Source organism: Lysinibacillus sp. RC79 (genome assembly GCF_041262405.1).
Taxonomy (GTDB): domain Bacteria; phylum Bacillota; class Bacilli; order Bacillales_A; family Planococcaceae; genus Lysinibacillus.
The window spans coordinates 1-57,671 of sequence record NZ_JBGCCD010000027.1 but is presented as its reverse complement, the minus strand read 5'-3'; the positions used below and the strand labels follow the sequence as shown (position 1 = coordinate 57,671).

The 57,671-nt window shown below is 35.5% G+C and carries 55 protein-coding genes, 1 pseudogene and 1 other annotated feature (1 of these 57 running past the window's edge); of the genes and pseudogenes, 42 read left to right on the top strand and 14 right to left on the bottom strand.

What is annotated here, in order from left to right; all coding sequences use genetic code 11:
- Positions 1-576 carry the 5' portion of a helix-turn-helix transcriptional regulator gene (locus ABH968_RS20660; RefSeq protein ID WP_370047037.1) on the bottom strand. It extends 369 nt beyond the left edge of the window, so only the first 576 of its 945 coding nucleotides appear in the window; it begins with the start codon at positions 574-576; the stop codon falls past the left edge of the window.
- A gap of 100 nt (positions 577-676) precedes the next feature.
- Here ABH968_RS20660 and ABH968_RS20655 point away from each other — a divergent pair, with 100 nt between their 5' ends.
- Positions 677-1,207, top strand: a complete 531-nt coding sequence (locus tag ABH968_RS20655; protein ID WP_370047035.1) for a dihydrofolate reductase family protein — start codon at positions 677-679, stop codon at positions 1,205-1,207.
- Between the two features lie 23 nt (positions 1,208-1,230).
- Here ABH968_RS20655 and ABH968_RS20650 read toward each other — a convergent pair whose 3' ends face one another.
- Both ABH968_RS20650 and ABH968_RS20645 read right to left on the bottom strand, forming a co-directional pair.
- On the bottom strand, positions 1,231-1,746 hold the full coding sequence (locus ABH968_RS20650) for a serine hydrolase (protein ID WP_370047033.1): 516 nt from the start codon (positions 1,744-1,746) through the stop codon (positions 1,231-1,233).
- A 136-nt stretch (positions 1,747-1,882) separates the two neighbouring features.
- Positions 1,883-2,542, bottom strand: coding sequence for a serine hydrolase domain-containing protein (locus tag ABH968_RS20645; protein WP_370047031.1), 660 nt, complete (start codon positions 2,540-2,542; stop codon positions 1,883-1,885).
- Positions 2,543-2,744: 202 nt separating this feature from the next.
- On the opposite strand from ABH968_RS20645, the gene ABH968_RS20640 reads away from it, so the two are divergent.
- Positions 2,745-3,311: a hypothetical protein gene (locus ABH968_RS20640; protein WP_370047030.1), complete on the top strand. Its 567-nt coding sequence runs from the start codon at positions 2,745-2,747 to the stop codon at positions 3,309-3,311.
- Positions 3,312-3,525: 214 nt separating this feature from the next.
- Here the strand turns inward: ABH968_RS20640 and ABH968_RS20635 are convergent, their stop codons facing one another.
- Entirely contained in the window at positions 3,526-4,281 is a 756-nt protein-coding gene (locus tag ABH968_RS20635) for a methyltransferase domain-containing protein (protein ID WP_370047028.1), read from the bottom strand.
- A 172-nt stretch (positions 4,282-4,453) separates the two neighbouring features.
- Here ABH968_RS20635 and ABH968_RS20630 point away from each other — a divergent pair, with 172 nt between their 5' ends.
- Positions 4,454-4,957, top strand: a complete 504-nt coding sequence (locus tag ABH968_RS20630; RefSeq protein WP_370047026.1) for an AAA family ATPase — start codon at positions 4,454-4,456, stop codon at positions 4,955-4,957.
- Between the two features lie 46 nt (positions 4,958-5,003).
- Here the strand turns inward: ABH968_RS20630 and ku are convergent, their stop codons facing one another.
- Positions 5,004-5,825, bottom strand: coding sequence for a non-homologous end joining protein Ku (gene ku / locus ABH968_RS20625; RefSeq protein ID WP_370047024.1), 822 nt, complete (start codon positions 5,823-5,825; stop codon positions 5,004-5,006).
- Between the two features lie 104 nt (positions 5,826-5,929).
- Here ku and ABH968_RS20620 point away from each other — a divergent pair, with 104 nt between their 5' ends.
- The 4 genes from ABH968_RS20620 to ABH968_RS20605 all read left to right on the top strand — a co-directional run bounded on the left by ABH968_RS20620 (position 5,930) and on the right by ABH968_RS20605 (position 9,550).
- Positions 5,930-7,753 (top strand): DNA ligase D, encoded by a 1,824-nt coding sequence (locus tag ABH968_RS20620; protein ID WP_370047022.1) that lies wholly within the window; start codon positions 5,930-5,932, stop codon positions 7,751-7,753.
- A 254-nt stretch (positions 7,754-8,007) separates the two neighbouring features.
- Positions 8,008-8,571, top strand: a complete 564-nt coding sequence (locus ABH968_RS20615) for a TetR/AcrR family transcriptional regulator (RefSeq protein ID WP_370047020.1) — start codon at positions 8,008-8,010, stop codon at positions 8,569-8,571.
- Between the two features lie 20 nt (positions 8,572-8,591).
- Positions 8,592-9,053: a hypothetical protein gene (locus ABH968_RS20610; protein ID WP_370047019.1), complete on the top strand. Its 462-nt coding sequence runs from the start codon at positions 8,592-8,594 to the stop codon at positions 9,051-9,053.
- A gap of 149 nt (positions 9,054-9,202) precedes the next feature.
- A complete protein-coding gene (locus tag ABH968_RS20605; protein ID WP_370047018.1) occupies positions 9,203-9,550 on the top strand; it encodes a PH domain-containing protein in 348 nt (115 codons plus the stop codon).
- Positions 9,551-9,776: 226 nt separating this feature from the next.
- On the opposite strand, the gene ABH968_RS20600 is transcribed toward ABH968_RS20605, so the two are convergent.
- Positions 9,777-10,697: an MBL fold metallo-hydrolase gene (locus ABH968_RS20600; RefSeq protein WP_370047016.1), complete on the bottom strand. Its 921-nt coding sequence runs from the start codon at positions 10,695-10,697 to the stop codon at positions 9,777-9,779.
- A 350-nt stretch (positions 10,698-11,047) separates the two neighbouring features.
- Here ABH968_RS20600 and ABH968_RS20595 point away from each other — a divergent pair, with 350 nt between their 5' ends.
- Positions 11,048-11,545, top strand: a complete 498-nt coding sequence (locus ABH968_RS20595; RefSeq protein WP_370047014.1) for an NUDIX hydrolase — start codon at positions 11,048-11,050, stop codon at positions 11,543-11,545.
- A gap of 50 nt (positions 11,546-11,595) precedes the next feature.
- Here ABH968_RS20595 and ABH968_RS20590 read toward each other — a convergent pair whose 3' ends face one another.
- Complete coding sequence (locus tag ABH968_RS20590) at positions 11,596-12,552, bottom strand: MBL fold metallo-hydrolase (protein WP_370047012.1); 957 nt, start codon at positions 12,550-12,552, stop codon at positions 11,596-11,598.
- A gap of 139 nt (positions 12,553-12,691) precedes the next feature.
- On the opposite strand from ABH968_RS20590, the gene ABH968_RS20585 reads away from it, so the two are divergent.
- Positions 12,692-14,179 carry a methyl-accepting chemotaxis protein gene (locus ABH968_RS20585; RefSeq protein WP_370047010.1) on the top strand — a complete coding sequence of 496 codons (1,488 nt, stop codon included), beginning with the start codon at positions 12,692-12,694 and terminating at the stop codon, positions 14,177-14,179.
- A 471-nt stretch (positions 14,180-14,650) separates the two neighbouring features.
- Complete coding sequence (locus ABH968_RS20580; RefSeq protein ID WP_370047008.1) at positions 14,651-15,112, top strand: VOC family protein; 462 nt, start codon at positions 14,651-14,653, stop codon at positions 15,110-15,112.
- Between the two features lie 125 nt (positions 15,113-15,237).
- Here the strand turns inward: ABH968_RS20580 and ABH968_RS20575 are convergent, their stop codons facing one another.
- A complete protein-coding gene (locus ABH968_RS20575) occupies positions 15,238-16,494 on the bottom strand; it encodes a nucleoside permease (protein WP_370047006.1) in 1,257 nt (418 codons plus the stop codon).
- Between the two features lie 511 nt (positions 16,495-17,005).
- Here ABH968_RS20575 and ABH968_RS20570 point away from each other — a divergent pair.
- The 12 genes from ABH968_RS20570 to ABH968_RS20515 all read left to right on the top strand — a co-directional run bounded on the left by ABH968_RS20570 (position 17,006) and on the right by ABH968_RS20515 (position 30,006).
- Positions 17,006-17,350, top strand: coding sequence for an ArsR/SmtB family transcription factor (locus ABH968_RS20570; protein WP_370047004.1), 345 nt, complete (start codon positions 17,006-17,008; stop codon positions 17,348-17,350).
- Between the two features lie 29 nt (positions 17,351-17,379).
- The gene (locus ABH968_RS20565) at positions 17,380-17,895 is read left to right on the top strand and encodes an SRPBCC domain-containing protein (protein WP_370047002.1); all 516 of its coding nucleotides are present in this window, start codon (positions 17,380-17,382) and stop codon (positions 17,893-17,895) included.
- Positions 17,896-17,955: 60 nt separating this feature from the next.
- Positions 17,956-18,336 (top strand): VOC family protein, encoded by a 381-nt coding sequence (locus ABH968_RS20560; protein ID WP_370047001.1) that lies wholly within the window; start codon positions 17,956-17,958, stop codon positions 18,334-18,336.
- A gap of 1,826 nt (positions 18,337-20,162) precedes the next feature.
- Positions 20,163-22,868: an aconitate hydratase AcnA gene (gene acnA / locus ABH968_RS20555; protein ID WP_370046999.1), complete on the top strand. Its 2,706-nt coding sequence runs from the start codon at positions 20,163-20,165 to the stop codon at positions 22,866-22,868.
- Between the two features lie 143 nt (positions 22,869-23,011).
- Positions 23,012-23,158: a hypothetical protein gene (locus ABH968_RS20550; RefSeq protein ID WP_370046998.1), complete on the top strand. Its 147-nt coding sequence runs from the start codon at positions 23,012-23,014 to the stop codon at positions 23,156-23,158.
- Between the two features lie 221 nt (positions 23,159-23,379).
- A complete protein-coding gene (locus ABH968_RS20545) occupies positions 23,380-23,925 on the top strand; it encodes a helix-turn-helix domain-containing protein (RefSeq protein ID WP_370046996.1) in 546 nt (181 codons plus the stop codon).
- Positions 23,926-24,082: 157 nt separating this feature from the next.
- A complete protein-coding gene (locus ABH968_RS20540; RefSeq protein ID WP_370046994.1) occupies positions 24,083-25,081 on the top strand; it encodes an ABC transporter ATP-binding protein in 999 nt (332 codons plus the stop codon).
- On the top strand, positions 25,071-26,072 hold the full coding sequence (locus tag ABH968_RS20535; RefSeq protein WP_370047065.1) for an ABC transporter ATP-binding protein: 1,002 nt from the start codon (positions 25,071-25,073) through the stop codon (positions 26,070-26,072). The genes ABH968_RS20540 and ABH968_RS20535 overlap by 11 nt, the downstream gene beginning before the upstream one ends.
- Before the next feature lie 36 nt (positions 26,073-26,108).
- Positions 26,109-27,704: an ABC transporter substrate-binding protein gene (locus ABH968_RS20530; protein WP_370046992.1), complete on the top strand. Its 1,596-nt coding sequence runs from the start codon at positions 26,109-26,111 to the stop codon at positions 27,702-27,704.
- A gap of 103 nt (positions 27,705-27,807) precedes the next feature.
- The gene (locus ABH968_RS20525; protein ID WP_370046991.1) at positions 27,808-28,821 is read left to right on the top strand and encodes an ABC transporter permease; all 1,014 of its coding nucleotides are present in this window, start codon (positions 27,808-27,810) and stop codon (positions 28,819-28,821) included.
- Positions 28,821-29,654 (top strand): ABC transporter permease, encoded by an 834-nt coding sequence (locus tag ABH968_RS20520; protein WP_370046989.1) that lies wholly within the window; start codon positions 28,821-28,823, stop codon positions 29,652-29,654. The genes ABH968_RS20525 and ABH968_RS20520 overlap by 1 nt, the downstream gene beginning before the upstream one ends.
- Before the next feature lie 13 nt (positions 29,655-29,667).
- Positions 29,668-30,006, top strand: a complete 339-nt coding sequence (locus ABH968_RS20515; RefSeq protein ID WP_370046988.1) for a cupin domain-containing protein — start codon at positions 29,668-29,670, stop codon at positions 30,004-30,006.
- A 1,276-nt stretch (positions 30,007-31,282) separates the two neighbouring features.
- Here the strand turns inward: ABH968_RS20515 and ABH968_RS20510 are convergent.
- Positions 31,283-31,579 carry a hypothetical protein gene (locus ABH968_RS20510; RefSeq protein ID WP_370046986.1) on the bottom strand — a complete coding sequence of 99 codons (297 nt, stop codon included), beginning with the start codon at positions 31,577-31,579 and terminating at the stop codon, positions 31,283-31,285.
- 343 nt (positions 31,580-31,922) lie between these two features.
- Entirely contained in the window at positions 31,923-33,065 is a 1,143-nt protein-coding gene (locus ABH968_RS20505) for an MFS transporter (RefSeq protein ID WP_370046984.1), read from the bottom strand.
- A 182-nt stretch (positions 33,066-33,247) separates the two neighbouring features.
- Here ABH968_RS20505 and ABH968_RS20500 point away from each other — a divergent pair, with 182 nt between their 5' ends.
- Positions 33,248-34,099: a LysR family transcriptional regulator gene (locus ABH968_RS20500; RefSeq protein ID WP_370046982.1), complete on the top strand. Its 852-nt coding sequence runs from the start codon at positions 33,248-33,250 to the stop codon at positions 34,097-34,099.
- A 42-nt stretch (positions 34,100-34,141) separates the two neighbouring features.
- On the opposite strand, the gene ABH968_RS20495 is transcribed toward ABH968_RS20500, so the two are convergent.
- Entirely contained in the window at positions 34,142-34,726 is a 585-nt protein-coding gene (locus tag ABH968_RS20495) for a DJ-1/PfpI family protein (protein ID WP_370046981.1), read from the bottom strand.
- Between the two features lie 141 nt (positions 34,727-34,867).
- Here ABH968_RS20495 and ABH968_RS20490 point away from each other — a divergent pair, with 141 nt between their 5' ends.
- The 5 genes from ABH968_RS20490 to ileS all read left to right on the top strand — a co-directional run bounded on the left by ABH968_RS20490 (position 34,868) and on the right by ileS (position 41,367).
- Positions 34,868-35,305 carry an Lrp/AsnC family transcriptional regulator gene (locus ABH968_RS20490; RefSeq protein ID WP_370046980.1) on the top strand — a complete coding sequence of 146 codons (438 nt, stop codon included), beginning with the start codon at positions 34,868-34,870 and terminating at the stop codon, positions 35,303-35,305.
- A gap of 101 nt (positions 35,306-35,406) precedes the next feature.
- On the top strand, positions 35,407-35,928 hold the full coding sequence (locus tag ABH968_RS20485; RefSeq protein WP_370046978.1) for a sigma-70 family RNA polymerase sigma factor: 522 nt from the start codon (positions 35,407-35,409) through the stop codon (positions 35,926-35,928).
- Positions 35,921-36,889, top strand: coding sequence for a hypothetical protein (locus ABH968_RS20480; RefSeq protein ID WP_370046976.1), 969 nt, complete (start codon positions 35,921-35,923; stop codon positions 36,887-36,889). Before ABH968_RS20485 ends, ABH968_RS20480 begins: the two co-directional genes overlap by 8 nt.
- A 162-nt stretch (positions 36,890-37,051) precedes the next feature.
- The gene (locus tag ABH968_RS20475; RefSeq protein WP_370046975.1) at positions 37,052-37,897 is read left to right on the top strand and encodes a DUF2785 domain-containing protein; all 846 of its coding nucleotides are present in this window, start codon (positions 37,052-37,054) and stop codon (positions 37,895-37,897) included.
- 81 nt (positions 37,898-37,978) lie between these two features.
- Positions 37,979-38,218: a binding site (T-box leader), on the top strand.
- Positions 38,219-38,277: 59 nt separating this feature from the next.
- Positions 38,278-41,367, top strand: a complete 3,090-nt coding sequence (gene ileS / locus ABH968_RS20470; protein WP_370046973.1) for an isoleucine--tRNA ligase — start codon at positions 38,278-38,280, stop codon at positions 41,365-41,367.
- A gap of 534 nt (positions 41,368-41,901) precedes the next feature.
- On the opposite strand, the gene ABH968_RS20465 is transcribed toward ileS, so the two are convergent.
- Positions 41,902-42,021: a YjcZ family sporulation protein gene (locus ABH968_RS20465; protein ID WP_082337482.1), complete on the bottom strand. Its 120-nt coding sequence runs from the start codon at positions 42,019-42,021 to the stop codon at positions 41,902-41,904.
- A gap of 661 nt (positions 42,022-42,682) precedes the next feature.
- Here ABH968_RS20465 and ABH968_RS20460 point away from each other — a divergent pair.
- The 9 genes from ABH968_RS20460 to ABH968_RS20420 all read left to right on the top strand — a co-directional run bounded on the left by ABH968_RS20460 (position 42,683) and on the right by ABH968_RS20420 (position 48,900).
- On the top strand, positions 42,683-42,892 hold the full coding sequence (locus ABH968_RS20460; protein ID WP_370046970.1) for a GrpB family protein: 210 nt from the start codon (positions 42,683-42,685) through the stop codon (positions 42,890-42,892).
- Positions 42,893-43,008: 116 nt separating this feature from the next.
- Positions 43,009-43,860, top strand: a complete 852-nt coding sequence (locus ABH968_RS20455; protein ID WP_370046968.1) for a leucine-rich repeat domain-containing protein — start codon at positions 43,009-43,011, stop codon at positions 43,858-43,860.
- Between the two features lie 537 nt (positions 43,861-44,397).
- Positions 44,398-44,871, top strand: coding sequence for a GNAT family N-acetyltransferase (locus ABH968_RS20450; protein WP_370046967.1), 474 nt, complete (start codon positions 44,398-44,400; stop codon positions 44,869-44,871).
- A 362-nt stretch (positions 44,872-45,233) separates the two neighbouring features.
- Positions 45,234-45,734 carry a CDI toxin immunity protein gene (locus tag ABH968_RS20445; protein ID WP_370046965.1) on the top strand — a complete coding sequence of 167 codons (501 nt, stop codon included), beginning with the start codon at positions 45,234-45,236 and terminating at the stop codon, positions 45,732-45,734.
- A gap of 86 nt (positions 45,735-45,820) precedes the next feature.
- Positions 45,821-46,501, top strand: a complete 681-nt coding sequence (locus ABH968_RS20440; RefSeq protein ID WP_370046963.1) for a DUF3885 domain-containing protein — start codon at positions 45,821-45,823, stop codon at positions 46,499-46,501.
- A gap of 189 nt (positions 46,502-46,690) precedes the next feature.
- Positions 46,691-47,431, top strand: a complete 741-nt coding sequence (locus ABH968_RS20435; RefSeq protein ID WP_370046962.1) for an alpha/beta hydrolase — start codon at positions 46,691-46,693, stop codon at positions 47,429-47,431.
- A gap of 154 nt (positions 47,432-47,585) precedes the next feature.
- A complete protein-coding gene (locus ABH968_RS20430) occupies positions 47,586-47,951 on the top strand; it encodes a DUF5071 domain-containing protein (protein ID WP_370046961.1) in 366 nt (121 codons plus the stop codon).
- A 132-nt stretch (positions 47,952-48,083) separates the two neighbouring features.
- Positions 48,084-48,395 (top strand): hypothetical protein, encoded by a 312-nt coding sequence (locus ABH968_RS20425; protein ID WP_370046959.1) that lies wholly within the window; start codon positions 48,084-48,086, stop codon positions 48,393-48,395.
- 247 nt (positions 48,396-48,642) lie between these two features.
- Positions 48,643-48,900, top strand: a complete 258-nt coding sequence (locus ABH968_RS20420; RefSeq protein ID WP_370046957.1) for a DNA-binding protein — start codon at positions 48,643-48,645, stop codon at positions 48,898-48,900.
- 653 nt (positions 48,901-49,553) lie between these two features.
- On the opposite strand, the gene ABH968_RS20415 is transcribed toward ABH968_RS20420, so the two are convergent.
- Positions 49,554-50,156, bottom strand: a complete 603-nt coding sequence (locus ABH968_RS20415) for a LysE/ArgO family amino acid transporter (RefSeq protein WP_370047063.1) — start codon at positions 50,154-50,156, stop codon at positions 49,554-49,556.
- 413 nt (positions 50,157-50,569) lie between these two features.
- Between ABH968_RS20415 and ABH968_RS20410 the strand changes: the two genes are divergently transcribed.
- The 5 genes from ABH968_RS20410 to ABH968_RS20390 all read left to right on the top strand — a co-directional run bounded on the left by ABH968_RS20410 (position 50,570) and on the right by ABH968_RS20390 (position 55,732).
- Positions 50,570-52,003, top strand: coding sequence for an aminotransferase-like domain-containing protein (locus ABH968_RS20410; RefSeq protein ID WP_370046956.1), 1,434 nt, complete (start codon positions 50,570-50,572; stop codon positions 52,001-52,003).
- 310 nt (positions 52,004-52,313) lie between these two features.
- The gene (locus tag ABH968_RS20405) at positions 52,314-52,613 is read left to right on the top strand and encodes a TIGR04104 family putative zinc finger protein (RefSeq protein WP_370046954.1); all 300 of its coding nucleotides are present in this window, start codon (positions 52,314-52,316) and stop codon (positions 52,611-52,613) included.
- 248 nt (positions 52,614-52,861) lie between these two features.
- Complete coding sequence (locus tag ABH968_RS20400; RefSeq protein ID WP_370046952.1) at positions 52,862-53,407, top strand: type II toxin-antitoxin system HicB family antitoxin; 546 nt, start codon at positions 52,862-52,864, stop codon at positions 53,405-53,407.
- 568 nt (positions 53,408-53,975) lie between these two features.
- On the top strand, positions 53,976-54,653 hold the full coding sequence (locus ABH968_RS20395; RefSeq protein ID WP_370046950.1) for a TrmB family transcriptional regulator: 678 nt from the start codon (positions 53,976-53,978) through the stop codon (positions 54,651-54,653).
- 38 nt (positions 54,654-54,691) lie between these two features.
- Positions 54,692-55,732, top strand: coding sequence for a threonine aldolase family protein (locus ABH968_RS20390; protein WP_370046948.1), 1,041 nt, complete (start codon positions 54,692-54,694; stop codon positions 55,730-55,732).
- A 396-nt stretch (positions 55,733-56,128) separates the two neighbouring features.
- On the opposite strand, the pseudogene ABH968_RS20385 reads toward ABH968_RS20390, so the two are convergent.
- Positions 56,129-57,363, bottom strand: a pseudogene (locus ABH968_RS20385) (IS110 family RNA-guided transposase).
- Positions 57,364-57,671 lie beyond the last annotated feature (308 nt).

Here is a 57,671-nt window from a genome sequence, read left to right as displayed (position 1 = left end):
TATTTTTTGTTTAGTGAAATCAAAGGCGGGCATATACCACAACCCATCATGAGCATAAACACCAATTGGATGAATATGTTTCGTTGTTGTACCAGATTTGGATTCATATTGAATATGTAGATTTTTGTTTTCAATGGCTGCCTCTAAAACTGCTTTCAATAAAGGTGTTTCAATCGCTCGTTTAGGATTCCAAAACGCAATGTAGGATTGAAGTTTATCCACTTTCTGCTTCGCCTCCTCCTGAAGAGAGCTATAAAGCTTATGAGAAGCGGATTTAATCTCCGTATTAAAGGGTAAATCACGATAATAATGCAGTGATTGAAACGCAAAGAAAATCGAAACTACTTCATCTTCTGTAAATAAAATAGGGGGAAGAAGTCGGCTCGTTAGGACAGAATAGCCACCGTTTCGTCCTTGTTCAGCGTAAATAGGCAAGCCCATATCACTTAAATCTAAAATATATCGATGAACCGTGCGAATCGATATATTGAATTCATCAGCAACTTCCTGTGCAGTAAATTTCTTTTTCGCACTAACAAACAGGAGGATATCTAATAAACGTTTTGCTTTTGACATTTTCTCACCTTTTCTTTTAATCGTGACAGTAGTTGTCATGTTTTATGTATATTATAGATATTGTTCATGAGTTTTACAAAAGGGAAAAGGAGATGACGTTATGTCACGAGAAATCATTTTATATATTGCGACTAGTTTGGATGGATTTATTGCGAAAGAGAATGATGATTTACAATGGTTAGAAGAAACAGAGGGGGAAGGGGATGCTGGTTATTCCGACATGTATCAATCTATCGATACTATTATTATGGGAAAAAGAACGTATGATTACGTTGTTGACCATATTGAGTCTTTTCCATATCCCGATAAGAAATGTTATGTATTCACAGCATCCGAAAGTGGTAAAAACGAACATGTTGAGTTTGTGAATGAAGATGTAGTAGCGTTTACGAAAAAAATAAGGGAACAGGAAGGAACTAAAATTTGGATGGTTGGCGGAGCGGGAATTCTTGATGCCTTTATGAAAGAGCAGTTAATAGATGAATTAATTATTACGATTACGCCGCATCTTTTAGGCTCTGGAATTCCATTGTTTAAGGATCATAATCCATATCAAGATTTGAAGTTAGTCAATACACAACGCTATGGGCAAATGGTGCAAATGCATTATAAGGTGAAGAAAGAGGCTTGATGTTCCAGCCTCTTTTTCTGTTATTAGTAAAGTGCATGATAGATTTCACCCATGATTCCCTTCATTTGATGCATACCTGTATCAGTATTAGTCATTATAACTATCCCTTTTTCGAGGTATGGATAGGCTACTAGCATACATTGAAACCCAACACCCCAGCCAAGAGAGGAAAATTCGAGCTTCTCGTCCGTGCCATCTAGAAATACGCCAAGGCCCGTCCATTCCTTACATCCCTGTGAGCGGAACAGTTCTTTTACTAGTTTTGTAGTAACGCCGATTTTACTTTGCCCTTTGATAGCATTCATAATATCCAGTAATAATTTTGTTAAATCACTAGGAGTAGTCCATATACCACAAGCTGCAATATAAGGATAAATAGAATATTTCCCTGGAATTAAAGCTCCGTATTGATCATGGCCACATGCAAAGTTATCCATATTTGATGTTGAAAGAGAGGTAGAAAATGTACTGTTTGTCATGTCCAATGGTTTAAAAATAAATGTATGTATTTCGCAAATGAAAATTGAGCCACTTCGCAATTGAACAGGCAATCCATTTCAGTGGACAAGTTAAATGTCATAGCATATTTTTCGGTGGGCTTTACATGGAGCCTCTGCGGGCATAATTCGCACTTTAAAGGCGTAGTATCAGTAATTTAACGCCCGTACAAGGGTATCATGCCCGCCACTCCAAATAAAGCCGAGGTGTTCTTCTGGAAAAGACAGGTAGTGTAAAGTGGCTCACTGGCTCAGTTAACAATTGGCTCAAAATTGGGTTGCGATATACAAATGTATCCATGAGATGCGAAAAAGGTTTTTGCGTTATATCTTCTATTAATAATTGAATAAGACAAAAGCCTGCATCAGAATAGTGAAATTCACTTTCAGGCTCAACAGTCACTTCAATTGAAGTATCACAATAAGGAGTTTTACCATTCAATATTTCTACCATGGATGGCATTGCATTGATTGATCCTACTTCCATAAAACTGCCTTCAGGGTTTACAATACCAGATTGATGACTTAGTAGATTGCGTAATGTAACCTTTTTATGCTTTGTAAATGGATTGTCAGGAACCTTCCATGAAACTAATTTTTTATTGACATCTTCATCTAAGTCTATGATTCCTTGTTCTACCAATTTCATCACTAAAACGCTTGTTAGAAATTTACTTATTGAACAAGCGTTGAAAATGGAATTCTGATTAATGTTTTTATCGGTACCTGCTTCAAGAACTCCGAAATGATCCGTCTTACTGATTTTTCCCTTTTCTATAGCTACTAGACTTAGGCCAGCTATACGGTAATGCTCCATGCGTTCACGAATGTTTATCATCTACTTATCTCCTAATTTTTTCTTAATTATAACAGATTGGTGAAACGTATGTTTGTGTTTTTGATTTTATTTTAAGGCTGTTTTCTCAAAGATTGTTGTTATTGAACTAACTAGGTAGTTTAGTGCAGGAAATTAAATGGTTTTTTTAGGTAAAATATAGATAAATTTTGTATAGGATTTTTCAACTGTAGGAGGAGCCGATATGAAGTTAATGAAAATAGCATATACAGGATTATTTGTAAGTGTTTTATTAACGGGATGTGCAAAGGAAGAAACTAAAATTGAAGAAGTAAAACCGGAAGAAACTAAAGTCAACAACGCGAAGGTGTGGAAGGACGTTTCAACTCCTGAAGGCTTCAACGATTATGGAATCGAACCAACGTTAGAAGCTTGGATTGCCTATCACGCCGAAGATATTACCAAAACAACCGACGTGAACGAATATTATCCGAAGGCAGATCGACTCACTTCGGAAATGAAATATTTTCGGGTTCAAGGCGACGACCTTCAAAAGGACTTTGAAAATCTGAATGTGCTTCAAATTTGGATGGGACATCTTGTTTATGTTTTATCGAGACAGGACACGCTAGAGCCTGATAGGGCAAAGTTCAATGACGACTTAAAAAAGTCTTTTAAGTATTTCACTGAATTACTACATGATCTCGACATTGTAATAAATTACGATGGAAAGAGCGAAACATTCGGGCTCACACACCAATTAGACGGGAACAAGGTTAAAGAATTGGAATCGTACCTCTATGTAAATTAACGAGTTTTGAGGTCACTTCAAAGGGTGTGTTATATTCAAGGTCTATGTCTCTATATAAACGATTTAACATAAATTCAGTTTAGTATTTATAAAGGGGTTTTAATTGAAGTAGGATTTACTGAAACTCAAAAGACAAAGAGCAAGTTAACCTACAAAATGTGTAGAATCAACTTGCTCTTTATGTTTTAACAGCAACAATCTATACGAAAACAGCCTATTTTAATAACCGTGTGTGTATAATCATAGCCGGACTATCTTTTGTGAATTCACTTTTTTTCCAAGAACCGTATATGTGTAACAATTCGAACCCATTTTGTTCTAATAGCCTCTTCATTTCCATTGGATATGTATAGCGAAGTCGAATTGAATCTTCGAAAATAGCGTGTTCTAGCTTATTTATAGAGCGGCAAGTTAAGATTTGTGTGATAGGGTCATATTCTTCACGATGCTGAATAGTTAGTTTTTCACCTTTGCTATTGACTGAACTTTCTTCGTATTCATCCACGATAGCCAGTTCGCTTAGAAGAGCATTTCTCGTATCGAATAAAAATTCTCCACCTGGATGTAAGTGCTTTTTGACGGATTGGAATAAACCATTTTGACTATCATTACTTAGAAAATGTTGAAATGCATTTCCTGTCATATAGATGAAATTTGATGAAATAGGTAGTTGAAGCTGCGTGCAATCTTGCGCAGTAAAATGTACGTGTACATTCTGTTTTTTCGCTTTTTCAATTGCCAATTGAAGCATCCCTTCATGGATATCTACTGCATAAACATTGAATCCTTGCTTGGCTAGCGGAATAGCTAATCGACCTGTGCCACAGGCTAATTCAATTATCGTATCGCTATTCTTCTTGAGATGATTTTCAATAAAATATAAATCCACGTTATAATTTTCATGAAGTACATCATATTCAATAGGGTTTTTATATTTCTCTAAATTTCCACTAAACTCATTTTGATACATACAATTCGCTCCTTTAACTTTATCTTAAAGATATTGTATAATAAATCCAATATTCTCACAAATTAGGCTTGCACCGTAAATATGTGGTTGATTTCCGTTCCAGCTGAGCGCTTTCCTGGGGGCGTCCGATGAGTCGCAAAATTAATAAACTATAAAGAATAGGAGGGGTCGTTTGAACCAGAAACTTCCGTGCAAAATACATATCATTGGCTCTGTTGGGAGTGGGAAAACAACTTTAGCGAAAGAATTATCCGAGACATTAAATATTCCTTATTATGAATTAGATAATGTTGTTTGGATCAGACAAAATTCTGGGGATATTAGAAGGTCCGATCAACAAAAAGTGGATTATTTGAATGATATTATTCTGACGAAAGCTTGGATTATTGAGGGCGTTCATAATGAGGAGTGGGTAGCACAAAGCTTTTCGAAAGCCGACTTAATTATTTTCTTAGACACAAATTATTTCATACGAATCTATCGAATAATAAAGAGATTTACGTTACAAAGACTAGGTTTGGAAAAGTCCAATTACAAACCGACCTTTTCAATATTTATAAAGATGTTTAGATGGAATCGTTATTTTGAGGAGATTGGCAAACCTAACTTTTATCAGAAATATGGAATATATAGTGACAAGTTATTGGTCGTAACAAGTAAAAGGGAGATTCTTTAAAAAAAGCATATCCACAAACAATGGATACGCTTCTTAGGTTGGCATTTTAAGCATTTTTCTTTGTTTTCGTTGCTCGTTTTTTTCTCGTTGTTGGCTTTTTCGTTTTTTCTAAGGAAGCTTGAAGTGCTGTCATTAAGTCCGTGACATTATCAGGTACTGGCCGTTTATCGCTAGCCGAGATTGTATTCGTTGCTTTTTTCTCCTCTATAAGTTCCATTAAAGCGTTGCGATAATCGTCTGTATATTTTTCAGGATTAAATTCTGTTGTTAATTGATCGACTAGCATGAGTGCGGTTTCTAGCTCTTTTGGAACAATGTTTTGTTCGCTTGGAATATTTGGAACATCACCAACACTTCTTACTTCATCAGGGAAATGAATCGTTTCCATCACTAAAGCATTTTGATAAACACGGACAATCGCCAGTTGCTCTTTTGAACGGATAATAATTTTGGCCACACCTATTTTGCCGGATTGCTCTAATGTTTGACGTAAGAGGGCATAAGCCTTTCCGCCAGTCGTATCAGGAGATAAAAAATAAGTGCGTTCAAAATAAATAGGATCAATTTCAGTTAATTTTACAAAATCAATGATTTCAACGGCCTTATCTTCATTTTCCTTACGCAAGTTCTCTAATTCTTCTTGATCTAATACGACAAACTTATTTTTTGTATATTCATAAGCCTTGACAATATCCTCATCTTTTACTTCTTGGTTACAGCCTTCACAAACTTTTTTATAGCTAATGGGTGTATGACATTCTTTATGGAGTTGGCGCAATTTAATGTCTTTATTTTCTGTTGCGGCATGAAGTTTTACCGGTATATTGACAAGACCAAATGAGATACTGCCTTTCCAAACTGTGTGCATTTGTATCACCTCGTTTTTCTTACTATGATATATTTTGCTTATTTTTATGTATCTTAAAGTGAAATCGTCAAAAACTGAAGGTAAAAAGCAAAGTAGGTATTCAAATGAAACCAATGCTATTAACGGAAGTGCTCGAAACGCCTATTGGTGAGGATTGGATGTACGAAACAAAATATGATGGATTTAGGTGTATGTTAGTCTGGGACGAACAGCCGATGTTAATAAGCAGAAATGGCAATAACTTAAATCACTTGTTTCCAGAGATACTTGATTTTTGTAAGAGCTTATTTACTAAAATTAAAAAGTTTTTACCGTTAACGTTTGACGGTGAGTTAGTTTATTTAACAAATAACTTCAAAAGTGATTTTTCGCACGTTCAAAAAAGAGGTAGGATGCAAAACAAAGAAGTTATTGCTACTCATGCAAAAGACTTTCCTTGTCATTATATTGCGTTCGATTTACTGAGCTATAAAGGGGAATCGCTGACAAATAAATATTTAAAAACACGCAAGCAGCAACTTTCTAAGCTTTTTACGACTTTAAAGTTCCCTGTGACTGTAGACTATGAGGATCAATGTCCTTTGCAAGTGATTAGTTGTGTGGGACATAGTGAGCCTCTTTGGCAGGCTATTAAGGTTTACAATGGAGAGGGAATGGTTGCAAAGAAGATAACAAGTAAATGGATTGGAGATACACGCTCGACACATTGGTTGAAAATAAAGAATTGGAGATATGTAACGGTCATAGTCACGAAATATGATCATGGAAATGGTTATTTTCATGGCAGTATTTATCAACAGGGGGAGCTAGTTGAAGTAGTTATTTTTAAACATGGAATGTCAGAGGAAGAGCGTAAAACACTCATTGCTTTTTTTCAAGCAAATGGACAGAGGAATAATGAAACATGGGAACTGGGGCCATCTATTTGTCTTGATATAGCCTGTATTGATTTCGATGGAAGCAAATGTCGAGAACCACGATTCCATGCATTTCGACTGGAAATGTTGCCAGAGGACTGTCATTGGCAGCATATGCAGCGTCAACTTTTCCCTATTCCAGATACAGTTCAGGTTACGCATCCCGATAAGCCTGTTTGGCCAGAAATTGGTATTACGAAGGATGGTTATTTGCACTATTTGCAAATGATTTCTCCGTATGTATTACCTTTTCTACGTAATCGCCCACTTACATTAATTCGTTTTCCGCATGGGGTACCTGGTGAAAGCTTTTATCAAAAAAGTAGCCCAGAGAAAATACCTGAGTTTATTTCAACTGGATGGATGGACGATATTCATTATCTTGTATGTAACAATCTTGAAGCATTATTGTGGCTAGGCAATCAACTTGCACTAGAGCTGCACATACCATTTCAAACGTTGCAAACAGAGTGTCCGACTGAGATTGTTTTCGATCTAGATCCTCCTTCCGTTGAGCAATTTTCACTTGCTGTTACTGGAGCCCTGGATTTAAAGGAAATTATCGATTATTTTAAGTTACAATCTTTTGCTAAAACGTCGGGAGGTAAGGGAATACAGCTATATATACCGCTACCTGAAAATGCCTTTACTTATGAAGAGGTACGAGTATTTACTGAATTTGTCTGTCGTTTTTTAAGTGAGCAAAAACCAGAATTGTATACGATCGAGCGTTTAAAGAAGAATAGACATCAAAAATTATATTTAGATTATGTGCAGCATGCAGAAGGCAAGACGATTATTGCTCCATATTCAACTCGTGGCAACGAAAAGGGCTTAGTGGCAACTCCATTACATTGGGAGGAGGTTAATGAGCATTTAACACCCGATCAATTTACGATTCCTGCTGTTTTGGATCGTATGAAAAAAGTAAGTAATCCATTTAAAAATTTCCGTCAAGTAGGGGAAAGTCAGGATTTTAAATCAGCTTTAAAGCGTTTAAAAGAGCAATGATGTGCGTCCTAAGTGTAGTAAAGAAGAGAATGGAGGGCATAGATTAAAACAAAAAAGCATCGGCTTCAGTGTTTCGGGTGTTGGAGAAACAACAACAAACAGTATTAAAAAAACGATATAATTTACTTTTACGACAGAACTCCATTCTGACTGTTCCCGGTTATTGTCGAAAAAATGGGCTCTTGACGTAATTATATTTCCAATCTAACGATGTTAAACTAACAGTGTTAGATTTAGGAGGGGGGAGATAAATTATGTCAAAATTACAAAAAGAACCTTTAAGTAACAAGCGTATTATTCAGGCTACGTTGGATATTTTGGATTCGTATGGTGCAGCAGGATTATCTATGCGTCGTCTTGGCACTACATTGAATGTTGAGGCAGCATCCCTTTATCATCATGTGCCAAATAAAGAAGCACTTATACAACAGGTTATCGATGCTGTGAGCATTAAAGCTGTTGTTGACGAAGCGACTGTGCTGCCATGGACGCAGACGCTCCATGCTTTTGCAACTAATTTCAGAAACATATTGAAAGCACATCCGGGGGTGGTTCCATTGGTGGCCATTCACTCCGTTTCTGAAGAGACGGGCGCCAAACTGGCTATCCCATTAATTGCTGCAATGGAAGAGACGAAGGCAAATCCGGAAGAAGTTCTTTTCATCATCCAGTCGATCGCCGTCTTTGTTATTGGCCATGCACTTGCAGAGGTCGGCAATTGGCCTGAACGTCCCACAGCGCCAACGGAATACTATAATCAATGGTTCGAAGTAGGCCTTACTGCGTTGATCAATGGATTCAAACAACAGTACGACTAACAATGACAGGAGGAACGATCATGTTTTTTTATTTATTGTTATTGCAGGTGGCAACGTTGCTTTATCATCAACTTACAACATGGATTGATTTTTATCCTTTTAACGGGATCCGTCATTACTCAGCCAAAGAGCGCCGCAAAGAGGCGCTAGTGAACGGCATTATCATGATGATCCCCATTTTGCTTTCTTTAACCCGCGAGCCCGTATGGATCGGCATTAGTGGATTTGTATGGACCCTTGTTATGATTGGGGCAATTTTTAGCTGGTGGATTCCTTATTTGACAGGTGTGATGGTCTATAAAATGCCGAATAACGAGACATGGCAACAAGTATACGAAAGGATTTTTTCGAACACCATTACCATACTGCCTCGTATTAAAAATAATCCGCGTCCCAACCTGGAGCATATGATTCTCCACGCCCTTATTCTAGGGTCGGCGATTACTGCATGGACGTATGCTTTCTATATCAAGATCAGTTAAAAGTTATTATTAAAGTTCGGTTTTTATCAAAAACACCATTATTAAAAAGTACTTAAAAGAATGTCTTATACTTCGAAACGACTGCCTATTGATTCTAATAATAGTAACTGAATTTAGAGAAAATTAATAAGAAAGGTGGGATGACTCTTATGGTTTATCATGCAAAAACAGATATTATTTTAACAATAATTATATTCTTATTGTTTTGGCTATTTGGGGCTATATCACTGCTTTCGTTCACATCTTTATCAACTGTTATTATTATGTCAACGACCTTTATTGTTTCAGTAGTTTTTATTTGGTGGTACGTAAATTCTATTAAGTTTGTTTTCTGTGAAAATTATCTTTTAGTTAAAGGTGGGCCATTCAAAAGTAAGATTCCGTATCAAAGTATAACAAGGGTTTCTCCAACGACAGAGAAGTATACTGGTTATCTAATTTCATCATCTGATAAGGGTCTGGAATATTTTATAAAACAGCAGCTCACGGTAGTATAAAAATTTTACCAGAAGATAAAATGAAGTTTATTTTAGAATAAAAAAACGATGTCCTAATGCACAAATTCCGCAACATCAACAATTCGAGTAATTGGTTAAATTTGTTTTATCAGTAATCCCTTATTGATAGGGAAGGAGCAGGATATTCAATTTGTCTTGGATTTTTGAAAGAGAGGGCCAAATTACTACTCCCACTCTTTAATTTATATCAACAACTGCTTAATAATTAAGGATTTGTCAATTCCCTTAGTCGTTTTATATTTTGTTGGTAAATCTCCGGTGAACTCCAATCTTTAAAGATTTCTGGAATTGCTATCTCCTCATTTTGCTTGCTCTCTTCTGCAATAGTAATTAGTTCAGATATATAATTGATTATTTTGGAGATATCTTCTTTAGTACCTGTTGGACCGTGTCCGGGTACAGCCATGTCAATTTCTAGTTGTCCAACTTTTATTAAAATATTGCTCCATTTCACAGAATCAGACTCTTCAAAAAACGTTGGGTGACAATTCACAAATAATAAATCACCCATAAATATTACTTTCTCATCAGGAATATAAAGCATTGCATCACAAAAGGAATGGCCTCCTCCTAGCGTGAAAAGCTTTGCAATGCGTTTCGTTCCTTGTAAGGTTACTTCATTGTTAAACGTTTGGTTCGGTAATACTAATTCCAAAGTTGGTAATGATTCTTTTAATTCACTTAGAGAATTTATTTGGTATTGTATCTTGGTATCATTGGTTTGATTTAGCTGGTCCTTTAAGGATTGAATATAATCGTTTAAACCTTGAATATCATTTTTCTGTTTACTGAATCTTGAGGGATGAATGTCTCTAATTTTTGAGTATGTCATTTGGCTTGAAATAATAGTAGTATCTTTAAATGTTTGGTTGCCTCGAATATGGTCGCCATGCCAATGACTGTTAACAACCCATGTAACAGTTCGGTTTGTTGTTTTTTCAGCAATGAGCTTTAAGTCATCAGATGCTTGTTGTGTGTTAAATGTATCAAAAACGATAACTTTATCGCCTAGATCCACAAAACCTGCATTTGCTACAGCCCCGCCACCTTCTTTGGCTATTGCTGCATAAATACCTTTACCAATTTGTTCTAGCTGAAAGTGGTTACTACAAAACGCATCGTTCATTTAACTCACCTCTTATTTATTTTCCTATAATTTCTATATTCAATAATGACTAAAACAATACCTTTTAGATATTAACAAAGCTGTTCAGCATCTTAATAAAAAGATTTAAAGAACTTACAACTGTATACGTATTTTGGTCTTGCCTTTAATGAATGGTATTTTTATATGGTAAAATATGAGAAGTTTTTAAATTGAGGTTATCTGGGGAGGGAGGAATGCTTGTACTAGTTTTGAATCTTTAAAGCTCGCGGTAAGTGAATCAAGAATAAATGCAAATGTAGTTCAGTGCAATTTCGAGAAGATGGCTACATAGAGTGATAGAGTTTATAGTTGAAAGGCAGGAGATTCAGATGGAAGAAAAGCATGACATCACATTCCCAACTAAAGATGGTGTGTTCAATATGAGGGGGGGCGCAATCATTCTCCGAGATGATAAAGTGCTGATGGTTAAAAATAATCGTGACTCTTACTACTACTCAGTTGGGGGAAGAGTGAAATTACAGGAAACGTTAGAAGAAGCCATTATCCGCGAATGCTTTGAAGAAACTAAAGTGCATTTTGAAGTTGATCGTTTAGTGTTTATTCATGAAAACTTTTTTCCAGTTCAGAGTGGTCCATTTGGAGAAACGCAATTTCATGAAATATCATTCTTTTATTTAATGAAATCAAATGAAGTTGAAGTAAAGTGTGAAAGCTACACCAGTGATGGTATTGAAGAAAGTTTAGAATGGTTACCTATTTCGAATCTTCAGGATACCTTTCTATTCCCAGAGTTCTTTAAATCCGAACTTGCTTGCTTGCCTGATGAAATCAAACATATCCTAACAGTTGAAGAAAAAAGAACATAAAAGAAAACAGAGAGGATTTCTCCTCTCCTGTTTACATCACTGCAGATGCTTTAAATTTTAGAATTCTCTTTCTCTAAGTAATCCAGAATCCCCATTGCCGAAACAATTGTATCGAAGGGGATTGTTTGATAAACCGGATGATTTTCTGCGATGCCATTTTCTTGTAAGTAGTTATACAAAAGCTCCTTTAAGCGACCATCTAAAAATTGTACTTGTTCTTTAAAATCACTAGATACCGTTAAAGCTTTTCTCCCTTCAGTTAGAAATAGCGGTGTCCAGTAGCGCACTTGTCTGTAAGCTTCAGCTGGATTTTTATATGCACCGAAGTGACCGAAATACAATTCTGAAGCATTTAACTTTTCATAAAGTTGGATAGATTGCTCCATTGTATCTGGGTCATACTGATTCGGTGAAGTGGAGGGAATAATTAAATCAATTGATTCGCTCTCCATTTCTGGATAACGTACACCAGTTGTATCTCCTACAAACAATCCATTCGTAGCCGAATAAAGCATGGATACATGATGCTTTGCGTGACCTTCTGTATGATAAAACGTTAGCTGATGTTGACCTAAAGATAGTACCTCCTCATGTCCAATTTCTATAATGCGTTCAGCATCGATAGGTAATATCGGATCAAATAGACGATCGAACTCCGCCCCGTAAACACTCTTGGCACTTGCAATTAGACGACTAGGATCAACCATATGAGATACACCTCGGGGATGTACAACGAATGTTGCATTTGGACAGCTTTGTAAAAACAAGCCTGCACCTCCAGCGTGGTCTAAATGGATATGGGTAACAATTACATATTGAATATCCTCAAGATCAATATGTAACTCATCTAAACCTTCTACTATATATCGCATAGAAGGACTAGCAGAAGTCTCGATTAATGTAATTTTTTCATCGATAAGCAAATAAGAGCTTGTACGCTGTTCTCGATTTAAATCGTGTGTATCAATACAATAAAAATTTGGTGCAAGTTGTTGGACTCTCCCCATTTAAATAATCCCCCTTTGTTTCTGTTGAGTGTAAAATATTCTCTAATATGCAATTTTTATCTATAAAAAGTAGTGGTTATACTTTATAATAATAGAAAAATATACTGAATGTCCATTCATTTTTTAGGGGGATCTATTAATGGAGAAAAAAATTCGCTACGATACACAAAAAGTCCATCGTGTTAATTTAGCCATCATTTCGATTTTGGCTGTGCTAATTTGTGGACCTTTGATACTTTCAGGGGGCATTATGTTCTTATTCGTTGGACTTGCCGTAATTGCATTAGCTGTTTGTAATTATTTTTTACCTATTAATACATACGTTAAAGGCTTTATTTTTGGAATGATTCCTTCGAGCGTTGTTTTTACGTTATTTTTAGTCGATAGCTTTTCATTAACTAAACATTATATTTTAATTTGTTCGGTGGCCATTATCGCTCTTTATTTTAAGAAAGAATTATTAGTGTTTTTTGGCGTGCTAACAGACATCAGCTTCCTGATACTTTATATTGCTAATTCTAAATCATTATTAGGGCCATCCAATGATATGGTTGTTTTCATTACGCTTTTTGCGATTATGAATGGTGTTATTATTGCATTGTATTTAATCGCAAAATGGGGTAATGAACTAATTGAGCATGCTGCAATTCAGCAAAATGAAGTGAAAACGTCATTACATCAGCTAGAGAATACGTTTCAGGAAATTGAAAAAAGTAGTCAAGCATTGGATGAGCACGTCACACAATTCCAACAAACAATGCGGAGTATAACTGGAACGAGTAAACAAATTCTTTTAGCTACAGAGGATATTTCCGCAAGTATTCAGCAGGAGTCATCTAGTCTACAAATGATTCATGGCACGATGAAGGAATCTGTGTATTTTGTTACCGAAACATTTGCTATTTCTAAGGATACTGTTTCTAAATCTACTGATTTGCAGCAGGAGATTTTAGTAGGGTGGGAGAAAATGCAGGATGCGATGGTGCAGATGGGCGTGATGAATCAAGCGATGAGTTCTACAGCCGAAACTGTAAATGAGCTACAGACTAGCTTGAAAACTGTAGATAGCTTATTAAAGGGCATACAGCATATTGCAGAACAGACGAACCTACTTGCTCTTAATGCTGCAATAGAAGCGGCAAGAGCTGGGGAACATGGTAAAGGATTCGCCATCGTTGCAGATGAAGTGCGGAAATTAGCAGAAGAAAGTGCCGCTATTACGGTGAGCATTACGAATGTAACGAGAACTTTGTTCGAAAAATCAACAGAAGCATATCAATGCTCTGATGACGGAGAAAAAGCGTTACAAAAAGGTGAAATGCTTTTACAAGATGTGAGCAGCTTCTTCAATGTTTTGAAAGATTCATTTACGAAGGCCAATATTGATTTAACTAGAGGGATGAATGAGTTAAGCGGCGCCATTTCGCAGTTTGAAACAATCCAATTCCAGATTGAAAAACTAAATGATATGACCGAGCAAAATGCAACTTCTACAGGAGAGATTGTGCACTCAGTGGAGGATGAAAATAAAATGCTAGAAATGATGACGAACACAACAAGTCGTATTCAAGAATTAAGCAATACATTAAAGTTACTTGTTATGAAAAACGAAACGGAATCTTTTTAATAAACGAGAAGCCTACAGTCAATGTACTTGATTGTAGGCCATTGCGTATTAATGAAACATTGGCTTTGGTTTCCTTAACATGGAAGCATACGGCCAACTTATAGGCTCCACTCTCTTCATCGATTCTTAGTTAAGCGCACTGTAGAGAGTCAATCGTTTTTTCAGGACGATCCTCAGATTGCTCGAAATTATCAGATATTCAAATCAAATTGATTAGAATCGGTAGCGTTGTCGCGATGATTGTTTTCACAATCTATCTTATTGTTGTGGCAATTGATACATTTAGGTCTGATACTTAATTTGTTTACACAGTTTCTTCCTAGTGAATTGTTCTTCCGAATTTGAGCTGGAGCTATGAAGAAATTTGATTTATTTGGAAATCATTAATATTTCAGACGAAAGATTGATGTAAATGGTTTGTGCTTTTAATATACTATTTCATAAATAATGATGAAACAGGAGAATATTGACATGATAAAAGGTTTATATGAAGCACATTTACCAGTTAGTAATTTAGAAAACTCGATTGTATTTTATAAAAAATTAGGGTTAGAACTCGCCTATCAAAAAGGAAAAGTTGCTTTCTTTTGGATCGTTAAAGGAGAAAGCTGGTTAGGATTATGGGAGAGCGATAGTGTTCACTTAAAATACCATCCATCTATCCGACATTTGGCGTTTAAAATTGAAGAAGAAGATCTTGAGCATGTAAAAGAGTGGTTGTCTTCCATTGGCATTGAAGTTCGAACAGAATTTGGCCTTACTTCTGAACATCAACCTTTAGTACTATCAAATTATCCTCATGCACATGCTGCAATTTACTTTTCAGACCCAGATGGTAATTCATTAGAATTAATTACACCATTGAGACTAGATGATGTTGAGAGTTTTAATGAGATGTCTCTTGAAGAGTGGAGAAAACGTTATTTCGTTTAATCTTTTGCGGATTTTGGGTAGTTCTTTGGACTCCATTAGTAAATATTTTATTACAGTAAAAGAGCCTTATACCTTGAATAAAGGTAAGGCTCTTTCTTTTACTTGAAAGTATAATTTCCATTGAATCACTGTTTCGTTGTTACATTTTTCATTGCATTACTGTCATGATTATATTTAAAAGTAATTGCAAAAATGAATGCCAAAACGAGCGTATACGCCCCGAAAACCAACCAAATATTTTGCCAATTTCTTATTCCGTCAACTGTGAAATAATCAACTACTTTTCCACTAATGACAGCTCCTAAATAGGCGCCTATGCCATTGACCATTGTACTAAATAATCCTTGAGCACTACCGCGAATTCGATGATCGACTTCTTTTTCTACAAAAATGGCTCCCGAAATATTAAAGAAATCAAAGGCACAACCGTAAACAATCATTGATAACAACAATAGTAAAAATCCTCCGCCGATTGGGCTTCCATACCCAAACAAAACAAAACGTAATGTCCAACCCACCATACTGATCAGTATTACTTTTTTAATGCCATACTTACGTAAGAAAAATGGAATGGTCAGAATAAAGAATACTTCTGAAATTTGTGACACTGATAATAAAATAGCTGGGTATTTAACAGCAAAGCTATTTTTATAATCAGGGTTCAACGCAAAGTCGTGTAAAAATGGATCACCAAATGTATTGGTAATTTGAAGTGCAACACCTAATAGCATTGCAAAAATTAAAAACAAAGCCATTTTTTTGTCTTTAAAAAGAACAAAAGCATCAAGTCCCAAAAGGCTTACCAACGACTTGTCCTTTATAACATTGGAAGTTGGGCAGGGTGGAAGAGTAATTGTGTATAGTGCAAGTAACAATGAAGAGCCGCTAGCTATAAATAGCTGAATATTACTTAATTCAATTTTGGCAAGACTAATAATCCACATCGCAAGAATAAAACCAATTGTTCCATAGACACGAATAGGTGGGAAGTCCTTTACAACATCAAAGCCTTTGTTTTCCAAGCAAAAATAAGAAATTGTATTCGATAAAGCAAGTGTTGGCATATAAACGATTGAGTTAAATAGTATTACCCAAAACATCATTGTGGGATCTGAAATTTGAGCAGCTATAAATAGGGTAATCGCACCGAGGAAATGCAATATTCCGTATAACACATTTGCCTTTACCCACCGATCTGCAATAATGCCTATAAGACTTGGCATAATAATGGCTGCAAGACCGTTAGAACTATATACGATTCCAACTTGCGCGCCAGTAAAATTCAACGTATTGATCATATAAGAACCAAATGTCACAAGCCAAGATCCCCAAATAAAAAACTGTAGAAAAATCATTATTTTAAGACGTAATTTTATATTCATTTTTTCCTCCTAGAGAAGGTGATGGAGTTATTTTTTCATAAATTAACAAGGATGCTATCCTATAATGTCTGTTTTAATGAATTCATTATGCATTAATCGTTCAATTAAAATTTTTTGTCTTATTTGAGAAAATAAGAACCATAATCGCTACAATGGACTCTAAAACTGTTGACATAACTAAAGCATTTGCTCCTAATGTCAGATTCATACGAATTTTAATCGGATTGTCGTCATGGTGAAATTTGGGTTTTGGCAACATAGAAGGACATATTGAGTGAAAAAATGATGGAATAACATCTTTTGAAGTTAACTATTCTTTTATGACGCATAAGCATGCTATTAATATGTCCGTTTTTACTTCAAAATTAATAGATTTGTCAGGAATGCTTCATTTTAATATTCCTTTACAGGAATATTCCTCTTTAGGTATACTCGAGTCAACAGGATCATAAAACCTGTGCTGATGTAGATGATATTATACCGGCGACCATCATTTTACGAGGTGAGCGACATGTCAGGGAAAATTCCAGGAGTAAACATAACGACGTTGAGCGCTTTGTCTGAACCAAATCGTATGAATATCGTCGAACTCCTGCGCCAGGGTCCTCTAACCGTGGGTGAGATTGCCGACCAACTGGGATTGAGGCAGCCCCAAACTTCAAAGCATCTAAAAGTTCTTAGCGACAATGGGATTGTGGAAGTGCAGGCTGAAGCTAACCGTCGAATCTACAAGCTCCGACCCGAGCCATTCCAAGCGCTGGATTCTTGGATACAGTCCTTCCAGAGTGTAATGCAAGAAAGATTCGATAATTTAGATGAGTATTTGAAGGAATTGCAGAAAAAAGAAAAATTATAAAACCATTTCATCATCAAGGAGGAATTACGATGTCAAATAATTCAATGGTATCAAGAGTAGAAAACGATCGCGTACTTATACTGGAGCGCGTTTTCGATGCTCCACGAGATTTATTATTCAAGATGTTTAAAGAGCCAGAGCATTTGAAACGTTGGTGGGGGCCGAGAGGATGGGAAATCCCAGTCTGCACCGTTGATTTCCGTCCGGGAGGCGTTTGGCACTACTGTATGAAGTGCGTCGATGAAAACCTAGGTGACTTTTTTGGTATGGAAGCGTGGGGAAAAGGGATTTATAAGGAGATTATAGAGCCTGAGAAAATCAGCTATACCGATTACTTTTCGGATGCTGAGGGCAATTTGAATGATTCCATGCCGTCGACGGAGAATACATTGGAATTCGTTGATTTAGATGGAAAGACTAAGCTGATAAATCGTGCAGAATATGTATCTGCGGAGGCACTTCAGACTGTTATGGATATGGGCATGCTACAAGGAATCACAGAAACTTGGGACCGTTTGAATGAGCATGTGCAGTCGCTAAAGTAATAGTAAAGCTTTTTTAGATAAGTAAAATTTAAGAACATCTTTAAGGGAGTGTAAAAATCAATGATTAATAAAGTCGGTCAAATCATGTTGTATGTTAATAACCAGGATGAAGCAAAAGAGTTTTGGACAGAAAAAGTAGGGTTTAGTGTAATTTCAGAGGAAGATAACGGTCAAGGAATGAAATGGATTGAAATTGCTCCAACTAAAGAAGCGGAAACAAAAATTATTCTCCATAATAAGGAATTAATTGCTAAAATGCAACCTGAAATGAATCTTGGTACACCTTCTTTGATGTTTTTCTCGGAAGATATCGACAAATTATATAATGATTTATTAAACAAAAACATTATCGTCGGAGAAATTGTAAATATGCCTTCAGGTAGGGTATTTAATTTTGCAGATAATGAAAATAATTACTATGCAATAATGGAAACAAAATAAACTTTAATTAATTTCAGAGTGCGATACTTGAATAAAAGTATCGCATTTTACTATGTTGGCCGATATATTGAGAACGGATCAATTGAAGCATTTTGAGGCACATTGAAATGTGAGAAGTATTATTCATTTAAGTACGATTCATATGGAAATTGACAGGGAGCTGACTTAATTCATTTTCAAAGGTCTCGTATGGTATTGATTTCCACCGCCATTTTTAGCCGCTTCCCAGCTCGTTTAAAGTACTTCGAAACTTTCTTAGCATGCGTTTGAGGTTTAAATCATGAACACGAAGCAAAGAAATCAGGAAGCGTCGAACAAAGTTGATAAATCAACAGGATCACATTTTTTATTTAGATTGCCGTGGATGTCCAAAACGAAAGTATATGATCCTACTGAAAAATGACAAAGGTAGGTTGCAAGATTTATAGGTAACTACGAAGCCGGGAAAGAGCTTGAACAGATTAGTAAATTGTGCAGGTGGGCTAGGTGAATTTTTGAAAGAATATGTGCAATAAAAAAGATGGGATTTCCCATTTAGGTATACTACTTATCTAGCTTGTCGGATATATTCCTTAGAATTTCGTTTTGTTCCTCCCGCAAGCTGTTTTGTTTCTCTTGCAAGTTAATGAATTTAATCATAAACCAAATTACAAATAGAAAAAATAATATTACAAACATTATTCTAATAAAACCCTTTTTTGAGTGATTATACCATAAATGTAAAGTACTTAAGAAAGAGGAAGAATGACGTTCATGTCAGAAAGATATTTTAACAGGAGTCGTTACATAAAAAATTTGTTGCAAATAGTATAGAATTTAGTTACTGAACAATCTGAGTATATGGAACAGCAAGAGTAGAGATAAAAAAGATTGTCATAGACAGCCTGTTAATTAAATTTATCTGGTTTCTACATTTTTTATTAGATTCTTTAGCAAATGGGATTAATACAATTCCTGTAATAAACAAAAAGTTACCTGTCCATCTTATCCATAGATAATACGGATGGTCCTGTAAAAATGTACTATTAAATATTTTTTGATATACCATCCATTTTGTAAGTAGTCCTATTTAACTTGAGTCCTTAAATGCTACAGCAAACTAATGAACAATATGAGGGGAAAACGTAAGAATAGACATAGAAACAGGAAATAGACATAATCGTCTATTCCTGTTCCGTAGCTTTTAATTTTGCTTTATGTTTAGCTTTTGGAATCGAGTGATACTGCTCGTATTGACACATTCTACATGAACAATGAACTTTACCTTTGCTCAATTTGCCTCGTACAGGTATGTACTTAGTTTTCTGGCGATGAAAAAACATGTTACGGCACTCCCTACAAACTTGGTAGGGGACAGCTTCTACATTACGAAATGTGAAGTTATTGTTACGAAATTATATTACATATAATTTTAATTATCCTTGTATAATGTAATTTGATTTATTTGCTTACGTTCCTACTATTAAATACTCCTGTCTGGATAGTTTATTTTATAGTTTTTGATTTACCTTTTTTTACTGTGGTACAATTAATAAAAAACTCCCCGTACTTCTGTTTGTACTTCAATTTGTACCACAGGTAAAAACATTTAAATACACCTCATTATAAAGGTATAAAAATTTCTTTTTAGCGAAACCTTCATATTATGCACATCAAAAAATTAAAACATTAGGATGCAAACTAAGGTCATAAGAATTACTTATTGAAAAAGATAATATTAATGTAATTTACTTATGAATATAAATGCGCTATCATGGGTATTGGAGAAAAGATGCTTTAAAAATTTATATAGGCCTTTTCAAAAAGATATTTAGGGGGATCCGCAAATGGCACAAGGTAATTTACACAACAGCCGCGCATCATTCGAAGTTAATGGTAAAACTTATAATTACTATAACTTAGCTGCGATTGAAAAAGCTGGCGTTGCAAAAGTTTCAAACCTTCCTTACTCAATCAAAGTATTATTAGAATCAGTTTTACGTCAATATGATGCATATGTTATCAAAGAAGAGCACGTAAACGAATTAGCAAAATGGGGTAACGGTGCAGATCCAGAAGCTGAAGTACCATTCAAACCTTCTCGCGTAGTATTACAAGACTTTACTGGTGTACCAGTAGTAGTTGACCTTGCTTCTCTACGTTCTGCTATGAAAGAAATGGGCGGCGACCCAAGCAAAATCAACCCTGCTATTCCAGTTGACCTTGTAATTGACCACTCAGTACAAGTTGACAAATACGGTAATGCATCTGCACTAGCAGCAAACATGGACCTTGAATTCGAACGTAACGCTGAGCGTTATAACTTCTTAAAATGGGCTCAAACTGCTTACAATAACTTCCGTGCTGTACCACCAGCAACTGGTATCGTTCACCAAGTAAACTTAGAGTATTTAGCTCCAGTTGTACACGTAAACGAAAATGCTGACGGTACATTCGAAACTTTCCCAGATTCAGTAGTAGGTACTGACTCACATACAACAATGATCAACGGTATCGGCGTTCTTGGATGGGGCGTTGGTGGTATCGAAGCTGAAGCAGGTATGCTTGGTCAACCTTCATACTTCCCAATCCCAGAAGTTATTGGTGTTAAATTAGTTGGCGATCTTCCAAACGGAACTACTGCTACTGACTTAGCATTAAAAGTAACACAAGTATTACGTCAACGTGGCGTAGTTGGTAAATTCGTTGAGTTCTTCGGACCTGGCGTAACTAAATTACCACTAGCTGACCGTGCGACAATCTCTAACATGGCTCCTGAATATGGTGCTACATGTGGTTTCTTCGCAATTGACGAAGAATCATTAAACTACATGCGTTTAACTGGTCGTGACGAAGAGCACATCGCGGTTGTAGAATCTTACTTAAAGTCTAACCACATGTTCTTCGATCCATCATTAGAGCCAGTTTACACTGACGTATTAGAAGTAAACTTAGCTGAAATTGAACCAAACCTTTCTGGTCCAAAACGTCCACAAGACTTAATTCCACTATCTCAAATGCGTACTCGTTACAAAGAAGTAGTAGTGGCACCACAAGGTACACAAGGTTTCGGTTTAACTGAAGATGAATTCGCAAAAACTTCTGTAGCTAAATTTGCTGAAGGTGATGTAGAAATCCCAACAGGTGCTGTAGCAATCGCTGCAATCACTTCTTGTACAAATACATCTAACCCATACGTATTAATTGCTGCGGGCTTAGTGGCGAAAAAAGCTGTAGAAAAAGGTCTAACTGTGCCTAAATGGGTAAAAACTTCTTTAGCACCAGGTTCTAAAGTAGTAACTGGTTACCTAGAAGATTCAGGTTTACAAACTTACCTTGACGAAATCGGTTTCAACACAGTAGGTTACGGTTGTACAACATGTATCGGTAACTCAGGTCCATTACTTCCTGAAATCGAAGACGCTATCAAAGATAACGACTTATTCGTAACATCAGTTCTTTCTGGTAACCGTAACTTCGAAGGTCGCGTACACCCACTTGTAAAAGCTAACTACTTAGCTTCACCACCACTTGTAGTTGCTTATGCACTTGCTGGTACTGTGGATGTCGACCTACAAAAAGATTCATTCGGTAAAGATAAAGATGGCAACGAAGTATTCTTCGCTGATATCTGGCCTTCAACTGAAGAAGTTAACGCTGTATTAGGTACTGTAGTTAACCGTGAATTATTCCAAAAAGAATACGAAACTGTATTCACAGCGAACGAAAAATGGAATGCAATTGAAACATCAACTGAGTCTCTATACACATTTGATGACAAATCAACTTACATCCAAAACCCACCATTCTTCCAAGGTCTTGCAAAAGAACCAGAAGCTATTAAAGGCTTAGATGGTTTACGCATTATGGCGAAGTTCGGTGACTCAATTACAACTGACCATATTTCACCAGCTGGTGCAATCGGTAAAGAAACACCTGCAGGTAAATATTTAATCGAAAACGGTGTTGCAATCCGTGACTTCAACTCATACGGTTCTCGTCGTGGTAACCACGAAGTTATGATGCGTGGTACATTTGCAAACATCCGTATCCGTAACCAAGTTGCTCCTGGTACAGAAGGTGGTTTCACTACTTACTGGCCAACAGGTGAAGTAGAGTACATCTATGACGCATGTATGAAATACCAAGAGCAAGGTACTGGCTTAGTAGTACTTGCTGGTAACGACTACGGTATGGGTTCTTCTCGTGACTGGGCTGCGAAAGGTACATTCCTACTTGGCGTGAAAACTGTTATCGCACAATCTTACGAGCGTATCCACCGTTCTAACTTAGTAATGATGGGTGTTCTTCCACTTCAATTCATGCCAGGTGAATCTGCTGAAACTTTAGGCTTAACTGGTAAAGAAGAAATCTCTGTTAACATTACTGACAACGTAAAACCACGTGAAATCTTAACAGTTACTGCTAAATCTGAAGACGGTTCAGTTAAAACTTTCCAAGCTTTAGCTCGTTTCGACTCAGAAGTAGAAGTAGACTACTACCGTCACGGTGGTATCCTACAAATGGTTCTTCGCGCGAAAGCTGCTCAGTAATCATTTAAATAAAAAACCGATCTCTTAGGAGATCGGTTTTTTTTCGTGCGCCCAGCGCGTATAGTTCTTGTGGGCATAGACAAGCTATTCACGGAAAGAAACGAAATAGTGATGTTGAATTAAAAATTCTAGCACGTTCGAATATGATACAAGTATTAAAGCGAGTGGAAGCGAATAAAGGAAGCCGTGGAGTAGATATGATACCCGTACAAAGCTTACGTCAGCATATCATCAAAAACTGGGAATCCATTAAAGCGCAAATTGGTAGGATACTAGTATTAGGCAATTAGATGATAATCTAAAACGCATCCTAGGATGCGTTTTAAATTTGACATTAACCAATTAAATAAAAGAGTGACACCATATTGCAAAGGTATATTAAAGTTACATTATATTACGAATATAAAGAATATTTTAAAAATTAATTTACATTTATAACAATTATGATAAAATTAAAATAAATTACAGTTATACAGTAATTATTCCTCTATTAAAAGAAAGGAATTAAGTTATGGAAGAAATTTTTCAAAAAATAAAACAATTAAGATTTGAACATGGTATGACTTTAAAGGAATTAAGTGAAAAAACAGATTTATCTGTTAGTTTCTTATCCCAAATTGAGAGAGGAACATCATCACTAGCTATCACATCATTAAAAAAGATTGCTGACGCGTTTGGAGTGAAGATGATTCATTTCTTCGAAGAGACGGAAAATCTAAATTACGCAGTGAAAAAGCAAAATCAAAAACCTTTTAAAATAGAAAGTTCTGATTCTACTTATGTTAGGTTAAGTAATAATTTTACAGATAGAAAAATAGAGCCATTACTCGTAACAATAAAGCCTCACCAAAAGGAAAATGAACCATATAAACATCCAGGTGAAGAGTTTTATTACGTTCTAAAAGGGGCTGTATTATTCACTGTTGACCAGACGGAATATTATTTACGTGAAGGAGAATCAATACATTTCCCTTCAAGTCTTCCTCATATATTGGAAAATCCTTTAAATCAGGAAACTATATTACTTTCCGTAATCACGCCAGTTATTTTTAACTAAACAAATAAATTTCATAAAAGGAAGATTGCGAGCATGTTCCTCAAGCTAAATTACGTGCTTAGCATGTTAAATTTTCTGAATTATAAATCTATTTATTTCTGTAGTATATCTATTCTTGCAATTATTTTTAACAATACTTTTGAAAGAGGTGAAACTGATGACATTACTGAGAGTGGAGGATTTGACGATTAAATTCAAGTCACGCCAAGGTGTTGTCAAAGCAGTAGATAATTTAAACTTTGAACTAGCCCAAGGAAGTTCATTAGGAATCGTTGGTGAAAGTGGTAGCGGTAAAAGTGTTACCTCCCTTACTATAATGGGACTTTTACAAAATGCTAATACTGAAATCACTGGAAATATTGATTTTGATGGTTTAGATTTGTTAAAACTTTCACCTTATGAAATGCGGAAAATTAGAGGGAATTCTATATCAATGATATTTCAAGAGCCGATGACCTCCCTTAATCCTTTACATACTTGTGGTAAGCAAATTATGGAACCAATCTTGATTCACCAAAAAGATGTAAGTAAACAAGAGGCAAAAAATCATGCAATTGAATTACTAAGAATGGTAGGAATCCCTTCTCCTGAGCAGCGATTTCATGAATATCCACATCAAATGTCTGGTGGTATGCGACAAAGAATTATGATTGCCATCGCTTTAGCTTGTAATACCAAACTATTAATTGCCGATGAGCCTACTACTGCATTAGATGTTACTATTCAAGCGCAAATTTTAGATTTAATGAACAGTCTGAAGAAAAAGAGAAATATGAGTATTATTATGATCACCCATGATTTGGGTGTCGTAAAAGAAATGTGTGAGAAAGTAGTAGTCATGTACACTGGCCAAATCGTTGAAAAAAGTCCAACTGAGTTAGTATTTGCTGATCCTCTTCATCCGTATACAAGAGGATTGCTTAATGCCATACCTAAAATCTCTAGTAAAGTGGAAAGACTTGAAGCGATAGAAGGCACTGTCCCTGACGCTTTGAATATGCCAAGTGGTTGCAGTTTTCATCCTCGTTGTAAATATGCAACAGAGAAATGCAAATTGGAAGCTCCACCATTATTTCAACTAGAAGATGGTCGTGAAGTAAAATGTTTTATTTATGATGGATCTGAAAAGGGTGATGGTGCAAATGATGCAAAATAATTCCAATAGCATAGCTGCGGTATCAAACCACAATGGCTCAGAAAATATTTTAGAGGTTTCACACTTAAAAAAGACCTTTCATATTAAAAGCCCAGATGGAAAAAAAGGCTTACTTAGAGCAGTGGATGATGTTTCTTTTACGATAAGAAAGGGTGAAACATTTAGTCTTGTCGGTGAAAGTGGATGTGGTAAAAGTACACTAGGTAGGACCTTACTTGGTCTATATACACCTGATCAGGGATCTGAAATTTTATTTAATGGCGAGGATATTACAAATTTCTCAAAATCAAAACGGAAAAATTTCGCCAAAAAGGCACAACTGATTTTTCAAGATCCATCTGCTTGCTTAAATCCACGTAGAACCATTAAGCAAATTTTATTAGAACCATTCAAAATTCATAAAATACAAAATGGCGAAGCAAAAATTAAAGAACTAATGGATATGGTTGGTCTAGCTAGTCGTTTCCTCGATAGATTTCCTCATGAAATGTCAGGAGGTCAGAAACAAAGGGTTGGAATTGCTAGAGCATTGGCACTAGATCCAGAACTTATAGTGTGTGACGAACCTGTCTCAGCTTTAGATGTGTCAATTCAAGCACAGGTAATTAACTTACTAGAGGACTTACAGAAACAATTGAACCTTACTTATCTATTTATCTCGCATGATCTCAGCGTTGTACACCATATTAGTGACCGAGTCGCAGTTATGTATTTAGGTAAAATTGTTGAATTAACTACTCGTGATGAACTATATGAAAAAACGCAACATCCTTACACAAAGTCGCTCCTCTCCTCTGTTCCAGATATTAGCGATGAACATCGAGAGAAGATTATTCTTACAGGGGATGTTCCAAGTCCATCTAATCCGCCTGCCGGATGTCGGTTCCATACAAGATGCCCTGTAGCAATGGATATTTGTAAAACACAGGAGCCTGACTTTATTCAAACAGGTAGTAAGCACTTTGCAGCATGTCATTTGCATACAAAGTAATACTATATAATTTTTTAATAAAAGGAGAACTTAGATATGAAAAAAATTTCTTTACTGTCTATCCTATTGGTATTAGTTCTATCACTTTTCGCCTGTAGCAAAGATGAAGAAAAAACCAATGAATCTGGAGGCACATCTAAGACGGATACAATCGTTATTGGGGTTGCTTCTGACTGGAAAACATTAGATCCAGCCCGTGCTTATGAAGTGTTTGGGAATTTCTATTTCTATGCAACATATGAGAATTTATACACGTTGGAAGGGTCAGAACTTACACCAAAGCCAGGCCTTGCAAAAGAATATACAGTAGACGAATCTGGACTTGTTTATACATTTAAGCTAGAGGAGGGTCGTAAATTTTCGAGTGGTAATGCTGTAACTGCAGAGGATGTTGTATTTAGTTTTAATCGTACAATAAATTTAAAAGACAATGCTTCTGCTCTTGCAGAAGGAGTTGTCAACGTGGAAGCGCCAGATGACAAGACTGTTGTCGTCAATCTTAAGGAAAAGGATGCATCATTTCTTTCAAAACTTACAAGTAATACCTTTGCAGTTGTAGATAGCAAAGTTGTGAAGGGACAAGGTGGTTCAGATGCAAAAGATGCAAGTACAACTGATGCAGCAACTACTTACCTTGATGGGACATCAGCAGGCAGTGGTCCATATGTATTGAAGAAGTGGACTCCAAATACAGAGATGGTTCTTGAAAAGAATCCGTATTATACGGGTACTGTGAATGCGAGTAAGATTATCATCAAAGAAATTCCGGATCCAAATACTCAAATTCAAGCACTTGAAAAAGGTGAAATTGACGTAGCATTAAGCGTTGGACCTGACCAAGTGAAAAACATCAAAGAGGGTGGGAATTCGAAGGTTGTATCTTCACCAACTTCAACAATTTCTTTCTTACTAATGAATAATAGTCCTGAAATAGGAAAAGAAATGGCGAATCCACTTGTTCAGCAAGCTGTTCGTTACGCACTTGACTATAAAGGCTTCCAGCTATTAGCGGGCGATGGCGCATTATTACCAATGTCATTTGTTCAAGATGGTTTTGTTGGTGCAAAATCTAGACCAGATAATTATCAAAACTTAGAAAAGGCAAAGGATTTGATGAAACAGGCAGGGTATGAAAAGGGCTTTACCGTACCTCTAACAGCTGCTAATTACGATTCACAAGGACTTTCATGGGTAACAATTGCTGAAAAAGTAAAAGAAGATCTTGCAAAAATTAATATTAATGTGGAAATTCAAACTGGAGATGTTGGGGTTGTTATCGAAGACTATCGGAATGGGAAAACGCCATTTCTAGTTATGCACTGGTCACCTGACTACTATGATTTAAACAACCAATTAGCATTTATTCCAGGTGATATTGTAGGAAAACGTGCGAACTGGGAACCTTCAGCTAATGCAGAGTTAGTAAGTTTAGCTGAACAAGCGAAAGTGGAAATTAATGATACAAAACGTGCGGAAATTTCCGAGAAAATGCAGGAAATAATGGCTGAGAATAGTCCATATGCATTCTTAGTACAGCACCCTAAATCATTTGCTGTAGGTGCTAACCTTGAAGGTGTTACGTATAACGACCTTTATAAATTACGATTAAATGAATTAAAGCTTTCAAAATAATTGTCTATGATTAAGCGGCTACTTGTATGTAGGTAACTATATACAGTAGCTATTTATTGAGATTTACTAGGAAGTTGTATTTTAGTTGGGAGTGTGATCCGATTTGCTTAGATTTATTGCTAGGCGTCTATTGTTTCTGCTTTTCTTATTATTTGGTGTGGCACTTTTCGTTTTTATTCTTTCGCATTTAGTGCCAAGTGATCCGGTTGCTGCCAATTTGAGCCAAAGTGCATTGAATAATCCTGAAATTGTTGCTGCTTTTAAAGAGAAGTGGGGACTAGATCAGTCGCTTTTTAGTCAATTACTTCTGTACTTCCAACACTTATTGACTGGTGATTTGGGTACATCAATACGAACAGGTAGACCTGTGTTTGATGATTTAATGCAGTTCTTCCCAGCAACATTGGAATTATCGATAGTAGCGATGGTGATTGCCTTAGTATTAGGTATTCTATTTGGAACAATCTCTGCCATTTTCAGAAATAAGGCTATTGATCATATCATCCGTACTGTTTCTATTAGTGGGGTATCCATACCAAGCTTTTGGTTTGCTTTAATCATGCTCAATATTTTTTCTTCAGTTTTAGGCATTACGCCTGGACCTGGCCGAATTGATGCACGAGCAACAACTCCTGAAGGGGGAACAGGATTACTTTTACTAGATTCACTTATTAGTGGGGATTTTCAATTATTCGGTGATGTGGCTATGCACTTGATTCTGCCAGGAACGGTGTTAGGATTCTTTACTATGGGATTAATTGCTCGTCAAACAAGATCTAATTTGCTTGAAGTGTTGTCAATGGATTACATACGTACAGCTCGTTCTAAAGGTCTTAAGGAATCTGCGATTATCGTTAAACATGCGATTTCAAATGCAATGATACCGGTCATTACAGTAGCTGGAATAGGATTTTGTAATTTACTGGGTGGAATGGTGCTAGTTGAGAATATTTTTGCTTGGCCAGGAATTGGACAATATGCCTACCTATCTGCTGTTTCACTCGATTTCCCAGCTATATGCGGCGTCTCATTATTAATTGCTTTTATTTATGTTGTTATTAATCTACTAATTGATATCCTTTATGGGATTATTGATCCGAGGGTGAGGTATAAATAATGAGAAAATTTAGCTCTTTTATCACTCAAAAAGGATTTCTTTTTAAACTGGGACTATTCATTTGTGCATTTTGGATTATTGTTGTCATTTTTGCACCATTAATCGCTACACATAGTACAACTGTACAAGATTTATCCATTCGATACCAGCCACCGAGCTTTTCACATTTCTTTGGAACTGATGAGTTGGGGCGTGATGTATTCTCACGTGTTATGTATGGTTCAAGAATTTCTTTATCAGCAGGTATTATTACCGTGATAATTGCCTTTTCTTTTGGTATTTTCTATGGGGGAATAGCAGGATATAAAGGCGGGAAAGTAGACGAAATAATGATGCGTTTCTCAGAGCTTATTATGGCATTTCCACCACTTATTTTAGCGATGGTAATTGCAGCAGCACTTGGTCCAAGTATCATAAACTCAGTAATTGCAATGGCCATTATATGGTGGCCAAATTATGCAAGATTAATGCGTTCAATGGTTATCTCCTTAAAAGAAAGTGAGTATGTTACTGCTTCTCGTGTGATGGGTGCTTCACATATTCGAATTCTATTTTTAGAGATTTTACCGAATAGCTTTGGTCCATTATTGGTTATGGCAACACTTGATCTAGGGAATGCAATTTTGATGTTTTCTGGATTAAGCTTCCTTGGACTAGGAACACAGCCGCCTACACCTGAGTGGGGTTCAATGGTATCAGATGGGGCAAAAGTTATTCAAAATTGGTGGGTATCCACATTCCCAGGGTTAGCTATTTTCTCAATATCTATAGGTGCTAACTTCGTAGGAGATGGTCTACGAGATTTCCTGGATCCAAAACTCCAAAAAGAATAGGTGGTAAAATAGAATGGAAAAAATTAATATTAATCAAGTCGAGCCCATTGGCATGCCAATTTATGAAATGAAGAAACTTTTTACAAAACAGGGAAATTTTCAAGAAGTGAGCATGAGTGTTATTTCTCTAACACCTGGCGAACGAATTCCTACTGTAGGCATGAGCTGTCATGATGAAGATGAGTATTCTTATATTTTCAGTGGAGAAATAGAAACATACAGTAATGGTGAATACAGTGTGGAAAAGGCTGGAGATGCAACACTAATCCCTGCAGGCGAAGAGCACTGGTGCGTTAATAATAGCAGTGAACCATGTATGCTCGTTTGCTTTATGGTGAAAAAAGCTGAATAATAATTTGTGCTTTCTTATTCAAAATTGGTCCAATAAGATATGCAACAAATTTCTCGAATTTTAATACATGTGATTTAAAAATTTTTTTAAAAAGAGCGCTATTGATACAAAATTTTAGCAAGTGATATTTTAAATCGTTTAAGAAAAAATTGTAAATATGTGTTTCATAATAAACTCAACTAATTAGATTAGTTGAGTTTTATGTGTGCGCACGATATACGTATGAACTATAGGGTGCAAGTCGGGAGTTAATCACACTCTCCCACTCGATTATAAGAGCAGTCGAAATAGAAAGACTCAAAATGATAAGAAAAATCGTCAAAGACGGATAAATCTCGCCGTAATGACGGATAGGAGTCGTGGAGCGGTGGAAAGAAAAGCGAAACCGACGGATAAAAGTCTCAAAGTGATGGATAGCCCCACCAGAATAGTCAAAGTAACGGATAGCCCAACCAAAATGACGGATAGATTCCGTCAGAGTGAAGAGATAGAATTGTCAAAGTGCAAATGATTATTCCAGCGTGGCAATACTCGAATCATAGGTTGAGATTATGCTATAATGTGAAAAAAAAAGGCTGTTTTCAAAAAAATTGTTGCTGTTAAACTAAAAGGCAGATTTAATCTACAAAACGTGTAGATTGAATCTACCTTTTAGTTTGATTCAATTATCTCGTTCTCTTTTTCCATTGTAATATCGGATAACTCCCAAAAACAAAATTATACTCATAGGTATAGACCCGTATGAGTATGGCCGTTCAAATAGAGCAACAAACAAATTAATTACAACTATAATCGCAACGCACAACCAAATACTTATCGTTTTTTTTCTGTTAGACTGCACTAGACTCATCCCCCTCTAAAATAAAAGTATCCTCCGCATTTTTATTGAAAAATTTAGAAATTTCATAACTGAGTATGAGGTTTTTATAAAAAAGTTTGATCAATTAAATGAGCATTATCCAATTTAAGCACCCAGTTTATTGCATAACGGGTAAAACAACATTTCCTTCATAAGAACTACTATCTTTTATTGTTGAAAGATGCTTAATTGAGCACGATTCCTGTGCCACCCGAACAGACGAGGGTCTGTCAAAAAGAGCAATTAACTATATTATACATTTTGGATGGTAATGTCTTTAAAGTTGAGAATTATATCGTAGTTTAAAATAATATGCTTCTTAAAGTAAACTGCTCCGTTAATTGAAGAGCAACAATCTTTACGAAATCAGCCAGAAAAAAGACCTCAAAATATAGAAATCATTATTTTTTAAAATCTTTACTCTTCTACAATTCCCAACTGTTTGTAATAGTTCTCTACAATAGGATGAATATCTGGGTTTGAATCATAGTAGGTATTATCAATTTCACTTAGTGTAAATTTAAATTTTCTTTTACTATCAAAATGGATGATCACTTTATCTATATTTTCAATTTTTGCATCCTTATAAAAGGCTTCTAATGATTGCGTTTTACCATTTGTACAAGCAGAAACCAAAAACAGACTTACCAATAAAAATAGAAACAAAAATAGGAGTTCCCATTTAATGCAGGCGGTAGCTTTCTCAAATGCCATTGCCTCGATAATGGTAGTAATGTACCATATAACTCTTAGTGATGGATAGCTCGGCTGAAGTGGTGGATAGAACCTCTGAAATCGTGGATAGAACCGTCAAAATGGTGGATAGAACCTCTGAAATCGTGGATAGAACCGTCAAAATGATGGATAGAACTTCCGAAATGGTGGATAGAATCGTCAGAATGATAGATAGAACTTCCGAAATGGTGGATAGAATCGTCAAAGTTGCGGATAGGACCTCCAAAATGATGGATAGCCCCGTCAAAGTTACAATTCTAACCACCGAATCGATAAATAATGTCATCGAAGCGACAGTTAGAATCGTAATTGTTAAATAGGTTTATACGCTAAATTTGTTCTTCATACTATAAAACTGTAAACAAATTGCGAATAACATAGAGAATATCGCAAAATAAATCAAGGTTATTGTTCCAATCTGCAAGGACAGTACAATCCCACCTAAGCTTGCACCTATTGCGCTGCCTAAATAATTAACAGAACTGTTTAATGCCACTGCCGAACTCCCGTTATTCGGCTGATATGATAGTAAAATATGTTGTTGAGGTGCTTGACATGCCCAACCCATTGCTCCCCAGACAAAGAACGGTAAGTACTTTAATATCGGTAAGTTAAGCATTAATGGTATACAGATAATGGATAAAGTTAAAGTGATTAAAATGATTGAAACTAAAGTTTTTGGTTTCCCGAAATAGTCGATCAAGTAACCGATCATTAAACTTCCAAACAAGCCACCGAGTCCCCATGCCCAAAGATACATCGTTAAATTGCTGGAGCTTGCCATTTCTTCTAATAGGGGAGATAGATATGTGTACAATCCTAGGCTAGCAACACTGGCGAAAAATGTTATCCATACAGTTATAGTTACTCTTTTATCTAAGAACATTTTTAATCGTTCGTTTAGTGCAGGGGGAGGTGTTGCTGGGAAATTGGGAAGAAATATATACATACATAATACAGAAATAACACCGATTATAACTAATAGCCAAAGCGTTAATTTCCAATCAAATGAGTTGGATATATATATACCTAAAGGAACCCCAAGTACTGTTCCCATACTCATTCCTCCAATAGTCAATCCTAGAGCTCGCCCTCTCCTCTCACTAGAAACAAACTTTGAAGAGGCCGCAACAGCTAATGGAGAAAATAAACCAGCCCCTGTACCTGCAATCGCTCTCGATAAAAGAAGAATAGAAAAGGTCGGCGCTAAAGCTGTAATGCTATTCGCTATTGTGAAGATAAGCATTGATCCTATTAAGATTTTTTTTATTGGTTTTCCAGCAAGTAAAGAAGAAAATAACGGCGCTGAGATAGCGTAAAATAATGTAAAAATGCTCACTGCCTGGCCAACTTGTGATGTGCTTTTTTGATATGTATCGCTAATTCCTGGGAGAAGCCCTGCAATCACATAGGCATCAAAGCCTAGGGCAAACATACCGAATGATAATAATAAAACGTTTTTCATATAATGAACCTCCATAAAAATAAAGATGCTTAGTATTTTGTCGATTTGATAGATGACCTATAACGTTATGTTATAATCGAAGCATCTTCTATATTAAATAGATTACTAAAAAACCTTGAATATGGAACAATCACTATTTTATAAGGGTATAACAAATCGTTATAAGGTATGGAGTGAAAATAATGAATGTAGAATGGTTACACAGTTTTATTGCTGCTGCCAATCAAAAAAGTTTTTCTAAAGCTGCTCAAATCACGAATCTTTCCCAACCTGCACTAAGTAAACATATAAAAAATTTAGAGAATAGTCTTGGCATCGTGCTATTTCATAGGACCTCCATTGGTATCGAATTAACTGAAGCTGGTGAACGTTTTTACACTCGCATTACACCAGTTTTGACTGAATTAACAGCTATTCGTGAAGAATTGCAGCAATTTAGTCAGAGTAATCCTATTGCAATCGGTGGTCTGCCTAGCTTAGCTACTTACTATTTGCCAAACAAAATGAATGAACTTAAGCAATTAGATCGACCAATAACGTTAATGATTCAAAATACTTCAAATGAACTGTTGCAATCTTTACAAAAAGGTAGACTTGATGCAGTCTTTGTGGATGCAAAATATGCGGTGGAATCTTTGTGGAGTTGCGAGTTGTTTACGGAGCCTTACTATGCTGTGTTTCCGTTGAATCATCGTTTTAATTCAAGAACAGCAGTGGATCTTGAAGAATTATGTGAGGAGCCACTTATTGTTCATCAAGCTCCCTGTGATTCAAGGAAGGAGATAGTAGAACAAATACATGCGCTTGGCTATAAGCCTAATATTATAAGCGAAGTGAACTTTGGGGATTTTATCTTTGGAGCTGTAACTTCTGGTATGGGAATAACGATTGTACCAGAGTTAATGGCTAAAAATATCGGTCATCTTCAGCTTTTTGCCTTACCAATTAATAATTTTGGAAGAACTAGAACAATTTCATTGGTTACAAAAAGCAAAGAATTTGGATCGAAGTTACATCATTTATTATCAAACTAATGGAATGAAGCTGCCTTAACGCATTGAGGCAGCTTCCTTAAATTACTTAAACCCCATTAAATCCTTTACCTTTTTTGTATTTTCCTCAGATGTCAGCATTTCTAGTAAGCTAAATGCAACGTCGAACGCAGTGCCAGGATTTGAGGATGTAATAATATGTTCAGTTCGAACAATTCGTTCGTTGACGATGTTTGCACCATAGGATTGTAGCTGTGATAATCGTTTACTTGTTGGATGATTATAAGTAGTAGCTTTTCGATTATGTAGAACTCCGCTATGACCTAAAATTAGGGAAGCTACACAAACCGTAGCGATCGGTTTTTTGTGTTCATCGAAATGACAAACAACTGCCTGGAATTCCTCGCTAAATGCATCATCATAAAATCCAGCTTCCTCAAAGCCTCCAGGGATCGCAAGTGCATCAAAATCCTCTAAAGAAATTTCATGAAGTAATTTTTCGGGAGCTACGTTAAAATTCCATGTACATTGCAATTGCTGATGCAATCCAACGGTCACGACCTCTGTTGTACCGTCGCCCTCCCATTTATTCCAACCAAGTACATCTGTAAAAACACTCGCCTCTACAGCCTCAAAACCATTTGCTAATAGTAATAATATTTTTTTCACGTAATTAATGCCTCCTTTATATGTTTAATTGTAGTGAATAAGGTTATACAATGACAGAATCTGTATAATGTATTTTAGATAATTTGCTTTATAATAAAAGGAATTTTATTAAATCTAATTTATTAAAAAAGGTGGATACATATGGATCAAATAGATACTGAAATTTTACAACAATTGCAGCGAAACGCAAAAATGTCGATGAAGGAATTAGCGGCGATGGTTCATTTATCATCTCCAGCAGTAATTGAGCGTGTTAAAAAATTAGAAGAGCAAGGGATTATTGAAGCTTATAGTGCAAAGGTAAATTTAAAAAAGTTGAATCGCGACATTCAAGCCATTATTTTATTTAAATCAATTGATTGTAAAAGTCTATCGGATTTTTGTAACGCACATCCCGATGTCCTTGAATGCTATCGTGTAGCGGGTGAAATAAGTTATATTGTAAAAATTGCAACCAATTCAGTGCAAACATTAGAGCAGTTTATCGATGAGGCTATGCCTTATGGAACCCCATCAACAAATATTGTACTTTCTTCAAATAAAAAAGCGGTCATTGCGCCTTTTTCTGATAAAAATTAGAATAAGTGAATTCGGAGTTTATCCAGATTTTTAATTAAAAAAATACAAATAAGCAAACCTCATTGTCGTGAGCACCGTTTATAGGGCAGAGAGGGGGAGAGATGTTGCTTGAAATTAAAGAACTCGAAGAAATAATGCAGCAGCATACAGAAAGGCTCATCCGACTTGCCTTTTATTACGTCAAGGATTTACAAAGTGCCGAAGATATCGTGCAAGATGTATTTATTAAATTTTACGATATTCAGCAAAACTATGAAGAAAGAGGAGAGTTACGGGCATATTTATCGAGGCTCGTCATTAACAAAAGTAAAGATTATTTACGCAGCTGGACATACCGTAAAATACAAGTTCAACAGAAGATTTTTGCCAAGCAGGCTGTCACGAAAAGGGACATGCTAGTACAGCAAGATGAACAAACCTTAGTAGAAAACGCCATCTTAGCACTACCATTAAAACAGCGTGAGGTCCTTATTTATTTTTATTTTGAGGAAATGCCTGTTATTAAAATTGCTGAGCTTTTAAGTATTCCGGAGAATACGGTGAAAACAAGGCTACGTCGTGGACGAGAGCTATTAAAGCCAAAGCTACAGCATATTGAATGGGAGGTCCTGCTACATGAGTAAAGTCGATGTAAAGGTAATAAAGGATTTAACCGAAAGCAAAAAGCGTGTGATGACAAATGTTGTACAACATTTAGAACAGCGTGAGATGAAAAAAAAATCTTGGCGTTGGCAATATAGTGTAATGTCTATTATTTTAACAGTTTGTATTGGAATATTTCTGTATACCCAATTCAGCGGAAGTCGGGAGCAATCAGCAAGTATACCAACTGTTTTAAATGAAAAGCTTCTAAACATCTATTTGGAAACGGATCCCCGAGTAAAGGATCAGAAATGGTCCAATGATGCAAAGAAAAAGAAGTTTGAATCCTATTTACAGAATGAATCTTTATATGCTTACGCTCGATCAAAGGGGATAGCACCTTCGCAAAAACAAATTAATGAACAGCTTGAATCATTGATAAAAGTAGGTATAAATCAAAACGAAGCGCAATTTGCTAAAGAATTACAAATGCTGAATCTTACAAAAGAAGAGTATATCGAACAATATTTTAAACCGATATCTTATAAAATAGCTATAAACTATTCACTAATGGAGCAGGAAAAGAAACAATACAAAGATGTTAATATGCCGATACTATATTTTCTAGTCTTGAAAGATGCTATGAACTATTTAGAGAAGCACTATAGTCAAGAGATAGTAGCCTTACGTGAAAAATTTGAAATTCCAGTTGGGGAAAAAGAAATCCATTCTAAAAATGGGTTAATTGTAGCAATCAAGGAACATGAATTTTTAGTTGTTTCCTATGCAGATAAATCGGATATTGGTAAATTATCAATTAATGACATCGTACAAAAACACGGTAATGGTACGTGGTTCCCATTAATCGATGCTCCTACAACATTGTCGCTTGGAGCTGAAGTAGAAGTGAAATATAGTACAGATTTAGTAGGAGACCAAGATAATCCTAAAATAAGATTTGCAGATATAGATAGCATGGAAATACTGGAAGAACATCAATGAATCAAGGCTAGACATTCGAAAATTTCAAGAATGACTAGCTTTTTATTTAGCTGTTTTTTATATTTGGATTAGGGTACAATTGTTGTAAGTATTTGTATATTTAGGGGTGTAGTAAAAAATGATTATACAAATTCACAAAAAGGTAGAGGAGAAAGATTGGCTATGAAACTAAATATAAACCTACTTAAGGAAATTGAATTAAAAGAAATACTAACAGATATAGATAGTGGAAATAAAATATGGCAGAACGAGGACCAAACTCAACTCATACAATCAATGATGCAACATATTGGCTCATTAGATAGTGAACTACGGGATGACTTAATATATGGATCGTTTTATGAATTGATCCATGAAAAAAACTTACTAGAGCATTCACTTTTAACGGAGCTTTTAGAGGAATGTTTGAATAATTTATTATGTAAGGGTATTGAAGAAAGCGAATCAGATTTAGTTTTTACCCGTACATTTACGTCGCTATTGATTGCCCTTATATTGTTTAGAGAAAACGCAGACGATTTTTTATCTGAACAGAAAATCGCTGATTGTAAAGATAAAGTACTAGCTTATTTAGCAGCAGAAAAGGATGTAAGGGGCTATGTGCCGGTGAAAGGGTGGGCTCATAGTGTTGCCCATATGGCTGATGCAATCGATGAATTGGTGAAAAATCCTAAATTAAATAAAGACTCTTATATTGAAATTGTAAACGCACTATGGAACGCCGTTTTGCAAGAAAATTATGCTTTCATTCACAATGAAGATGAACGGATTTTAGTACCTATGTTCACAATGCTTGAGCATGGTTTAGAGGAGCAAGAGATCACTAAATTGCTGCAAGAATTACCTGCTACTTTGAACGTAAGAAAAGAACAGCTCGATGTACAGCATCACAGAATTTTACTTTTTAACTGTAAAACCTTTGTAAAAAGCTTTTATATTAAAACAAATGGAAAGCCTAAGTTCGCAGCTCTTCATAAAAGCATTGAAGCATGTCTCAATGAATTATAAGGAAATCACTACCAATATTAGTACTTTGAAATTATTGACAGACAAAAATTAGTTTGTTAAGATGAGTGACAATAAAAGCATACAAATTCGTTGATGAGAAAAAGTAGTGTTTCATTTTGTTCTACAGAGAGCCGACATATTGGTGGAAGTCGGTGTGCAAATGTTACATGAAGATCCTCTCTGAGAAGATTGGCTGAACATAGTAAGCTAATCCGGGTGTCTACCGTTAAAAAGAACACGTATGATTGTACGTTGCTAAGTGCTATTGAACGCTGTTTCAATAGAATTAGGGTGGTATTCGCGGTTAACCCCGTCCCTTGCTTGGGACGGGGTTTTTTGTATGCCTTTTATACAAAATTAATTGTATAGGAGGAACTAATATGCAAGCAGAACAGAAGAAGGAAACAACGGTTGAACGAGAAATACGGATTCGAGCATTGTGGGAGCAAGAAGGCACGTTTGCAACATCTGTGACAAATCGTGTTGGGCAGCAGCCTTTTGTATTTTATGAAGGACCGCCAACAGCAAATGGTTTACCACATGTAGGTCACGCATTTGGCAGAACGATTAAAGATGTCGTGGCTCGTTATAAAACGATGCAAGGTTATTTAGTTGAACGTAAAGCTGGTTGGGATACACATGGTTTGCCTGTAGAGTTGGGCGTAGAAAAAAAGCTAGGCATCTCTGGCAAGCAAGAAATTGAGAAATACGGTGTTGAACAATTTATTCAAGAGTGTAAGGGAAGTGTCTTTACTTATGAGAAGAAATGGCGCACCTTTACAGAGCAGCTCGGCTATTGGATTGATATGGATGACCCCTATTTAACACTAAGTAACGATTATATTGAGTCCGTTTGGAATATTTTAAGCCATGTGCATAAGGAAAAGCTTTTGTATAAGGGGCACCGTGTTTCTCCTTATTGCCCTAGTTGTCAAACATCATTAAGTTCTCATGAGGTTGCGCAGGGCTATAAGGATGTCAAAGATTTATCTGTAACGGCAATGTTTAAGCTGAAGGACAAAGATGAGTATTTTCTTGGTTGGACAACGACTCCATGGACATTACCTGCCAATGTTGCCTTGGCAATGAATCCTAAGCTCGTGTATGTTCGAGTGAAGCAGCACGATAAAGTATATATCTTGGCAAAATCATTAGTGGAAAAGGTTTTTACTGAACCCGTTGAAATATTAAGTGAGCATAATGGTCATGAATTTGAAGGTGTATCGTACATTCCACCTTTTTCATACGTAACCGTTAATAAAGGTCATGTCGTTGTGCTGGCCGATTATGTCACAGAGCATAGTGGAACTGGAATCGTCCATATCGCGCCTGCGTATGGGGAGGACGATTATAAAACGGTTCAGCAAAATGGGCTATCGTTTGTCAATGTTGTTGATTTGAAAGGCTGTTATACAGAAGAGGTTCCAGAGCTTGTCGGTAAATTTGTGAAAAATTGCGATGTCGACATTATTAAAATGCTCGCAAAAGATGAGCTATTGTTTGATAAGGAAAAATATGAGCATAGCTATCCTCATTGCTGGCGCTGTGATTCACCTTTGCTTTACTACGCGACTGACAGTTGGTTTATCAATATGTCTGCATTGAAAGATAAGCTTTTACAAAATAATGAACAAGTAACTTGGTATCCTGATCATATTAAACACGGTAGATTTGGAAACTTTTTAGAAAACTTAGTGGACTGGAATATTAGCCGAAATCGTTATTGGGGAACACCACTCAATGTCTGGGTTTGTAAGGATTGTGGTCATGAAGAGGCACCAAATAGTATTGCTGCCTTAAAAGTGTTAGCGAAGAGCACTTTACAAGACATAGAGCTGCACAAGCCGTATATTGACGAGGTTGTGTGTACTTGTCCAAAGTGTAGTGGTGACATGGAACGTACACCTGAAGTGATTGATGTATGGTTTGATAGTGGATCCATGCCATTTGCGCAGCATCACTATCCTTTTGGAGACCTTGCTACTTTTAACAATCAATTCCCTGCGGATGTGGTCATCGAAGGCATCGACCAAACACGAGGCTTTTTCTATAGTTTATTAGCGGTTTCGACTTTATTTACAGGAAAGGCACCTTATAAAAATGTCCTTTCTTTGGGGCATGTTTTAGATGAGCATGGGCAGAAAATGTCGAAAAGCAAAGGAAATGCATTAGAGCCAGTTGAACTAATAGAGCAGTATGGAGCGGATGCGTTACGATGGGCATTTTTAGTCGACAGTTCACCTTGGAATCCTAAACGTTTTTCAAAAAAAATTGTGATGGATGCGAAATCAAAGCTAGTTGATACACTCGATAATACATTTAAATTTTATCAGCTATATGCAGAAATAGATGGTTTCCAATACGATGCTAACAAGACTGGCACGCGTACAAAACTAGATCATTGGATATTATCTCGATTACATCATACAATCCAGCTTGTGACAAAATCTATGGACGATTATCAATTTACACAAGCAACACGTGAAATTGGCAAGCTTGTAGAGGAGCTAAGTAACTGGTATATCCGTCGCTCACGAGCAAGATTTTGGGCTAACGGATTGTCAGAGGATAAACGAGGTGCCTACAGTACACTGTATGAGTTACTAACGACGATTTGTCAATTACTAGCACCTTTCACGTCATTTATGGCAGATGATTTATATCGACAATTATGCGGAAAAAGCGTGCATTTGCAAAACTACCCAACATTCAATGAAGCGCTTGTTAATACGAAGCTTGAAAAAGAGATGGCGAATATTTTAACAATTGTAGAGCTAGGTCGCAGCATCCGTAATAGTCAAGGGATCAAAGTAAAGCAGCCGTTAAGTGAAATCATTGTCTCTGTTGACAGTGAGCTAACAGATTATCAACCATATAGCGAGCTCGTGAAAGATGAATTAAATATAAAAAAATGCGTATGGACAAATGATTTTTCAGCATATGAAACTGTTCATTATAAGCTTAATTTTAAAACGGCTGGTGCAGCATTTGGAGCAAAAGTGAACAAAGTAAAAGATTACGTAGTAAATTTAAATGACGAGGAGAAAAATATATTACAGCGAACAGGTTCAGTTGCGTTAACGATTGATGGGGAACAGTTAACATTGTTAAAAGCGCACGTGTTAACAGAATCCATCGTAAAGGACCAGTACATCTTAGCAGAAGATGCTTCGTGCCGGGTCCTTATCAATGTTCATCTGACAGCTAGCTTACTTGAGGAAGGGCAAATTAGAGAACTAATTCGCACAATTCAAGATACCCGCAAACAATGGAAACTCCCTGTTGAACAGTATGTATCGATTTCGATTGCTGGAAGTGCTAAAGCAAAAACGATCATCCAGCAGCACGAAGCATTATTAAAGGCAAATGTGTTGTTAAATGATATTCAATATGTGAGTGACGATCATGGTGAACGATATATAGAGACAGAAGTGTTTGATGAAAAAATTTCTGTTTATTTTAAGCTGTAAAATCTTTAATGCTCAGGTATACCCGGGAACTGATCTGGTCGACAAAAGAAGTGATCAGGTAAGCCCAAAAACTGCTCAGGAGTCGCCGGAAAAAAAGCACGGGTACCAGTATTTTATTAAAAGTCAAGAATTAAAGTAATGCACTTAATATTTCAGGATCCTATAAACAATGTGCAACATAATAATATTCTATTTTTAAGCTGAACTAATTTTGATATTAGTTCAGTTTTTATTTGTGTTTAAAGATATAGTTTGAGTATATTTAATAAAAGTATAGTAACTGTAAATTTTTTTATCGGTTATTCAACTAAAGGAGCAGATATATCAAAGGGCAATATTAAATTACATCTCTATATTGAGTGAATATCTGAAAGGAAATGTGCAGTAAGTGAGGTGTGAACTAAATATGTATATGAGGAAAGAAACTATAAAAAGGGCCACTCGGTGGAAAGTGACCCTAAACCAAAAAATCAGAAGGGAGGTGCCTAGCTATTATTAATTATTGACCATCATAGCTATCAACAGATGTTTTTGTTAATACGATCTATTCATGAAACTAGCACCGACAATAATTAGAAGAATGAACAGTACAACGATAAAAGCGAATGGGTTTCGTTCGCGACGCTCTTCGCGAAATTCTCCGCAGTATTCCATAAAATATCCCTCCTTTCTATAATCTATAATATGTATAGTAGTAAAAATGAAGGTGGCATTAATCTAATCAATATTTTCTTTTGCAAATTTTATAATCATATTACGTATTTTGAGGGATAAACGATAAAAATGCGAAATAGGAGGTTTCCGCTTTTGAAGAAAAGACAGAAAAGGAACGATTAAAGGAACATTTAATAGCGCTTGCTAATGATGGAAGAGAGTTCAAATCTAAAGAAGCGAAAGAAGAATGAGTAAAAGATACGTATCCTGGTTTAGGAACAGCTTATACAAAGTATTATTTGAAAGGTTATTTTGAATCACCCTATACTTAAAAGATTATATTAATACTGAACAATCTGAGTAAATTAATAAATAAGGTAATCCACTACTTATTACGAATATCAAGAATTTGTGAAGAATCATACTTTAACTAACGGTGCAGGATAGTTGAACAACTATATGGGTATATATGGTAATGCGGATATTAAATAAAAGCCTGGAGAGTGAATGTAATGAGGGTACTACGGGATTTTACAAGGGTACTATTGGAGTTCATAAGAATGGTTTTTTTACTCATAATTTTTCATTTGATTTCAGACAATATTGTTGCTTATATCTATCAAAAATTAGGCACTAAAGATTCAATTACTTATCGCAATGGGTGAAGCACCACCTTTATGTATGTAACAAAAATAGTAAAGAACTTGCAAAGCATTTAGCATTCAGAGATTATTTGCGAAATAACCCACAAGTCGTAATTGAATATGAAAATATAAAAAGGAATCCTGCAAATACAGTAAAAGACCGAAAATCCTATACATTAGGTAAAACAGAATTTATAAATAAGATATTTGATAAAGTAATGGATTAAAATAATCGATGTTCTGATTCAATTAACGATGCAGGTTACTTTAGCAAAGATATTAAAATTGAATAAAGAGCATTGAATTTTGTTACGATTGTATTTTCGAAAAAGGAGACAGACAAATGAAACTAAATTTTCCTCATATGAAATTAGACTCTTTACCTAATTTAGATGTACCCATAAAAGAAATAACAAATTTAAACCTTTTTGATAATAAGTTAACAATGATACCTTCAGAAATTTATAAAATGAACAGATTAAAAATTTTGAATATATCTGTTAATAAGATTAAAAAAATGCCTGCGGAGATAGGTAATTTAACAGATCTTAGAATGCTGGATGCAGGGCATAATGAAATTGACGTTATTCCTCCTGAAATTGGCTCCCTTCAAAATATGGAGGATTATTTATACCTTCATAATAATAAATTACAGTCCATTCCACCTGAAATCTCTAAGCTGGTCAAAGTAAAATATTTAAATCTAAGTGATAATCAATTAATAAAATTACCTGATGAACTTGGACATTTGACCAATATTATAGAACTGCGTGTAATGAATAATCAATTAAAAGAATTGCCGAAAAGTATTAGTAGATTAAGTAACTTGAAGGAAATGCATTTAAAAAATAATCAAATCACAACTCTTCCAGTAAATATAGGGGAATTGTCATTATTACGTGTTTTAGATATGGAAGATAATCAATTAAAAGATATACCTCAATCGTTACATAAATGTTTAAGGTTAAGACGATTAAATTTGAGACATAATCAATTGACCACATTGCCTGAAGAGATTGGACAATTGAAGAATTTATTAGAAATTGACCTAAGAAGTAATCTTCTTACGGAATTACCAAAATCATTGCTGGAAATGGAGGGGTTAGAACGTCTGGATCTTAGATGGAACCACCAATTAAACATACCAAAGTGGTTAGGTGAATTAGAAGAAAAAGGGTGTATTATTTATTTGTAATTGTGATTAAATGCACATAAACTCCCATGAAAGAACTTAATCATCTTTCATTTTCTGTGGTGAAGAGCTGATTTTTGCGCTTCATGGATGGCTAACGGAGGCAATTGTTCAATACAGCAGGCGCATTTTTACTAACGAGGTTGATTAGTTAAAAACAGAAGTTCTGATGAACAAATCATCAAACAATTCGAAAATATTGATAAAGGAACATTCTTACTGATGGATATATTGAATATGATTTAGACGAAGGAACAAATGGTTCTCCAATGATATTTAAGATGATTAAATATGAAGATGGGATTTGGCAAGTGTCATTTATGCCTATTCAAATAAAAGCTTCATTTTGGTTATAGCTATTGAGTATTTAATAAATTTGATATACAGAGTTTGTGAATATTTGTACTTAAAGTAACGGGGGCGATTGTTCAATTAGAGCAATCGCTTCTTGTGTTAACGTTAGTTGCATATGGAATCATAGAAAATTTGCTTTAATTAATATTAGTTTAAATAGATTCTTACATAAATAGGGGGATTAAAATGGAAATTCGTTCAGTTAAAGGTTCAGACTACTATGTAATTTCACCTCTAATCAATGAGTGGTGGGGTGGCAGGAATATGTCTGATATGTTACCAAAATTATTCTTCGACCATTTTACACAAACAAGTTTCATTGCAGAAAAGGATGGTAAACTTGTGGGTTTTCTAATAGGATTCCTTTCTCAAACTTATTCAAATGAGGCGTATATTCATTTCGTTGGAGTTCATCCTGAATACAGAAAGCATAATATTGGAAAACATTTATACAATAAATTTTTTAATGCGGTAAAGCAAAATAATCGAAGTATTGTTCGTTGTGTAACGTCACCGGTCAATAAAGTTTCGATTGCCTATCATACCAAAATGGGTTTTGAAATTGACAATGGAGATAGAATTGTTGATGGTCTATCAATAAATACAGACTATGACGGACCAAATCAAGACAGAGTTTTATTTGTAAAAAAATTAGATTAAATTCTAGTTTCTTATTGAGGTGTTATTTAAATTAGATGATGACTTTTTGGTATGGGAAACCCTTTACTTCTAAATTGGACTGTATTGTCTTGCTGATGATACCACTCATATACATCCACACATCGAAAGTAATTGGTCTGAGTTAACACAACATATTAAGAAATTTAAAGACTCTTATGTTACTCAATTTAAAGAATTTACGAGACAGCTAAGAATAAAAGAATGATGTTTTTACCTTGTTAAGCTAACGAGTAGCGATTGTTCAATTAAGCAATCGCGTCTTTGCTAACGGGTTAGTTCAATAAGAAAAACGGAAAAAGCCAGTTATTATTGCAGGAAAAAGAAAGAAGAGAAGGTGTACAATGGGCACGAATGATCGGAAAATAAGATTAGAGTTTCTCTTACAAAAGCAAAAAGAGAAAGAAAAAAATGATGAATTACAGATGCAATTAGGTTGGATGTTGGAGCCGTTCTCAACTAAAGAAAGTATTAGGCTGTTAGATATTGAGGAAAAGGAAAAAATGAAAACTGAATTTATAGCGAGCATCCCAATAATTAAATGGGTAAGTCTAGACTTAGAGAAAATGAACAACAAGTTCGTGATACATAATGTTAATAGTGATAAGGTAGCATCGTTTTTAAACGATAAAAAACTTTACACTGAGAATTCAGTTTATCTTTTCTTACAAGACGACCTACCACCTTTTAGTACGTTACCTTGGGTGAAGATGCCACTATCTAAGATTATTGAAAATATTATTCATTTAGCAGCAGAAGACTCCTATCAACAGTATGTATTTTGCCCATCACCTAAATTTGTAATAGAATTCGTTGAACCTGACTTAATAACCATTGCTTGGTAACAGGGGGTTCTTGATTGATACGTTGCACTAACGGCGCAGGTTAGTGTAATAATGATATTAAAAAAACAATAGCAAGAATGGAGTGAATGACGATAGATTTAGGTCAATATTTACATAATGCTTTTCCAGGACTTACTTTGGCACCTAGTCTCTATCATCAATGGGATATAGGTATTCACTTTGAATTAGGGGCAGGATTTTATCAATTTAAAGATGATGGTAGTCTGAATCTCGAAATGTTTGACTGCGTATACAGTCAAGCATTGTCTATTTTCAACGACCTTTTTTCTGATTTAGATGAAATTTTTCTTGTTACGAATGTTTATCAGCACAGGTCTGATGAAATTAAGAAAAAGCGAATAAAGGTTTATGGTCGCTATATAAAAAATAAAGATATAAAATTCCATTTAAGACAAGAAACTTTGCCGTATGTATTTGATGCTGAAGAAGCTGACGATGATTATTATACTTCTCAATTTTCCTTAAAGTGCCGCAAACAAGATTTTAAATACCCATTGCTTATAAAAGCAGCGTGCAATGAGGATTTCCCCTTGAAACCTAGGTTAGATAAAAAATGGGGGGCATGTTCAAACTATCCAGATGTGTTTTTTATAAATATGACTAAAAATGTGATCTTTTTTATTTATGATGATAGGGGATGCGAGGTCATCGCAACTAATAAAGAAACCATATATCCTTTATTAGAAAAATACGGCGATTGGATTGATGAATACTCACGAGAGGAAATTGTTAAACGTTATAAATAAGAGTGTCAATATGTAATTCTTACTTCTATAATTACCTGTCCTGGGAAAAGTTGTTCATACTTCTTGTTGTACTAACGGTGCAGTTTAGTTGAATAACGAATGGATGTTATACTTTAAAGGAAATATATAAATTCAATGTTCAGCAATTTAATTAAAATATAAGAATATGTTAGTGAGGTATTCAAAATAATGATGAAAATAGTACCCCCTAAGCCTTTTTTCTATAAAGGTGGAGAGAAAGCCGTATTACTATTACATTCTTTTACAAGCAATACGAATGATATGAAAAAGTTAGGGAAGTATTTGCAAAAGAACAATTATTCTTGCTATGCACCATTATACAGTGGACATGGCTTAACGGCAGAAAAACTTTTCTCATATAGACCTTCAGATTGGTGGCAAGATGTACTAAACGGTTACCAATTGTTGAAGGACGAAGGTTTTGAAAAAATAGCTGTGGTTGGTCTTTCTCTTGGTGGTGTGTTTGCATTAAAAGTTGGTCAAGAGTTGGAGATAAATGGCGTTGTGACAATGTCAGTGCCAATACACAGGGAAGCTACTTTTCTACAAAAGCGTGTCTTTCATTATGCAAAAGGATACAAACAACTTGAAGGGAAAAATGAAGAACAAATAAATTTAGAAATGAAACGTCTTCAAAATATGTCTATCGATTCACTATTTGAGTTCCAACAGCTAATTGATATAACGATGGATAAATTAGCACTATTAACGTCACCAATTCGTATATTATATGGTGAATTAGATGAGCAATTGTATAAAGAGAGTGCAGAGGTAATTTTTCAAAGCGTTGCGACGAATCAAAAAACAATGAAAGGGTATCCAAACTCTAAACATTTAATGACATTAGGCACGGACATTAACGACGTGAACAAAGATATTCTTACATTTTTAAATGATTTAACTTGGTAGTTTTAATGAATCATCAACTAACCAGGTGCTTTACTTGAAGAACATTAAGTTGCATGTGCAGCTCTTTTTTTATTGCACTAACGAGACAGATTAGTTAATAAAGACTGATATAATAAATAGATTGCCAGTATAAAAATCTAAGGGAGGGATGCTTATGGAAAACTTTGAAGATCTTTTGCCAAGACATAAATTTGATAATGATAGAGTAGAAATGATTAAAAAAATGGATAGAGATAAAATATTACCTTTACTGCCTAACCTCCTCGAATGGATTCAAGATATGAATTGGCCAGTGGCACCAAGCGTATTAGGGTTACTTTTAACTTTTCCAGAAGAAATTGTCCCACATGTGCAAGATGTTTTATCTTCAGATGATGATAACTGGAAGTGGTTTGTTTTACACTTTTTGGTTATCGAATTACCGGTAGAGTCAAGAGTTCAATTTAGAGAGTATTTAACAAGAGTGGCTGAAACACCTACACATAATGAACTCGCAAAAGAGATTTTGGAAATAATCTAAAAAAATACCCCTTATTCAACCAAAGAGTACGATCGTTTAAGATAAACAGTCGCTTCTTATGCTAACGGGGAGTTTAGTTCAAGAAGGAATGGGTTAATATTTACGGAATATGTAATAAAGGATGCGAAGAAAATGCTAAAGCAAGAAGGAAAGATTAACGAGATTATTTATAATAACACTGCTTACTATAACGGAAAGTATAGGCATTTTCCGACGATTTCAGGGTTAAATGGTATATTAGATGAGATTATTAGTTCTGATTCAACCACGGATTACATTAGGATTACACCGTTCTATATAAATGAAAAATTGGATTTGCAAATCGAGTTCGAGGAATTTATGTTTTACATTGAATGTAGAGATTGGTTTGACGAAAAAATTCAAGAGAAGCACATCTTAGAATGTCTTGACCCTATTGTACACCAAGGGCACTTAATGATTTAAGGTTAGGGGCAATACTTTATCCATTATGTAAAAATAACGATTTCGTCTCTTTTCAGAAGGCACTTAAAAAATATAAAGAATCTTTATGGGGAATCCTGCCAAAGATGATGGAAATCGCAACATCAGAAATGGACCTGAAAGAAATAGATTTGCCTTTTGGATATTTTTGTTTTGAAATTCATAGTGGGTAATACATTCGTTGTTAATCTATGGGAGCTTGAGTTTAGTATAGTCGGGGTGGTGTAGAATGAATCAACCAACTGGAAGTGAAATAATAAAAAGATTAAAATTAGTTCTTAATGGTGAAATGACAAGAGAAGAAGTTTCCGATTGGGCTTCGTTTTATGTGATAGCTGATAATCCTAATATAGATGATGAGAATGTTTGGAAATTGCTAATTTTACTTAGTGGAATAGACATATTAGATTCAGCGACAACTTATCTTCATAATGATGAGGATATAAATGATTGGATAAAACAAGCAACTAAATCTTTATTGAACTAACGTCTCGGTTAGTTTAAGTACATTTATTCACAAATTTATATATTTTACTAAGAACATTCAGTTCACTTATTATAGGAAAGCATCTTCGTTAGAAAAAAACACCTCCAATTATTGTGCCCCCCTATATAAGATAAATCAAGGGTTATGAATCCTACAAAATTTACAAAATGAAAAATCCAACTATATAATGACTAACAAAAATTGCAACATAAATTAAAGTAATATAAGGTTGGTAATCAATATAAAATTCTTTATGTGTTAGACTAAATTTATGGGGAATTAAAACCCAACTAATATAGTCAATTATTATTGAAAGTGTTGTCCATTGGATAACGGTAATATAAATTCTTTTACATTATCCGTATCAATCCCTTTACTATATAACCATCGAAAAATTGGAAATATTAAAACATTGAAATAGACACTGTTACTTCGATAGCTAAACTAACTAAGTGGTGCGAACTTTAATAAGGGAAATCATTTATTCAACAAACACAACTAAAAGCTGAACTAATATCAAAATTAGGTCAGCTTAAAAATAGCATATTATTACGTTGAACATTGTATATAGGATCCTGAAATATTAAGTGCATTACTTTAACTCTTGTCTTTTAATAAAAACCAGTATTCTGAGCGTTTTTTATGTAAATAGATTACACTAAACCACTAAGAAGATAGAGAGCGGTTGCCCAAATAAAAATCGCTGAGCATTTATTAAAAATATTCATAAGCTTTCCAGAGCTATCAAGTCTTTTCAAGGATGCTCCAGCAATTATAAGACCGAAAAACCACAACCAAGAAATCAAAACACATGCTGCAGTGAACAACATTTGCTCCGTCCCACTATATTTTAAAGCACTCGTTCCGATAACACCTATTGTATCTAAAATAGCATGTGGGTTTAAGAGAGAGACAGAAACCGCAAATAAAATTTGTTTTTTTACAGGAAGTGGCTCGTTATTATTGGCAGATGCTGGATTTGAGCGCCAAATTGTATAGCCCATATAAAGTAAAAAAAGTATACCAACACTCATCAAGGCGATACGTAACCACTCAAATTGCAACACAATTATAGATAAACCAAATACTGCAAGAAGTATCAGGAGCGTATCACAAATTGAGGCAGTGATGCTGGCGGGTAAGGCACGAACTAAATGTGGCTGTGTTGCACCTTGAGAAAAGACAAAGACATTTTGTACGCCTAAGGGCAAAATAAGTCCAAATGCTAAAATCATACCATGAAGAAATGCTTCCAATGTAAATTCTCTCCTTTCACTAAATATTTTAGATATGTTATAACTAAAAGAAAACGACCAATTGGATGGTTTTTCAGCCACCCAATTTTTACTTCTTTCAGCGGGTGTTTGGACACCTGCAGAAATTGAGGAACTCAGTCTAAGAACGCCACGTCCTGTGGCAATTTATCTGTGCGAAAGCGAAGCGACAGCAATAGGGTTTTATCTGTGCGAAAGCGCAGCGACAGCAACAACAACACACGACTGAGTGACCAACATCGAGTTGCTGCCGCTACGTTAGCACTACGCTTTCGCACAAAAAACATCTGCTGCTGACGCTACGCTTTCGCGCAAAAAACATCTGCAGGCCTAAGCACAAAGCCGATCCGGACGCAATTATGCCGAGATAAATTGATATGTATGAGGTGATACGAATGAACTGGCAGCCAAGTAGGCAGGGCGAAATGACATTACAGCAGCAAATTATTCAGTGGATTACTGAACATATTGAGCGAGGAGATTGGGTTGCAGGAACAAAGCTACCGACACAAAGACAGCTTGCTATGCAGTTTGGGGTAAACCGCAGTACTGTTCAGCAGGCGTTAGAGGAGTTAAAAGCAGCAGGAATATTGGAATCGAAGGTAGGCTCAGGTATATTTGTAGCTCATAATTCCTGGGATTCAATAATTACGCAAGCACAACCAAATTGGCAAAAGTACATAGACACAAGTCTCCATAAGCCTAATTATCATACCATTCAATTAATCAATGAATACGAGCAGCGTGATGATGTCATCCGATTGGGAACTGGAGAGCTTGCATCAAGTTTATTGCCGACCGCTGAAATTGAAGCGTCATTGAAAGAGCTCTCTTTGCAGCCGAAAGCTTTAGGCTATTCATCACCACAAGGTAGCGATAAACTTCGAGAAGCGATTTGCGAATACGTGAATAAACGAGGGATCCAAGCAAAGCCGCAAAATATTTGTATTGTATCTGGTGCACTTCAAGCATTGCAGCTGATTGCTGTTGGACTACTTGAACAGGGTTCTATCGTATTCCAGGAACAGACGTCTTATTTAAATTCAGTCCATCCTTTTCAGTCTGTTGGTATGCAAATGATAGCTATCGATCGTGATGAACAGCTTGCACAAACCTTAGCCCAAAAGAAAAGAAAAAGGCAGGCTGTATTTTATGCTGTTCCAACGTTAAACAATCCGACTGGTGGGGTATGGACGTCGTTTGAAAAAAGACAACTTTATCAAGCGTGTAAAGCATCTCGCATCCCCATCATTGAGGATGACGTCTATCATGAATTGCTCTTTGAAGCGGCAACGGCTCCAATTAAATCAATGGATGATAGCGGGCAAGTCCTTTATATTGGGAGTGTCTCGAAAACATTAAGCCCCGGACTTCGTATTGGCTGGTTAATCGGTCCAACTACCGTGATTGAGCGGTTAGCGGATATAAAAATGCAAACGGATTATGGTTCAAGCGCCATCTCTCAGGAAATTGTGCTCCACTGGCTGCAATCCGGAAAGTATGAAATGCATATTAAGAGTTTACGGAAAGAATTATTGCGGAGAGCCAATTTTGTAGAAGGGATATTACAAGAAAGTTTTACGGAGATTGCTAGTTGGGATAAGCCGAAAGGTGGCTTTTATATTTGGCTAAAGTTTCATGAGCCAATCGTTGATAAAGAGTTATTCACCAGGCTATTACAACGACAGGTCCTCATTAATCCTGGCTATATTTACGATCCTCAGGATACGCAGCATATTCGATTATCATATGCATATGCGACATATGAAGAGTTGAAGATTGGACTACAAATATTATACGAATGTGTTTTGAAGCGTAATAAAGAATAGAAATATAGAATTCTATGGGTAAAAAACAAAATTATAAAAAGCCTCTCTTTTGATCTAGCTTTGTACAAAAGAGGGGCTTTGTTTTGAATAATTATCATTAATATGTTCAGAGATTTTCTACCTAATTTGCATAAAATTATTCTATATCGAATTAGCTTAAGAGATGGTAAACTTTCCATGGAAATGTGAAGAGTTTCACTTAAACTAACGAGGCAGTTTAGTTGAAAAGAAAATTGGATATTAAACTCAATTTGAACAAGGGAATTGATAAGATAGTTGTAATGATTCTTATATAGGAGGAGATGAATATATGAGTTTACAGAAATGTGATAAATGTAATACTCAATTTAAATGGAGTAAAATCATAAAATCTATTTTTTTAGCATACAGACCTATTCAATGCAAACAATGTGGTACTGAGCATAGGATAATATTCTTTTCAAGGATTAAATTGTCTTTGTTATCAGTTCTACCATTGTGGTTATTTGGCTTTATCATATCAACTCAATTATCGTTATCCATTTCTTATACTTTTTCGATAATGATTTTATATAGTGTTTTTTTGTTTTTGTTATTTCCTTTTTTTGCGAAGTACAAATCGGAATACTGAATATGTTTATGCTGAAATAAGGTTTTACACTTATTAAGCTAAGGAGTGCTGTAGTTAAAGATTATTAAGTTGTATAAGCAGCTCTTTTTCTTATTGAACTCCCATGAAAGAACTTAATCATCTTTCATTTTCTGTGGTGAAGAGCAGATTTTTGCGCTTCATGGATGGCTAACGGAGCAGAATAGTTGAACAAGATTACATTTGGATTTCAAAATTTCACTAATATTTAAAGGATAGGTGTAGTTGATATGGCATTTGAGAATGTAGTTTATCCAGCATTTATAAAGCAAGAAGAAGAAAATTTCGGTATTCATTTCCCAACACTACTTCCAGAAAACGGGTGGGATCTTTGCTTAACCTCGGGCCCAACGAAAAAAGAAGCAATTCAAAATGCAAAGAAGGCCTTAGCTTATTTGTTAGCTGGTGAGCTATATGATAATGAAGAGTTACCAAGTCAGGCGCCCATTCCTGCTAATCTTGTAAAGGAAGAGATGGAACTTATTTTTATTAAAACATCTTATAGCGATTATGCGAAGGGAATTGAGGAGCATTTACCTGAACGTCATTGGCATATTTATTTTAACAGAGATTGGGAAAGTGATTTTCAAGCTGTTGCATATAAGAATAAGCAAGGGTTTTGGGATGTAAAGGTAGATGGTGATTTACCAATTGAAATGGAACAAGAGAAGTTGTTACAACTTTGTCCTACATATCCTGTAATTAGTACTGTACGCCGTCGAGTTGAGGCGGAAGAAGCGTTCGATAGTTTTGTACTCAAAGTAAAAGAGATATAAAAGCAATTGTAAATTTTAATCATATTGCTTCAAAACAGAAACGTAACAATTAGAGAAGAAAATATGGAGAAAACAAATACTATCGGTGAAGTTCTCAAAGGGAACATATTGCTATAAAAGTACAGTCGTTTTATAAAATTGTGAAAAAGTACACTTAAATTAACGGGGTGCGATTGTTCAATTAGAGTAATCGCTTCTTGTGCTAACGGAGCAGCTTAGTTAAAGAAGACATTAACTCTTTAATGTTCTAGTTAAGGGTGTTTTTTTTGAAAAAGAAAAAACTGTCCTATCAAGCTTGGACTGTTTTTATAAATTTTGACTATGAATCAATCTTTTGAAAAATTCTTTATAGTAGTAAGGGATATTACAACTTTTTATTGACAAAAATTTTAAAAAAATTATAGTTGTAATAGCGATAACTACTAACAAGGAGATACTATGGTCGATCTAATTGAGAGGTTTGAAGAGATTGGATTTTCAAAAAATGAAGCAAAGGTTTATATAACATTACTGAAAGCCTGTTATTAATGGATATGAAATCAGTAAAAAGAGTGGTGTGCCTCGCTCTATGGTGTATGCAGTCATTGCGAAATTAGTAGCAAAAGGAGCAATCACAGAGTTGCGAACCGAACCACCAACCTATATTCCAGTGCCAGTAAAGGAACTGGTCTTGAATCGAAAAAGACAAACAGAGGAGACACTTACCTTTTTAGAGAAAGAATTGCAAGTTATTGAAAAACCTGTAGAAGTGAATGTGATTAAGCATATTGAAGGGAGAGCGAAAATCATTCATGCCATGCAAAAATTAATGCAGGCATCGAAGGAGGAGATTTGGCTTTCTGCATGGGAAGAGGAATTGGGTGAATTGCGTAGTTCTGCTGAAGAACAAGTTAAAAAAGGAACTACAATGTATTCATTACTCTTTATAGATGAAGAAACCTCATCTTTTGGAAATGCATTTTTTCATCGTCAGTATACAGCTTCAGTTGAAAAAAATAGAATGAGCCAAAGATTAACAATTACTATTCAAGATAACCAAGAGGTACTGATTGCGGGCTTTATTGACGGTCAAATCCCACAGGCTATTCAAACAACTGAACCAATGCTAGTTCTTTTAGCTAAAGAATATATTCGCCACGATATGATGATGAAAGTTGTTACGGAAAAATGGGGAAATGACAAGTTTAATTCATTATTGCAAGATAATGACCTATTAACTTATATTGTTCAAAACGTAAAGAGATGATTCAGAATAAATACAATAGGTTCGGAGGGAAAATATGGATGATACGATTTGAAAATGATTATGCAGAAGGTGCTCATAAGCGCATTCTGCAACGAATAATGGAGACCAATGAAGAGCAGACACCTGGCTATGGTATGGATGAATACTGTGAAAAAGCCAGAAATTATATTAGAAAAGCGTGTGATGTAGAGAATGCAGATATCCACTTTTTAGTTGGGGGAACACAAACCAATACTACGATTATCTCTTCCATATTACGTCCACATCAAGGTGCAGTTGCTGCAATTACGGGCCATATTGCAGTACATGAAACGGGAGCAATTGAAGCCACTGGTCATAAAGTACTTACTTTGCCGAGTGATGATGGAAAAATTCAAGCCGCACAGGTAAAAGAATTATTTGATACTCATTGGAATGATGGCGCTCATGAGCATACGGTTCAGCCTGGCTTGGTTTACATTTCGCACCCTACCGAGAATGGGACGACTTACAGTAAATCTGAGTTGGAGGAATTGAGCAAAGTTTGTAAGGAATGTGATTTGCCGTTAGTATTGGATGGCGCCCGATTGGGATATGGTCTAGCTTCAAAAGACAGCGATTTATCCTTAGCAGATATTGCCCGACTTTGTGATGTGTTCTATATCGGTGGAACGAAAATTGGAGCATTGTTTGGGGAAGCCGTAGTCATCATAAATGATAACCTTAAAAAAGATTTTCGGTATTTGATCAAGCAAAAGGGAGGAATGTTAGCTAAGGGGAGATTATTAGGGATTCAGTTTGAAACCTTGTTTGAAGATGGCTTATACTATGAAGTTTCTACACATGCCGTAGAAATGGCGATGATGATTCGAGAGGCGTTTGTTGAAAAAGGATTTTCATTACGATACGATTCCAAAACAAATCAACAATTCCCTATTTTACCTAATGATGTGCTAGTGAAATTATCCGAAAATTATTCCTTTACGTTTTGGGAAAAAGTCAATCTTACACATAGTGTTGTTAGATTTTGTACAAGTTGGGCTACAAAAGAAGAGCATGTTGAAAAGCTGATAAAGGATATTAAGGAATTAGAATCGTAATCTGTGAATGGTGTCTTGAATCTATAGTTTTTCAATTAAGGGGATAAAAATTCAGATTCTCTAACCTGTTGTATTTTAAATGTATCCCGATGTTGTAGTTTGTGAAGGAATGCACTTCAACTCCCATGAAAGAACTTAATCATCTTTCATTTTCTGTGGTGAAGAGCAGATTTTTGCGCTTCATGGATGGCTAACGGGTAGCTTTACTTGAAGATCATTGAGTTGCATATGCAGCTCTTTTTCTTCTTGAACTAAACCAGCTAATAGTTTGTCAATAATTTTCTGTTAAAAGTTTAATAGGCACGTGCTATACTAAAAAGTGCATGACAAATAACCTAATAACCTTCCTAAAGTTTGTTTTTGGAAGGTTTTGTTTGATTTAGCTGTACTTACTTATCAGGCTAAATCTTGGTACGTAGTTCTGTTTTTTAATAAGGCAAAAATCCAATGTAATAGTTTATTAACACAAGCTATCATCGTACTTTAAAAGGTTTTCCTTCGTTACGTTTTTTATCATAAAATTCACGTAATTTCTTGTTTCGAGGAATGATTTTATCGTCTGTTTTAGTTTTCCTGCAATCTCGTATTGCACAACGAACAGCCATGAACAAGGCATGATGAAGTCTACTTGAACCTCGTTTTGTAATTCGATTCTTGGTCGCTGAAAACTTACCTGATTCGAAAACACTTGGATCAACTCTAGCGAAAGCCACAAGCTTTTTAGGGTTGTTAAATCGATCTATTTCACCAATCTCAGAAATAATCGTTGCAGCGATTTTTTCACCGATACCTGGGATAGATTTGATAATACTATATTCTTCAATTTCTTTAGCGAGGGCATCTATTTCTGACTCTAACTTTGATAGATGCTCTTTGTATTGAAGAAGGATCTTTATATACATATCAAGACTTAAAATATGACTCTGGTAAACTGTTTTTTCAAAAGGATTACGAGCTGCAGCGGCTTTAAGCTGTAATGCTTTTTCATTTGCCCATTTAATGGATCTACTCTTACATAGTTCATAAATTTTGTCTGTAATAGATTCCTCACTTGCTTTCAAAATATCTTCTGAAGAAGGGAACTCTGAAAGAGTTAATAGTGAAACCTTAGAATATAAGTCTCCGAAAACCCCTTTATATTCAGGAAATACCTGTTCAAGGACTGCCTGAAATTGCAACTTAGTTTGAATCATTACGCCAGTTATATTTTCATGTTGTCTAGTAAGATTACGAAGGTTTAATAACTGCACACCACGCTTTTTATATGGCTCCAATTCCTCTTTATAAAACAATTCACAAAGAAGATAGGCATCAATGGCATCCGTTTTTACTTTTCTCAAACTCGTACCTCTTGCCTTATATGAAATTAACGGATTAACGATAATCAATAAATATCCTCGTTCTTCTAAATAATGTATGACAGGAGCACCATAATGTCCTGTAGCTTCTAAAATGATTGTAGGCTTCATACTAGCCTCATTTTTTACATCCTCTAAAAATATAACAAGGTCATTTTGACCTTCTAAAGTATGAGTTACCTTAAAACTTTTACGATATGGTTTGCCTTTATCTAAGAATGCTTGAACCTGGCTTTCTCCTTTTGAAATATCCAGACCAACGACTGGATTCATTATTAATCTCCTCCTAGAATCATAGTTTGCCAGTTACCCCTAATCCTCCATGCAGTGTCATAGCTTCGCTTGTTATACGAGATCTAAGTCCCAACCAGCCTCAATCATGTTTCTGCAAGTAGGGGGCGAATGACGGGGTCAAGCCCCACGAGCAGATACGTTCTACCCTGGCTACTGCTATAATAAAACTATATAAAAAATGGTCAACCAGAAATATAAAATGTACCCTATAAGATAGACACTTTCAAAAAGGTCATCTTATAGGGTATTTTTGTTTATAATGAAGAAAAAACGAGCGGTGGTTAATA

Bases quoted from the DNA above. Each gene is read 5' to 3' on its own strand.
- ABH968_RS20395 (WP_370046950.1), top strand. From the start codon at position 53,976: ATGGTGTATGCAGTCATTGCGAAATTAGTAGCAAAAGGAGCAATCACA.
- ABH968_RS20550 (WP_370046998.1), top strand. From the start codon at position 23,012: ATGATACAAGTATTAAAGCGAGTGGAAGCGAATAAAGGAAGCCGTGGA.
- ABH968_RS20440 (WP_370046963.1), top strand. From the start codon at position 45,821: ATGACGATAGATTTAGGTCAATATTTACATAATGCTTTTCCAGGACTT.
- ABH968_RS20410 (WP_370046956.1), top strand. From the start codon at position 50,570: ATGAACTGGCAGCCAAGTAGGCAGGGCGAAATGACATTACAGCAGCAA.
- ABH968_RS20645 (WP_370047031.1), bottom strand. From the start codon at position 2,542: ATGATAAACATTCGTGAACGCATGGAGCATTACCGTATAGCTGGCCTA.
- ABH968_RS20580 (WP_370047008.1), top strand. From the start codon at position 14,651: ATGATAAAAGGTTTATATGAAGCACATTTACCAGTTAGTAATTTAGAA.
- ABH968_RS20600 (WP_370047016.1), bottom strand. From the start codon at position 10,697: ATGAACGATGCGTTTTGTAGTAACCACTTTCAGCTAGAACAAATTGGT.
- ABH968_RS20545 (WP_370046996.1), top strand. From the start codon at position 23,380: ATGGAAGAAATTTTTCAAAAAATAAAACAATTAAGATTTGAACATGGT.
- ABH968_RS20390 (WP_370046948.1), top strand. From the start codon at position 54,692: ATGATACGATTTGAAAATGATTATGCAGAAGGTGCTCATAAGCGCATT.
- ABH968_RS20570 (WP_370047004.1), top strand. From the start codon at position 17,006: ATGTCAGGGAAAATTCCAGGAGTAAACATAACGACGTTGAGCGCTTTG.
- ABH968_RS20540 (WP_370046994.1), top strand. From the start codon at position 24,083: ATGACATTACTGAGAGTGGAGGATTTGACGATTAAATTCAAGTCACGC.
- ABH968_RS20590 (WP_370047012.1), bottom strand. From the start codon at position 12,552: ATGGGGAGAGTCCAACAACTTGCACCAAATTTTTATTGTATTGATACA.
- ABH968_RS20405 (WP_370046954.1), top strand. From the start codon at position 52,314: ATGAGTTTACAGAAATGTGATAAATGTAATACTCAATTTAAATGGAGT.
- ABH968_RS20475 (WP_370046975.1), top strand. From the start codon at position 37,052: ATGAAACTAAATATAAACCTACTTAAGGAAATTGAATTAAAAGAAATA.
- ABH968_RS20480 (WP_370046976.1), top strand. From the start codon at position 35,921: ATGAGTAAAGTCGATGTAAAGGTAATAAAGGATTTAACCGAAAGCAAA.
- ABH968_RS20615 (WP_370047020.1), top strand. From the start codon at position 8,008: ATGTCAAAATTACAAAAAGAACCTTTAAGTAACAAGCGTATTATTCAG.
- ABH968_RS20560 (WP_370047001.1), top strand. From the start codon at position 17,956: ATGATTAATAAAGTCGGTCAAATCATGTTGTATGTTAATAACCAGGAT.
- ABH968_RS20575 (WP_370047006.1), bottom strand. From the start codon at position 16,494: ATGAATATAAAATTACGTCTTAAAATAATGATTTTTCTACAGTTTTTT.
- ABH968_RS20500 (WP_370046982.1), top strand. From the start codon at position 33,248: ATGAATGTAGAATGGTTACACAGTTTTATTGCTGCTGCCAATCAAAAA.
- ABH968_RS20425 (WP_370046959.1), top strand. From the start codon at position 48,084: ATGCTAAAGCAAGAAGGAAAGATTAACGAGATTATTTATAATAACACT.
- ABH968_RS20445 (WP_370046965.1), top strand. From the start codon at position 45,234: ATGGGCACGAATGATCGGAAAATAAGATTAGAGTTTCTCTTACAAAAG.
- ileS (WP_370046973.1), top strand. From the start codon at position 38,278: ATGCAAGCAGAACAGAAGAAGGAAACAACGGTTGAACGAGAAATACGG.
- ABH968_RS20450 (WP_370046967.1), top strand. From the start codon at position 44,398: ATGGAAATTCGTTCAGTTAAAGGTTCAGACTACTATGTAATTTCACCT.
- ABH968_RS20400 (WP_370046952.1), top strand. From the start codon at position 52,862: ATGGCATTTGAGAATGTAGTTTATCCAGCATTTATAAAGCAAGAAGAA.
- ABH968_RS20640 (WP_370047030.1), top strand. From the start codon at position 2,745: ATGAAGTTAATGAAAATAGCATATACAGGATTATTTGTAAGTGTTTTA.
- ABH968_RS20430 (WP_370046961.1), top strand. From the start codon at position 47,586: ATGGAAAACTTTGAAGATCTTTTGCCAAGACATAAATTTGATAATGAT.
- ABH968_RS20465 (WP_082337482.1), bottom strand. From the start codon at position 42,021: ATGGAATACTGCGGAGAATTTCGCGAAGAGCGTCGCGAACGAAACCCA.
- ABH968_RS20585 (WP_370047010.1), top strand. From the start codon at position 12,692: ATGGAGAAAAAAATTCGCTACGATACACAAAAAGTCCATCGTGTTAAT.
- ABH968_RS20515 (WP_370046988.1), top strand. From the start codon at position 29,668: ATGGAAAAAATTAATATTAATCAAGTCGAGCCCATTGGCATGCCAATT.
- ABH968_RS20635 (WP_370047028.1), bottom strand. From the start codon at position 4,281: ATGTATCAAAATGAGTTTAGTGGAAATTTAGAGAAATATAAAAACCCT.
- ABH968_RS20455 (WP_370046968.1), top strand. From the start codon at position 43,009: ATGAAACTAAATTTTCCTCATATGAAATTAGACTCTTTACCTAATTTA.
- ABH968_RS20655 (WP_370047035.1), top strand. From the start codon at position 677: ATGTCACGAGAAATCATTTTATATATTGCGACTAGTTTGGATGGATTT.
- ABH968_RS20565 (WP_370047002.1), top strand. From the start codon at position 17,380: ATGTCAAATAATTCAATGGTATCAAGAGTAGAAAACGATCGCGTACTT.
- ABH968_RS20605 (WP_370047018.1), top strand. From the start codon at position 9,203: ATGGTTTATCATGCAAAAACAGATATTATTTTAACAATAATTATATTC.
- ABH968_RS20610 (WP_370047019.1), top strand. From the start codon at position 8,592: ATGTTTTTTTATTTATTGTTATTGCAGGTGGCAACGTTGCTTTATCAT.
- ABH968_RS20435 (WP_370046962.1), top strand. From the start codon at position 46,691: ATGATGAAAATAGTACCCCCTAAGCCTTTTTTCTATAAAGGTGGAGAG.
- ABH968_RS20490 (WP_370046980.1), top strand. From the start codon at position 34,868: ATGGATCAAATAGATACTGAAATTTTACAACAATTGCAGCGAAACGCA.
- ku (WP_370047024.1), bottom strand. From the start codon at position 5,825: ATGCACACAGTTTGGAAAGGCAGTATCTCATTTGGTCTTGTCAATATA.
- ABH968_RS20505 (WP_370046984.1), bottom strand. From the start codon at position 33,065: ATGAAAAACGTTTTATTATTATCATTCGGTATGTTTGCCCTAGGCTTT.
- ABH968_RS20485 (WP_370046978.1), top strand. From the start codon at position 35,407: ATGTTGCTTGAAATTAAAGAACTCGAAGAAATAATGCAGCAGCATACA.
- acnA (WP_370046999.1), top strand. From the start codon at position 20,163: ATGGCACAAGGTAATTTACACAACAGCCGCGCATCATTCGAAGTTAAT.
- ABH968_RS20530 (WP_370046992.1), top strand. From the start codon at position 26,109: ATGAAAAAAATTTCTTTACTGTCTATCCTATTGGTATTAGTTCTATCA.
- ABH968_RS20595 (WP_370047014.1), top strand. From the start codon at position 11,048: ATGGAAGAAAAGCATGACATCACATTCCCAACTAAAGATGGTGTGTTC.
- ABH968_RS20620 (WP_370047022.1), top strand. From the start codon at position 5,930: ATGAAACCAATGCTATTAACGGAAGTGCTCGAAACGCCTATTGGTGAG.
- ABH968_RS20535 (WP_370047065.1), top strand. From the start codon at position 25,071: ATGCAAAATAATTCCAATAGCATAGCTGCGGTATCAAACCACAATGGC.
- ABH968_RS20510 (WP_370046986.1), bottom strand. From the start codon at position 31,579: ATGGCATTTGAGAAAGCTACCGCCTGCATTAAATGGGAACTCCTATTT.
- ABH968_RS20420 (WP_370046957.1), top strand. From the start codon at position 48,643: ATGAATCAACCAACTGGAAGTGAAATAATAAAAAGATTAAAATTAGTT.
- ABH968_RS20520 (WP_370046989.1), top strand. From the start codon at position 28,821: ATGAGAAAATTTAGCTCTTTTATCACTCAAAAAGGATTTCTTTTTAAA.